Annotated in this window: 57 protein-coding genes and 2 rRNA genes (1 of these 59 cut by a window edge); 29 read left to right on the plus strand and 30 right to left on the minus strand. The window is 70.0% G+C overall.

Annotated elements, in window-relative coordinates; all coding sequences use genetic code 11:
• Together ACZ7OI_RS28155 and rrf are read left to right on the plus strand one after the other, a co-directional pair.
• A 23S ribosomal RNA gene (locus ACZ7OI_RS28155) occupies positions 1 to 95 on the plus strand; the annotation flags it as partial.
• Positions 96 to 184: 89 nt separating this feature from the next.
• Positions 185 to 301: ribosomal RNA gene (gene rrf / locus ACZ7OI_RS28160) — 5S ribosomal RNA — on the plus strand.
• 1,231 nt (positions 302 to 1,532) lie between these two features.
• Here rrf and ACZ7OI_RS28165 read toward each other — a convergent pair.
• The 4 genes from ACZ7OI_RS28165 to lipA form a co-directional block, all read right to left on the minus strand.
• Positions 1,533 to 2,732: a L,D-transpeptidase gene (locus ACZ7OI_RS28165; protein ID WP_470267171.1), complete on the minus strand. Its 1,200-nt coding sequence runs from the start codon at positions 2,730 to 2,732 to the stop codon at positions 1,533 to 1,535.
• Between the two features lie 135 nt (positions 2,733 to 2,867).
• A complete protein-coding gene (locus ACZ7OI_RS28170; protein ID WP_470267172.1) occupies positions 2,868 to 3,737 on the minus strand; it encodes a patatin-like phospholipase family protein in 870 nt (289 codons plus the stop codon).
• Positions 3,738 to 4,409: 672 nt separating this feature from the next.
• A complete protein-coding gene (locus ACZ7OI_RS28175) occupies positions 4,410 to 5,087 on the minus strand; it encodes a DedA family protein (protein ID WP_470267173.1) in 678 nt (225 codons plus the stop codon).
• A 103-nt stretch (positions 5,088 to 5,190) separates the two neighbouring features.
• On the minus strand, positions 5,191 to 6,192 hold the full coding sequence (gene lipA, locus ACZ7OI_RS28180) for a lipoyl synthase (RefSeq protein WP_470267174.1): 1,002 nt from the start codon (positions 6,190 to 6,192) through the stop codon (positions 5,191 to 5,193).
• A 128-nt stretch (positions 6,193 to 6,320) separates the two neighbouring features.
• On the opposite strand from lipA, the gene ACZ7OI_RS28185 reads away from it, so the two are divergent.
• Genes ACZ7OI_RS28185 through ACZ7OI_RS28200 form a run of 4 tightly spaced genes read left to right on the plus strand, consistent with a single transcriptional unit; the run spans position 6,321 to position 10,192 of the window.
• Positions 6,321 to 7,229: an ABC transporter ATP-binding protein gene (locus tag ACZ7OI_RS28185; RefSeq protein WP_470267175.1), complete on the plus strand. Its 909-nt coding sequence runs from the start codon at positions 6,321 to 6,323 to the stop codon at positions 7,227 to 7,229.
• A complete protein-coding gene (locus tag ACZ7OI_RS28190) occupies positions 7,226 to 7,999 on the plus strand; it encodes an ABC transporter permease (protein WP_470267176.1) in 774 nt (257 codons plus the stop codon). Before ACZ7OI_RS28185 ends, ACZ7OI_RS28190 begins: the two co-directional genes overlap by 4 nt.
• Positions 8,000 to 8,033: 34 nt before the next feature.
• Positions 8,034 to 8,729: a response regulator transcription factor gene (locus ACZ7OI_RS28195; RefSeq protein ID WP_470267622.1), complete on the plus strand. Its 696-nt coding sequence runs from the start codon at positions 8,034 to 8,036 to the stop codon at positions 8,727 to 8,729.
• Positions 8,730 to 8,746: 17 nt separating this feature from the next.
• A complete protein-coding gene (locus ACZ7OI_RS28200; RefSeq protein WP_470267177.1) occupies positions 8,747 to 10,192 on the plus strand; it encodes a sensor histidine kinase in 1,446 nt (481 codons plus the stop codon).
• Here the strand turns inward: ACZ7OI_RS28200 and ACZ7OI_RS28205 are convergent.
• A complete protein-coding gene (locus tag ACZ7OI_RS28205) occupies positions 10,173 to 11,117 on the minus strand; it encodes an oxidoreductase (RefSeq protein WP_470267178.1) in 945 nt (314 codons plus the stop codon). The genes ACZ7OI_RS28200 and ACZ7OI_RS28205 overlap by 20 nt on opposite strands.
• A gap of 19 nt (positions 11,118 to 11,136) precedes the next feature.
• Positions 11,137 to 11,658 carry a hypothetical protein gene (locus ACZ7OI_RS28210; protein WP_470267179.1) on the minus strand — a complete coding sequence of 174 codons (522 nt, stop codon included), beginning with the start codon at positions 11,656 to 11,658 and terminating at the stop codon, positions 11,137 to 11,139.
• Positions 11,659 to 11,790: 132 nt separating this feature from the next.
• Here ACZ7OI_RS28210 and ACZ7OI_RS28215 point away from each other — a divergent pair, with 132 nt between their 5' ends.
• Together ACZ7OI_RS28215 and ACZ7OI_RS28220 are read left to right on the plus strand one after the other, a co-directional pair.
• Complete coding sequence (locus ACZ7OI_RS28215; protein WP_354751052.1) at positions 11,791 to 12,411, plus strand: TetR/AcrR family transcriptional regulator; 621 nt, start codon at positions 11,791 to 11,793, stop codon at positions 12,409 to 12,411.
• A gap of 25 nt (positions 12,412 to 12,436) precedes the next feature.
• Positions 12,437 to 13,372: an LLM class F420-dependent oxidoreductase gene (locus ACZ7OI_RS28220; protein ID WP_470267180.1), complete on the plus strand. Its 936-nt coding sequence runs from the start codon at positions 12,437 to 12,439 to the stop codon at positions 13,370 to 13,372.
• Between the two features lie 48 nt (positions 13,373 to 13,420).
• Here ACZ7OI_RS28220 and lipB read toward each other — a convergent pair whose 3' ends face one another.
• The 7 genes from lipB to lpdA form a co-directional block, all read right to left on the minus strand.
• Positions 13,421 to 14,164 (minus strand): lipoyl(octanoyl) transferase LipB, encoded by a 744-nt coding sequence (lipB, locus tag ACZ7OI_RS28225; protein WP_470267181.1) that lies wholly within the window; start codon positions 14,162 to 14,164, stop codon positions 13,421 to 13,423.
• Entirely contained in the window at positions 14,161 to 14,790 is a 630-nt protein-coding gene (locus tag ACZ7OI_RS28230) for a phosphatase PAP2 family protein (protein WP_470267182.1), read from the minus strand. Before ACZ7OI_RS28230 ends, lipB begins: the two co-directional genes overlap by 4 nt.
• Positions 14,787 to 15,665, minus strand: coding sequence for a TIGR01777 family oxidoreductase (locus tag ACZ7OI_RS28235; protein WP_470267183.1), 879 nt, complete (start codon positions 15,663 to 15,665; stop codon positions 14,787 to 14,789). The genes ACZ7OI_RS28230 and ACZ7OI_RS28235 overlap by 4 nt, the downstream gene beginning before the upstream one ends.
• 15 nt (positions 15,666 to 15,680) lie before the next feature.
• Positions 15,681 to 16,166, minus strand: coding sequence for an ArsR/SmtB family transcription factor (locus tag ACZ7OI_RS28240; RefSeq protein ID WP_470267184.1), 486 nt, complete (start codon positions 16,164 to 16,166; stop codon positions 15,681 to 15,683).
• 5 nt (positions 16,167 to 16,171) lie between these two features.
• Positions 16,172 to 17,281, minus strand: coding sequence for a serine hydrolase (locus ACZ7OI_RS28245; protein ID WP_470267185.1), 1,110 nt, complete (start codon positions 17,279 to 17,281; stop codon positions 16,172 to 16,174).
• A 113-nt stretch (positions 17,282 to 17,394) separates the two neighbouring features.
• Complete coding sequence (gene sucB, locus ACZ7OI_RS28250) at positions 17,395 to 19,173, minus strand: 2-oxoglutarate dehydrogenase, E2 component, dihydrolipoamide succinyltransferase (RefSeq protein WP_470267186.1); 1,779 nt, start codon at positions 19,171 to 19,173, stop codon at positions 17,395 to 17,397.
• Between the two features lie 55 nt (positions 19,174 to 19,228).
• Positions 19,229 to 20,602, minus strand: a complete 1,374-nt coding sequence (gene lpdA, locus ACZ7OI_RS28255; protein WP_470267187.1) for a dihydrolipoyl dehydrogenase — start codon at positions 20,600 to 20,602, stop codon at positions 19,229 to 19,231.
• 193 nt (positions 20,603 to 20,795) lie between these two features.
• Here lpdA and ACZ7OI_RS28260 point away from each other — a divergent pair, with 193 nt between their 5' ends.
• Entirely contained in the window at positions 20,796 to 21,143 is a 348-nt protein-coding gene (locus ACZ7OI_RS28260) for an oxidoreductase (protein ID WP_470267188.1), read from the plus strand.
• 479 nt (positions 21,144 to 21,622) lie between these two features.
• On the opposite strand, the gene ACZ7OI_RS28265 is transcribed toward ACZ7OI_RS28260, so the two are convergent.
• Positions 21,623 to 22,606, minus strand: coding sequence for an SMI1/KNR4 family protein (locus tag ACZ7OI_RS28265; RefSeq protein WP_470267189.1), 984 nt, complete (start codon positions 22,604 to 22,606; stop codon positions 21,623 to 21,625).
• Positions 22,607 to 22,689: 83 nt separating this feature from the next.
• The gene (locus ACZ7OI_RS28270) at positions 22,690 to 24,192 is read right to left on the minus strand and encodes a leucyl aminopeptidase (RefSeq protein ID WP_470267190.1); all 1,503 of its coding nucleotides are present in this window, start codon (positions 24,190 to 24,192) and stop codon (positions 22,690 to 22,692) included.
• Between the two features lie 102 nt (positions 24,193 to 24,294).
• Here ACZ7OI_RS28270 and ACZ7OI_RS28275 point away from each other — a divergent pair, with 102 nt between their 5' ends.
• Positions 24,295 to 25,152, plus strand: coding sequence for a sulfatase (locus ACZ7OI_RS28275; RefSeq protein WP_470267191.1), 858 nt, complete (start codon positions 24,295 to 24,297; stop codon positions 25,150 to 25,152).
• Entirely contained in the window at positions 25,145 to 25,771 is a 627-nt protein-coding gene (locus ACZ7OI_RS28280) for a ribonuclease FAU-1 family protein (protein ID WP_470267192.1), read from the plus strand. The genes ACZ7OI_RS28275 and ACZ7OI_RS28280 overlap by 8 nt, the downstream gene beginning before the upstream one ends.
• Position 25,772: 1 nt before the next feature.
• On the opposite strand, the gene ACZ7OI_RS28285 is transcribed toward ACZ7OI_RS28280, so the two are convergent.
• Entirely contained in the window at positions 25,773 to 26,075 is a 303-nt protein-coding gene (locus ACZ7OI_RS28285; protein ID WP_470267193.1) for a hypothetical protein, read from the minus strand.
• Positions 26,076 to 26,171: 96 nt separating this feature from the next.
• Here ACZ7OI_RS28285 and ACZ7OI_RS28290 point away from each other — a divergent pair, with 96 nt between their 5' ends.
• Positions 26,172 to 27,275 carry a branched-chain amino acid aminotransferase gene (locus ACZ7OI_RS28290; protein WP_470236734.1) on the plus strand — a complete coding sequence of 368 codons (1,104 nt, stop codon included), beginning with the start codon at positions 26,172 to 26,174 and terminating at the stop codon, positions 27,273 to 27,275.
• A gap of 64 nt (positions 27,276 to 27,339) precedes the next feature.
• On the opposite strand, the gene cobT is transcribed toward ACZ7OI_RS28290, so the two are convergent.
• Entirely contained in the window at positions 27,340 to 28,410 is a 1,071-nt protein-coding gene (gene cobT, locus ACZ7OI_RS28295) for a nicotinate-nucleotide--dimethylbenzimidazole phosphoribosyltransferase (protein WP_470267194.1), read from the minus strand.
• Positions 28,411 to 28,489: 79 nt separating this feature from the next.
• Here cobT and ACZ7OI_RS28300 point away from each other — a divergent pair, with 79 nt between their 5' ends.
• Positions 28,490 to 29,182, plus strand: coding sequence for an IspD/TarI family cytidylyltransferase (locus tag ACZ7OI_RS28300; RefSeq protein WP_470267195.1), 693 nt, complete (start codon positions 28,490 to 28,492; stop codon positions 29,180 to 29,182).
• Here the strand turns inward: ACZ7OI_RS28300 and ACZ7OI_RS28305 are convergent, their stop codons facing one another.
• Positions 29,183 to 30,172, minus strand: coding sequence for an aldo/keto reductase family protein (locus ACZ7OI_RS28305; protein ID WP_470267196.1), 990 nt, complete (start codon positions 30,170 to 30,172; stop codon positions 29,183 to 29,185).
• Between the two features lie 54 nt (positions 30,173 to 30,226).
• Complete coding sequence (locus ACZ7OI_RS28310) at positions 30,227 to 30,886, minus strand: DUF3043 domain-containing protein (RefSeq protein ID WP_470267197.1); 660 nt, start codon at positions 30,884 to 30,886, stop codon at positions 30,227 to 30,229.
• A gap of 144 nt (positions 30,887 to 31,030) precedes the next feature.
• Between ACZ7OI_RS28310 and ACZ7OI_RS28315 the strand changes: the two genes are divergently transcribed.
• The gene (locus ACZ7OI_RS28315; RefSeq protein WP_037809530.1) at positions 31,031 to 31,408 is read left to right on the plus strand and encodes a HesB/IscA family protein; all 378 of its coding nucleotides are present in this window, start codon (positions 31,031 to 31,033) and stop codon (positions 31,406 to 31,408) included.
• 75 nt (positions 31,409 to 31,483) lie between these two features.
• Here ACZ7OI_RS28315 and ACZ7OI_RS28320 read toward each other — a convergent pair whose 3' ends face one another.
• Positions 31,484 to 31,669, minus strand: coding sequence for a hypothetical protein (locus tag ACZ7OI_RS28320; protein WP_470267198.1), 186 nt, complete (start codon positions 31,667 to 31,669; stop codon positions 31,484 to 31,486).
• 154 nt (positions 31,670 to 31,823) lie between these two features.
• On the opposite strand from ACZ7OI_RS28320, the gene ACZ7OI_RS28325 reads away from it, so the two are divergent.
• Positions 31,824 to 32,813: a carbohydrate kinase family protein gene (locus ACZ7OI_RS28325; protein WP_470267199.1), complete on the plus strand. Its 990-nt coding sequence runs from the start codon at positions 31,824 to 31,826 to the stop codon at positions 32,811 to 32,813.
• A 392-nt stretch (positions 32,814 to 33,205) separates the two neighbouring features.
• Here the strand turns inward: ACZ7OI_RS28325 and asnB are convergent, their stop codons facing one another.
• Positions 33,206 to 35,140: an asparagine synthase (glutamine-hydrolyzing) gene (asnB, locus tag ACZ7OI_RS28330; RefSeq protein ID WP_470267200.1), complete on the minus strand. Its 1,935-nt coding sequence runs from the start codon at positions 35,138 to 35,140 to the stop codon at positions 33,206 to 33,208.
• Positions 35,141 to 35,352: 212 nt separating this feature from the next.
• Between asnB and ctaC the strand changes: the two genes are divergently transcribed.
• Both ctaC and ACZ7OI_RS28340 read left to right on the plus strand, forming a co-directional pair.
• A complete protein-coding gene (gene ctaC, locus ACZ7OI_RS28335; protein ID WP_470267201.1) occupies positions 35,353 to 36,300 on the plus strand; it encodes an aa3-type cytochrome oxidase subunit II in 948 nt (315 codons plus the stop codon).
• Between the two features lie 32 nt (positions 36,301 to 36,332).
• Positions 36,333 to 36,755 carry a cytochrome c oxidase subunit 4 gene (locus ACZ7OI_RS28340; RefSeq protein ID WP_344268354.1) on the plus strand — a complete coding sequence of 141 codons (423 nt, stop codon included), beginning with the start codon at positions 36,333 to 36,335 and terminating at the stop codon, positions 36,753 to 36,755.
• A gap of 11 nt (positions 36,756 to 36,766) precedes the next feature.
• On the opposite strand, the gene ACZ7OI_RS28345 is transcribed toward ACZ7OI_RS28340, so the two are convergent.
• On the minus strand, positions 36,767 to 37,681 hold the full coding sequence (locus ACZ7OI_RS28345) for a DMT family transporter (RefSeq protein ID WP_470267202.1): 915 nt from the start codon (positions 37,679 to 37,681) through the stop codon (positions 36,767 to 36,769).
• Positions 37,682 to 37,763: 82 nt separating this feature from the next.
• Between ACZ7OI_RS28345 and ACZ7OI_RS28350 the strand changes: the two genes are divergently transcribed.
• Positions 37,764 to 38,729: a GlxA family transcriptional regulator gene (locus tag ACZ7OI_RS28350; protein ID WP_470267203.1), complete on the plus strand. Its 966-nt coding sequence runs from the start codon at positions 37,764 to 37,766 to the stop codon at positions 38,727 to 38,729.
• Positions 38,730 to 38,782: 53 nt separating this feature from the next.
• On the opposite strand, the gene trpD is transcribed toward ACZ7OI_RS28350, so the two are convergent.
• The 3 genes from trpD to ACZ7OI_RS28365 form a co-directional block, all read right to left on the minus strand.
• Positions 38,783 to 39,826 carry an anthranilate phosphoribosyltransferase gene (gene trpD, locus ACZ7OI_RS28355; protein ID WP_470267204.1) on the minus strand — a complete coding sequence of 348 codons (1,044 nt, stop codon included), beginning with the start codon at positions 39,824 to 39,826 and terminating at the stop codon, positions 38,783 to 38,785.
• A 5-nt stretch (positions 39,827 to 39,831) separates the two neighbouring features.
• A complete protein-coding gene (locus tag ACZ7OI_RS28360) occupies positions 39,832 to 40,245 on the minus strand; it encodes a hypothetical protein (RefSeq protein ID WP_116203867.1) in 414 nt (137 codons plus the stop codon).
• A gap of 61 nt (positions 40,246 to 40,306) precedes the next feature.
• Positions 40,307 to 40,732, minus strand: a complete 426-nt coding sequence (locus ACZ7OI_RS28365) for a ribonuclease E inhibitor RraB (protein ID WP_470267205.1) — start codon at positions 40,730 to 40,732, stop codon at positions 40,307 to 40,309.
• A 107-nt stretch (positions 40,733 to 40,839) separates the two neighbouring features.
• On the opposite strand from ACZ7OI_RS28365, the gene ctaE reads away from it, so the two are divergent.
• From ctaE to qcrB, 4 genes are read left to right on the plus strand one after another with little or no spacing between them, the layout of a single operon-like run.
• Positions 40,840 to 41,466 (plus strand): aa3-type cytochrome oxidase subunit III, encoded by a 627-nt coding sequence (gene ctaE, locus ACZ7OI_RS28370; RefSeq protein ID WP_344268338.1) that lies wholly within the window; start codon positions 40,840 to 40,842, stop codon positions 41,464 to 41,466.
• 55 nt (positions 41,467 to 41,521) lie between these two features.
• Positions 41,522 to 42,340 (plus strand): cytochrome bc1 complex diheme cytochrome c subunit, encoded by an 819-nt coding sequence (gene qcrC / locus ACZ7OI_RS28375; protein ID WP_037809539.1) that lies wholly within the window; start codon positions 41,522 to 41,524, stop codon positions 42,338 to 42,340.
• Positions 42,337 to 43,488, plus strand: a complete 1,152-nt coding sequence (qcrA, locus tag ACZ7OI_RS28380) for a cytochrome bc1 complex Rieske iron-sulfur subunit (protein WP_470267206.1) — start codon at positions 42,337 to 42,339, stop codon at positions 43,486 to 43,488. The genes qcrC and qcrA overlap by 4 nt, the downstream gene beginning before the upstream one ends.
• On the plus strand, positions 43,485 to 45,143 hold the full coding sequence (gene qcrB, locus ACZ7OI_RS28385) for a cytochrome bc1 complex cytochrome b subunit (protein WP_470267207.1): 1,659 nt from the start codon (positions 43,485 to 43,487) through the stop codon (positions 45,141 to 45,143). The genes qcrA and qcrB overlap by 4 nt, the downstream gene beginning before the upstream one ends.
• Positions 45,144 to 45,239: 96 nt before the next feature.
• Here qcrB and ACZ7OI_RS28390 read toward each other — a convergent pair whose 3' ends face one another.
• From ACZ7OI_RS28390 to ACZ7OI_RS28405, 4 genes are all read right to left on the minus strand, one after another.
• Entirely contained in the window at positions 45,240 to 45,692 is a 453-nt protein-coding gene (locus ACZ7OI_RS28390; protein ID WP_470267208.1) for a GNAT family N-acetyltransferase, read from the minus strand.
• 29 nt (positions 45,693 to 45,721) lie between these two features.
• Positions 45,722 to 46,174 (minus strand): GNAT family N-acetyltransferase, encoded by a 453-nt coding sequence (locus tag ACZ7OI_RS28395; protein WP_470267209.1) that lies wholly within the window; start codon positions 46,172 to 46,174, stop codon positions 45,722 to 45,724.
• A 41-nt stretch (positions 46,175 to 46,215) separates the two neighbouring features.
• Positions 46,216 to 46,500, minus strand: a complete 285-nt coding sequence (locus tag ACZ7OI_RS28400) for an Lrp/AsnC family transcriptional regulator (protein WP_009074830.1) — start codon at positions 46,498 to 46,500, stop codon at positions 46,216 to 46,218.
• 273 nt (positions 46,501 to 46,773) lie between these two features.
• Positions 46,774 to 48,492, minus strand: coding sequence for a DEDD exonuclease domain-containing protein (locus tag ACZ7OI_RS28405; protein ID WP_470267210.1), 1,719 nt, complete (start codon positions 48,490 to 48,492; stop codon positions 46,774 to 46,776).
• Between the two features lie 120 nt (positions 48,493 to 48,612).
• On the opposite strand from ACZ7OI_RS28405, the gene ACZ7OI_RS28410 reads away from it, so the two are divergent.
• The 6 genes from ACZ7OI_RS28410 (at position 48,613) to ACZ7OI_RS28435 (ending at position 54,479) form a co-directional block, all read left to right on the plus strand.
• Complete coding sequence (locus ACZ7OI_RS28410) at positions 48,613 to 50,010, plus strand: NYN domain-containing protein (protein ID WP_470267211.1); 1,398 nt, start codon at positions 48,613 to 48,615, stop codon at positions 50,008 to 50,010.
• Between the two features lie 231 nt (positions 50,011 to 50,241).
• Positions 50,242 to 50,367, plus strand: a complete 126-nt coding sequence (locus ACZ7OI_RS28415) for a hypothetical protein (protein ID WP_470267212.1) — start codon at positions 50,242 to 50,244, stop codon at positions 50,365 to 50,367.
• 248 nt (positions 50,368 to 50,615) lie between these two features.
• Positions 50,616 to 50,837, plus strand: a complete 222-nt coding sequence (locus ACZ7OI_RS28420) for a hypothetical protein (RefSeq protein ID WP_037358162.1) — start codon at positions 50,616 to 50,618, stop codon at positions 50,835 to 50,837.
• 428 nt (positions 50,838 to 51,265) lie between these two features.
• A complete protein-coding gene (locus ACZ7OI_RS28425) occupies positions 51,266 to 52,327 on the plus strand; it encodes a C40 family peptidase (protein ID WP_470267213.1) in 1,062 nt (353 codons plus the stop codon).
• Between the two features lie 150 nt (positions 52,328 to 52,477).
• Positions 52,478 to 53,128, plus strand: coding sequence for an alpha/beta hydrolase (locus ACZ7OI_RS28430; protein ID WP_470267214.1), 651 nt, complete (start codon positions 52,478 to 52,480; stop codon positions 53,126 to 53,128).
• Positions 53,129 to 53,321: 193 nt separating this feature from the next.
• Positions 53,322 to 54,479 (plus strand): glycosyltransferase family 4 protein, encoded by a 1,158-nt coding sequence (locus ACZ7OI_RS28435; RefSeq protein WP_470267215.1) that lies wholly within the window; start codon positions 53,322 to 53,324, stop codon positions 54,477 to 54,479.
• Positions 54,480 to 54,485: 6 nt separating this feature from the next.
• On the opposite strand, the gene ACZ7OI_RS28440 is transcribed toward ACZ7OI_RS28435, so the two are convergent.
• Positions 54,486 to 55,100, minus strand: a complete 615-nt coding sequence (locus ACZ7OI_RS28440) for a nucleoside/nucleotide kinase family protein (RefSeq protein ID WP_470267216.1) — start codon at positions 55,098 to 55,100, stop codon at positions 54,486 to 54,488.
• A 53-nt stretch (positions 55,101 to 55,153) separates the two neighbouring features.
• Here ACZ7OI_RS28440 and ACZ7OI_RS28445 point away from each other — a divergent pair, with 53 nt between their 5' ends.
• Positions 55,154 to 55,228 carry the 5' end (the start) of an SRPBCC domain-containing protein gene (locus ACZ7OI_RS28445; protein WP_470267217.1) on the plus strand. It continues 333 nt past the right edge of the window, so the window shows 75 of its 408 coding nt (coding positions 1-75); its start codon is at positions 55,154 to 55,156; its stop codon lies off the right edge, out of view.

Consider the following 55,228-nt stretch of genomic DNA (forward strand, 5'->3'; position numbering starts at 1 on the left):
GCCCCCAAGAGACGATTGGGTTGATAGGCCAGAAATGGAAGCACAGTAATGTGTTGTCGAGTTGACTGGTACTAATAGGCCGAGGACTTGCCCACGAAGATGTTACGCATCCACTCTACGGTTCTGAAACACCACACCAGCCCCACCATGAAGGTGGTGGGGGGTGTGTGTTGTTTCGGAGTGTTTCGGTGGTTTTAGCGTCAGGGAAACGCCCGGTCCCATTCCGAACCCGGAAGCTAAGCCTGACTGCGCCGATGGTACTGCAACCGAAGGGTTGTGGGAGAGTAGGACACCGCCGAACTTAACCAAACAGTCTGGGCCCCGGTCGAGAACCCTCGCGGTTCTCCCGGGGCCCAGACTCATTTCCGGACCAAAAATCGACAGGCCCGACCCCGATGGGGTCGGGCCTTCGTCATGTCCGAGCTATCTCTTAGGGCCTGCTCGAGCCTCACTCAGCTGACGGTGAGGCAATGCTGCCGGTTTGCTCCGCGTCGCCCGCGGGGCGATAGGGCCGGGTTTCCGTCCGGCGATGGAATCCTTGCCGCGACGGACGGCTCCGTGCCACGAAAAGGTGCGGAGGGAGAGGCTGAGCCAGCAGGACCAACCGCGGAGATCTCCCGTCCACCTGGCGCCGGCGGCTCCAGGTGGACGGATGGGCGTGATGCGAAGGGAATGCGGCGAGCTGCCGGAAACAGCCAGGCGAGATGCGAGAGAACTCAGCCAGCAGCGCTGGCGACAGGGCACAGCCTTTCGTGGCGGTCTTGGCCTCACCGCCCGATGCTCGGTTTTGCGCCCGGATCGCCAGGACCCGGGAAGCCGAAGGTCAGGCGGTTTGGCGGCAGGCACCGCGTTCGAGTCCTGAGGCAACCGCCCGGACCTGGTTGCGATCATCCTGATTGGCAGCAGGCCCTACCCCCGCCCGAAGCAGCCCGACCGGACCTGGTCCCGATCGTCCTGGTTCTGGGCTCGGCAGCAGGCCCGCCCCGCCCGGAACAACCCGACCGGACCTGGTTCGGGGCATGGCAGCGGACCCCGCGCCCGGCCCAAGGCAACCCGACCGGACCTGGTCGCGTCGATCCTGGTTCGGGGCATGGCAGCAGACTCTGCGCCCGGTCCAAGGCAACCCCGACCAGAGCTGGTCCCGCCCATCCTGGTTCGGGCATGGCAGCAGACCCCGCGCCCGACCCAAGGCAACCCGACCAGAAACTGGTCCCGCCCATCCTGGTTCGGGCATGGCAGCAGACCCCGCGCCCGACCCAAGGCAACCCGACCAGAAACTGGTCCCGCCCATCCTGATCCCGGGCTTGGCAGTAGGCCCCGCCCGGTCCGGAGACGACCAGCCGGAGCTGATCCCGTCGGTTCTGAGCTCGGCAGCGGGCCCCGCACCCGGTCCCGAGGCAGCCCGGCCGGACCTGGTCAGCGTCGATTCTGTTCCTGGGCAACGAAAAAGGTGCCGGAGCACGAAGCTCCGGCACCTTCTCTGTCGAACCGCTAAGTCGAACCGAACCCGGTCCCCGTCCTGGTCGCCGGCCTTACTGGGCCGAGCCCTTCTGCCAGTCGGTCCAGGACTTGGACCAGTCGCCGTACAGGTCCCACACCGGGAGCTGCGGGCCGCCCGAGTTGGTGACCTCCACGACGTCGCCGAGGCCGAAGTTGTTGAAGAACCACTCGGCGTTGGCGGCGTTCAGGTTGATGCAGCCGTGCGAGACGTTCGAGCTGCCCTGCTGCCCGACGCTGTTCGGGTTCTCGTGGACGAACTCGCCGTCGTTCGAAATGCGCTCGGAGAACTTCTCGTTCGAGCGGTACGCCTTCGGGTCCGGCGGGCACACGCCGTACGTGCAGGAGTCCATCGTGTAGTTCGCCTGCTTGTCCGAGACGACGTGCGGGCCGAGGTGCGTGGGCGTCGCGTCCTTGCCCATCGAGATCGGCATCGACTTCACCATCGAGCCGTTGTGGAAAATCTGCATCTGCTCGCTGTTGCCGTCGGCTTTGGCGATCCACGAATCGTGCACCTTGTACGTTTCGGTGCGATCGTCCGCTCCGTACACGCCATTTCCGAAATCGACGCCGTAAATCTTGGCGTTGACCGTGAGCGTGGTGCCCGGCTTCCAGTATTCCTTCGGCCGGTAGTGGACGTTCTTGTCGTCCATCCAATACCAGCTGCCTTCTTGCTTCGGCGACGACTCGACCGTGAGCGCCTTCTCCACGGCCGCCTTGTTCTTCACCGCGGTCCCGAAGCTGAACACGATCGGCTGCCCCACGCCGACGCCGGTGCTCTTCACCGCGCCCGGGGCCGGGATCAGGTTCGCGTTCGCCTGCTTCTTCGGCGACAGCGTGGTCACCTGGCCCTGCTGTTCGACGGATTTCCCGTCCGCGCCTTGGGCATGCGCCTTCACCTGGTAGGTGCCGCCGTAGCCGAGGACCTCGGTGGTCGTCCAGCTGAGTTTGTCCGACGCGAACTCGCCCGCGACGGGTTTGCCTTTGGAGCTCGTGACCGTGACGTCCGTGAGCTTCCCGTTCGCCGCCTTCACGACGATCGGCGTGCTCGGGCTGATGCCGGACGCGTTGGCCGGTTCGATCGACACCGAAGCCGGTGTCGCGGTCTGGCTCGACCCGCCCGGCGCACCGGGCGTGCCAGCGTCGCTGCCGCCGTCCCCGGAGGAACAAGCGGAAAGCAGCAAGGTTGCCGCGAGAATTCCGGCAACCGGAAAAAATGTCTTCTTCGGGAACATTATGTCTCTTTTGTGAGGGTCGCGGACCGGCAGGGTTCAACTGCAAAACTACGCGATCGGAAAGACGCCCTGGCCGGTGGATCGGTGCATTAGGGTGACACGGATCACTCTCGCGATTTCGCGCCGCCGAGCGGATCAGGGACGCAGCAATCCGGGGGCTCCGTACAAGCCCGGGCCGTCGACCGTGAGTTCCTTCAGATGGTCCCGGGCGGAGTGATACGCCTGCGACGCCAGATCGTCGGTGCGCGAGAAGTCCAGCGGGCTCACCTGAACCGGTGCCGGACCCGGCAGGTAGACGACCGGCACCTTCCTGGCGGCGGCCGGCGCTTCCAGCACGGCCTGATTGCGCATGCTGATCATCGCGGTGAACATCATGACCTCGGCGAACGTCCGCGGCGCGCCGGGCATTTTGCCGGGAAACGCGCAGTCGAGGACGACCAGCGACTTCGCGCCCATGCTCAGCGCCTGTCGCATCGGGACATTGGCGACCAGACCGCCGTCGTAGAGGAGACGGTCCTCGTACGGCACCGGCGGGTAGATGCCCGGGATCGCGCAGCTCGCCAGCAGCGGTGCCTGCAGCGGGCCCGAGGTGAGCAGAACCGGCTCGGCGGTGTCGACGTCGGTGGTGACGACGCCCAGCGGCAGCGCCATGTCCTCGAACCGGCTGCCGACGCCGAGGTGATCGTCGATGATTTTGGCGAGGCCGGTGTTGGGGAAGAGGTGGGTTTTGCTGTGCCGGAGTGTCCGGACCTGGCTGAGCACGCCGCCGGGGAAGGCTTCGGCTTTGGTCATGTGCGCCCAGATGCCGCGGAGCCGCCCGAGCCGGTCGTCGCCGGGCAGGGAGAGCACCGCGGCGTTCAGCGAGCCGACGGATGTGCCGACCGCCAGATCCGGCGTGATGCCTGCTTCGTCCAGGGCTTGCAGCATGCCCACTTGCAACGCGCCGAGGCTGCCGCCCCCGCCGAGAACGAACGCGACCGGCTTCGGGAGGTCTAGTGCCTGCATACGGTCGAATCTAATCAGCGGACGGGGACTCGGATGGGTGACTTCGGGCTGGGGGTGAGTGAGGTTCGCCGCTCGCCGTGGTGGCTGGACGGCGTGGCTGTGGTGGGTGGCTCGGGCGGGCGAGCTGGGCGGGGGATTCGAACGGCCTGGCTTGCCCAGGTCGAGGAGCGGGGAATGCGTGGGAGTCGAGGAGTGGGGAATGCGTGGGAATTGGCGGGTGCTGCGTGGGAATTGGCGGGTGCGTTGACCGGTCAGGCGGATGGGCGGGGTGCGGGCGCGGATGGGCAGGGCGGGGCCGGGATGGGTAGGGCGGGGCCGGATGCGGCAGTCCGGCCCGCCAGTTGGGGCGGCAGGGTGAGGTAGGTGGGGCGAGTTGAGGCCGGGATTGAAACGGCCTGGCTTGGCCCGCCCGAGGAGCGGGGATGTGCGTTGACCGGCCAAGCCGATGGGTCGGGCAGGGCGGATGCGGCAGCCCGGCTTGTGCGTCTAGCCGGGCAGGGCGGGGCCGGATGCGGCAGCCCGGCTTGTCCGTCTAGCCGGGCCGGGCAGGCAGATGCGTTGGCCACTCAGTCAGGGCCGAGGCGGGCAGCGGCGAACCGCGCCGCGAGCGTGAAGGCGACTCGGCTCGCCTGCGAGTCCGGCAGGGGAAGGCAGCTGATCGGACGCGGCGAATCAGTTACCGGTCCGAGCAGGCTCTTCCGGCTGTTCGTCCGGAGAACCAGCCGAAGCCGCGACACCCAATGCCTTGCGTTTCTTCAAGCGCAGCAAGAAGAACACCAGCACCCCGACCACCAGCGCGGCCACCACCAGGAATCCGGTATTCATCGCGCTCTCGACCTTCTTGGCCGCCTCGCCGAGTGCGGCTCCGAGGCTGATGTGCACCAGCGACCAGCAGAACGCGCCGGCGGCGGTCGCCGGGAGGAATTTGCGGAAGGGGAGGTTCGAGGCTCCCGCGGCGGCTGGCGTGAGGGTGCGCAGCACGGGCAGAAAACGCGCGAAGAAGACTGCCCACGCGCCTCTGCGTTCGAGGACTCCGGTGGCTCGGTCCCAGGCGTCGAGGCCGTACTTGCGGATGAGCTTCGTCTCCCGCAAGCGCGGTCCGAACTTCCGGCCGAGGACGTATCCGACCGAATCGCCCAGAGCCGCGCACACGGTGACTACCGCCCACAGGGTCAGGAAGCGGGGCACGGACGTCGCCGTGGTCGCCGCGATCAGCAGGCCTGATTCGCCGGGGGCGATGAAGCCCAGGCCGATCGTGCACTCGGCGAACACGAGCCCGCCGGCTGCCGCGACGAGGCCCGGTTGGGGGAGTGCTTGCAACCAGTCGAGGAGGTCCGTTACTAAAGCCACACCATCACTTTACTGATTCTTGGGAATTGAGTGCCACGTTCGGGTGATCCGGGGACGACGAAGGGCCCCGGTGCGTGACCGGGGCCCTTCGCGGGATGGCGTGTCAGCGGGACAGCAGGCTGCTGGCTTCCTGGGCCGCCGGGCCTTCGGCGGTCAGGTGGGCGAGGTTTTCCGGGAGGTCCTCGCCTCGGTGGGCCTTGGTCTGGGCGTAGAGCCGTCCGGCGCGGTAGGACGAGCGGACCAGCGGGCCGGCCATGACACCCGGGAAGCCGATCTCCTCGGCGGTTTTCGCGTGTTCCACGAACTCTTCCGGCTTGACCCAGCGGTCGACCGGGTGGTGCCGGGGGGAGGGGCGCAGGTACTGGGTGATCGTGATGATCTCGCACCCTGCGTCGAAGAGGTCCCGCAGGGCGACGCTGACCTCATCGGGGGTTTCGCCCATGCCGAGGATCAGGTTGGACTTCGTCACCAGCCCGGCCGCGCGGGCCTGGGTGATGACGTCCAGCGAGCGGGCGTAGCGGAAGCCGGGGCGGATGCGCTTGAAGATCCGCGGCACGGTCTCCACGTTGTGCGCCAGCACCTCGGGACGGGAACCGAACACTTCGGCCAACTGGTCGGGCTCGGCGTTGAAGTCCGGGATCAGCAGTTCGACGCCGGTGCCGGGGTTCAACGCGTGAATCTGGCGGACGGTCTCGGCGTACAGCCAGGCACCGCCATCAGCCAGGTCGTCGCGGGCGACGCCGGTGATCGTCGAGTACCGCAACCCCATGGCCTGCACCGATTCCGCGACCTTCCGCGGCTCGGTGCGATCCAACGCAGCAGGCTTGCCGGTGTCGATCTGGCAGAAATCGCACCGCCGGGTGCACTGGTCGCCGCCGATCAGGAAGGTGGCTTCGCGGTCTTCCCAGCATTCGTAGATGTTGGGACAGCCGGCTTCTTCGCAGACGGTGTGGAGGCCTTCGCGGCGCACCAGGCCTTTGAGTTCGGTGAATTCCGGACCCATCCGCACCCGGGTCTTGATCCACGACGGCTTCTTCTCGATCGGCGTCTCGCTGTTGCGCACCTCAAGCCGCAACAACTTCCGCCCCTCCGGTGCAGCACTCACGGGCTCCACCCTACGCCGAGGTTTTCCTGTGAACGGGGTCCCGATCAACCCCCGGGACGGCCGGAACGCACAGGGTTCTCCCAGAAGCTCTGCGGATTCCCCCGGACCGGCCCGGCACGCTCGCCGGCATGACAGCGATCGAAGTACGCGGGCTCACGAAACGGTACGGGCCCGACACGGTGGTGGACGACCTGTCCTTCACCGTCGAGCCCGGGCAGGTCACCGGGTTCCTCGGGCCGAACGGGGCGGGGAAGTCCACCACCCTCAAGATGATCACCGGCCTCGCCGCCCCGTCCCGCGGATCGGTGACCATCGGCGGTCGGCGCTACCGGGACCTGCCGGTTCCGCTCACCGAGGTCGGCGCGCTGCTCGACGCGGGAGCCGTGCACGGGGCCCGCAAGGCGCGCGACCACCTGCTCGCGCTCGCCGCGAGCAATCGGCTTCCCCGGCGCCGGGTCGACGAGGTGCTCGCCCGCACTGGTCTGGAGAGTGTGGCCGGACGGAGAGCGGGCGGGTTTTCGCTCGGGATGCGGCAGCGGCTCGGTCTCGCGGCCGCGCTGCTCGGCGATCCCCGGGTGCTGATTTTCGACGAACCGGTGAACGGCCTCGACCCCGAGGGCATCCGCTGGATCCGCACCTTCATGCGCTCGCTCGCCCGCGAAGGCCGCGCGGTGCTGGTGTCCAGCCATCTCATGAGCGAGATGGCGCAGACCGCCGATCGCCTGGTGGTCATCGGCCGGGGAAAGCTGCTCGCCGACACCGCGACCGACGAGCTGGCCGGGCAGGAGGGGACGGTGCTCGTCCGCACGTCCGATCCGGACGGCTTCGCCCGGCACCTGCTCGCCGCCGGGGCCACCGTGCGGGACGGCGCCGGGCGTGCGCTGATCGTGTCCGGCCTGACCAGCGACGAGGTCGGCAAGCTAGCCGCCTATCACGGGGTCGCGCTCAGTGAGCTGACGCCGCAACAGGTTTCGCTCGAGGACGCGTTCCTCGCGCTCACCGAGGACAGCATCGAGTACCAGGGGGCCGCCGCATGATGATCTCCGGAACCCTCCGGTCGGAGTGGATCAAGCTCCGCAGCCTGCGCTCCACCTGGTACACCGTGGGCGGCCTGTTCGTCGCCGGGATCGGCATCACCGCGCTGGCGACGGCTTCGGCGGGTGCCGACTACGCCAAGGCGACGGCCGCGGAACGCGCGGCCTGGGACCCGACCGGTCTCAGTCTTAAGTCCTTCATCGTCGCGCAGCTGATCATCGGGGTGCTGGGCGTTCTTGTCGTCACATCGGAGTACGCGACCGGCTTGATCCAGTCGTCGCTCACGGCGACGCCGCGGCGGTCGCGGCTGCTCGCGGCGAAGGTGGTGCTCGCCGCCGCGGTCGCCGTGGTGGCCGGGCAGGTGCTGATGTTCGCCGCTTTCCTGATCGGGCAAGGGTTTCTCGCCGGACAAGGGCTGCCGCACGCGAGCCTCGGCGATCCCGGTGTGTTCGGGGCCGTGGCGGGCGGCGGGTTGTACCTGGCCGCGATCGCGCTGCTCGCGGTCGGCCTCGGCACGCTCATCCGGGCGACCGCGGGCGCGCTGGCCGCGCTGGTCGGGATCGTGCTGCTGGTGCCTGCCGTCGCCGGGGTCTTCCCGGACTGGATGCAGTGGCTGTTCACGTTCTGGCCGTCCAGGGGCGCGGCGGCGATCTTCTCGGTCACGCCGGTTCCGGCGTATCCGGACCCGTGGCTCAACCTCGCCGGTCTGTACGCCGGGGTGGCTGTGGTGCTGGCAGCCGCTTTCGCCGCCTTTCGGCGGCGGGACGTGTGACCGCGGTCTCCGTACGCTGGCGTTCATGGCAGTGATGACGCCCGCGCGTCTGCTGGTGGTCGACGACGAGGCGACCGTGCGGGAGCTGCTGTCCGCGGCGCTGCGGTTCGCCGGGTTCGAGGTGAGTTCCGCGGCGACTGCGGGCGAAGCGGTCGCCGCGGCCGCTGAAGAACCGCCGGACCTGGTGGTTCTCGACGTGATGCTGCCGGACGCGGACGGGTTCGAGGTCGCCCGGCGCCTGCGCGAACGGCATCGGCCCGGCCGGAGCGGGCCGATGCCGGTGCTCTTCCTCACCGCCCGCGACCGGCAGGCGGACAAGGTCGCCGGCTTGTCGCTGGGCGCCGACGACTACGTGACCAAACCGTTCGACCTGGAAGAGCTGATCGCCCGCATCCGCGCGATCCTCAGGCGCACGCAGGGACACCAGGAGGTGGTGACGGTGGGCGAGCTGGTGCTCGACGCGGAAGGTCACCAGGTCACGCGGGCCGGGCAGCCGGTCCGCGTCTCCGCCACCGAGTTCAGGCTGTTGCGGTACCTGATGGAGAACGCCGGCCGCGTGGTGTCGAAGGCGCAGATCCTCGACCGGGTGTGGCAGTACGACTTCGGCGGCGACGCCAGCATCGTCGACACGTACATCTCTTATGTGCGGCGCAAGGTCGACACCGGCGAGCCCAAGCTGATCCACACCGTGCACGGTGTCGGTTACGTGATGCGGGAACCGCGACGGTGAGGCGTCTCCTGCGCCGGATGTCGTTGCGCACCCGGCTTCTGCTGATCACCGCGGGTCTGTTGCTGGCCGGGCTCACACTGATCAGCGCCGTCGTCTCGGACAGTCTGGAGCGCTACCAACTCGACCGGATCGACACCCAGCTGCGCGGTTTCACCGAGCTGGTCGCGCGCGTGCCGTCCGGCGGGCTGCCCGCCGGCGACCCCAGGACGAAGGCGCTCGATCCGGCGCTGGACCTCATCGGTGCCCCGTACGTGCTGTATCTGGACGCGAAGGGCGCGGTGACCGGAGGGATCCATTCGTCTCGGCTGGCAGCGGAAACCTTGCCCTCGCCCGAGGAACTGCGATCGATCCCGGTGCACGGCGCACCTGCCGAGCTGCGGTCCGCGAACGGTTCGGAGCGCTGGCGTGCGGTCGCGGCTCCGGCTCCGGGCGGCATCGTGATCGCGGCGGCTCCGCTCGCCGACGCGGACGCCCTGATCTCCCGGCTGCGGGTCAGCAGTGTGCTGACCGGCTCCGTGCTGCTCGTGCTTCTGACCGGTGCCGGCTGGTTCGCGCTTCGCGGCGGATTGCGTCCGTTGCGCCGGATCGAACACACCGCGGCGGCGATCGCAGGTGGCGACCTCAGCCGCCGGGTGCCCGAGATCGCCGCGCCAGCAACGGAAATCGGGCATCTGGCGGGATCGCTCAACACCATGCTCGGACAGCTGGAGCGCGCCTTCGCCGACCGGACCGCCTCCGAGGCGCGGATGCGGACCTTCGTCGCGGACGTCAGTCACGAACTGCGCACGCCGCTTTTCGGGATCAAGGGCACCGCCGAGCTGTACCGGATGGGCGCGCTTCCCGAACAGTCCGATGTGGACGAAGCCATGCACCGGATCGACCGGGAAGCGGTACGGCTCGCCGCCCTCACTGAGGACCTGCTTCTGCTCGCCCAGCTCGACGAAGCTCCGGAAGCGCAGCTCGACCGCGCGCCGATGGACCTGCGCACGCTCGCCGGCGACGCCCGGCACTCGTTGCGCGCGCTCGACCCGTCGCGGCCGATCGAGCTGACCGGCCCCGGCGGCAAGGGCGCGCCCGGCCCGGCTCCCGTGAACGGCGACGAGGCGCGGCTTCGGCAGGTCGTCACCAACCTCGTCGGCAACGCCGTCGCGCACACTCCGCCGGGCACCGCGGTCCGGGTCGGGGTCGGGACGGTGAACGGCCGGGCGGTGCTGGAGGTGGCCGACGAAGGCCCGGGAATGACTGCGGCGCAAGCGAAACGCGTATTCGACCGGTTTTACCGCGCGGACCGTTCGCGGGCCCGGACGTCGGCGGCCGGAGCGGACGCGGGTCTCGGGCTGGCGATCGCCCGGTCCCTGACGCGGGCGCACGACGGCGAGCTCGAGCTGGAGACCGCGGTGGGGGAAGGGGTGTGCTTCCGGCTCGCGTTGCCGCCGCTGGAGCTCAGCGCGGATCGGGCGTGACGCCGGTCAGCTCGGCGGTCAGCTCCCACAACGTGGTCCCGGCCTCCGGATTCCGTGCCGGGGCAAGGGTCCGTACCTTCGTCGGACGGCCGCGCGCGACGAAGACCGGTCCGATGTAGTCGCCGCCTTCGACGCCGGGGGCGGTCGCGGCGTACAGCTGCGGCAGCGCGCCCTGCTCGACGCGTTGGGCCAGCAGCATTCCGCCGAGCTTGCCGACTTCCCGAAGTGCCGTGCGTACCAAGGGATTCTGGTACGAGCTCGCCATGTTCGTGGTCAGGCCGGTCGCGCTGTAGCCGGGATGCGCCAGCACACTGAGCACAGTGGAATCCGTCGCGCGGAGGCGTCGGTCCAGTTCGATGCCGAAGGTTTGGTTCGACAGTTTCGCCTGGCCGTATGCAGCTGCCGCGCGGTACGGGCGGTGCTCGGCGTTCGGGTCGTCCAGGTGCAGGTGCGCGCCGAAAGCGGCGACGCTGGACAGCGTGACGACGCGACCGGCCGGTGCGCCGCGCAGGGCGGGCATCAACAGCCACGTCAGCGCGGCGTGTCCGAGGTGGTTCGTGCCGAACTGCAGCTCGAAACCGTCTGCGGTGCGGCCTTGTGCGGTGGCCATGACGCCGGCGTTGTTCATCAGCACGTCCAGCGCGTCGCCGGTGAGTTCACGCACCTTGGCGGCGGCTTCGCGGACGGACGCCAGGTCGGCGAGGTCCAACTGGACGAGTTCGGGTTCGGCTCCGGAAGCCGCGGCACGGACCCGGTCGAGCGCGGTTTCGCCGCGTTCCGGCGAGCGGCAGCCGAGCAGGACGCGAGCGCCGTGTGCGGCGAGGACTTCCGCCGAACGCAGGCCGAGGCCGGAATTCGCTCCGGTGATCAGGACGGTCCGGCCGCTCTGGTCGGGGATCCGGGCCTCGGTCCAGCGTTCGTTCATCGGGCCAGCTAACTACACGTCACGCACTCGGCGCGAGCAGGCGCATCAGATGCCCGACCGGGCCGCGCCTGCGGACCGGGCCGGCGTCGCCGGCGCGCAGCAGCGCGTCGAGCGTGCGCCCGACCTTGACGATCTCTTCGGCGGGTTCGCCCGGTTCGGCGAGACCGGCGGTGAGCGCCAGGGTGTGCAGTTCGATGCGGTGCAGCGGTTCCAGCGCGGGGCAGCGCTCCAAGGCGCCGTCCAGCACTGTGCGCAGGTCTTCGTGGTCGTGCTGCGCCTGCCGCCACGCGCGGGTGACGGCGTCGACCTGGTCGCCGGGCAGATCCGCCTCGTCGGGATCGGCGAACTCGGCGCGCAGGTAGCCGCTGAGCAGCTGCGTCCACTTGTACTGCAGTGCCAGCAACAGATTCTCTTCGGTGCCGAACTCATCGGCGGCACCAGGGATTTCGGCCAGCGACAGCGGCTCGCGCGGGGCGCGCCTCGCTTGGCGGACAGCGGCATCGAGGATCTCTCGCCGCCGGTAGAAGTCGGTCCAGCTCATGGTGTGGCTCCCCTTCCGTGACCCGGGTCATACTGCCGGTCTGCGGCATACTCCCGGTACGGACCTGACACGGCCAACATACCACGGGTATGGTCCGGCGGGCCCCGGCGTAAGGTTGTGAGCGTGCCGACAATGAGGTCCCGACGACTCGACTACTCCGAGTCGACCCGCTCCGCCCTGGTCGACAGCGCGGTCGAACTGTTCACCAAACGCGGATACGCGGGTACCTCGCTCGACGAGGTCGCCAAACGCGCACGAGTCACGAAAGGCGCGCTGTACCACCATTTCAGCGGGAAGCAGGCGCTCTTCGAGGCCGCGTTCGAACAGGTCGAAAGCCTGGTCTACGACCGGCTGCAGAAGATCATGACCGGCGACGGCGAGCCGTGGGAACGCGCGATGGGCGGGCTGCAGGCGTTCATCCGCAGCTGCCTCGACCCGTCGTACCAGCGGATCGCCATCCACGAGGGACCGGTCGTGATGGGCTGGGAGCGCTGGCGCGAGGCCGAGGAGCAGTCCAGCTTCGGGCTTGTGCGGTCCGGGCTGCAGTTGCTCGTCGACGCGGGCGAGGTGGAGCCAGTGCCGGTCGACCTCACCGCGCGGCTGCTGTTCGGCGCGCTGTCGAGCGCGGCCACCGAGATCGCCGGCGCGGCCGACCCGAAGAAGGTCGGGGCCGAGATCGAGGACGTCATCATGCGGATGCTGTTCCGGCTGCGCCGTCCGGCCGCCGACCAGGAGCGGCCCGCCGCGGGATGATCGCCGCGCCGTTAGGCTGGCGGACATGGACTTGAGGATCTTCACCGAACCCCAGCAGGGGGCGAGCTACGACGACCTGCTGCGGGTCGCGCGGACCACTGAGGCCGCGGGTTACGACGCGTTCTTCCGCAGCGACCACTACCTCAAGATGGGCGACGCGGACGGCCTTCCCGGACCGACCGACGCGTGGATCACCCTCGCCGGCCTCGCCCGCGAGACCGAGCGGCTCCGCCTCGGCACGCTCGTCACCGCGGCCACCTTCCGCCACCCCGGCCCGCTCGCGATCTCGGTCGCGCAGGTGGACCAGATGTCCGGCGGGCGCGTGGAATTCGGCTTCGGCGCCGGGTGGTACGACGACGAGCACACCGCCTACGGCCTCACCCTGCCGCCGCTCAAGGAGCGCTTCGACCGCTACGCCGAGCAGCTCGCGGTGATCACCGGCCTGTGGAAGACCCCGGCGGGGGAGAAGTTCTCCTACTCCGGCGACTACTACACGCTGGCCGACTCGCCCGCGCTGCCGAAGCCCGCGCAGTCGCCCGCGCCGCCGGTGATCATCGGCGGCGGCGGCAAGAAGCGCACGCCGGCGCTGGCCGCGCGGTACGCCGACGAGTTCAACCTGCCGTTCGTGGACGCCGAAACCGCGCTCGCGCAGTTCGAGCGCGTGGACGCGGCGGCGGAGGCGATCGGCCGCAGCCCCAAGGAGATCCTGCGTTCGGTCGCGCTCGTGCTGGCGGCGGGCCGGGACGAGGCCGAGGTCGCGCGCCGGGCGTCCGCGATCGGCCGGGAGACGGACGAGCTGCGGGCCAACGGGCTGGCCGGGACCGCGGCGGAGATCGTGGACCGGATCGGGCAGTGGCGGGAGAAGACCGGGATCACCCGGCTGTACCTGCAGGTGCTGGACCTCTCCGACCTCGACCACATCGAGTTCGTGGCCAGCGAGGTCGCGCCGCAGCTGGACTGACGCGAAAAGGGGCCTCCCGAGCGGGAGGCCCCTTTGTCGTCGGGACGGTCAGTTCTGCAGGGCGAAGGTGACGCCGGGGGCCTTCGGGGCCTCCGGACGCGGCAGCCAGCGGTCGTCGCTCACCGGCAGTTCGCCTTCGAGCGCGGCCAGCACCAGCTCCTTCGCCAGCGGCAGCACCTCGGCGACCGGGACGTCGCGCTGCAGTTCGTAGGACAGCGAAGTGACGCCCGCGTCGCGGATGCCGCACGGCACGATGTTGTCGAACGCGGCCAGGTCGGCGTTGCAGTTCAGCTCGAACCCGTGCATCGTCACGCCGCGCTGGACGCGGATGCCGATCGCGGCGATCTTGCGCTCGATGCCGCGTTCGTCGGCCGGGATCCACACGCCGCTGCGGCCCTCGACGCGGCCGGTGCGCACGCCGAACCGGTCGCACACCGCGATCAGGGCCTCTTCCAGCCGGCGCACGTAGTGCATGACGTCGATCGGGTCGGCGAGCTTGAGGATCGGGTAGCCGACCAGCTGGCCGGGGCCGTGCCAGGTGATCTTGCCGCCGCGGTCGACGTCGATCACCGGGGTGCCGTCGACGGGCCGGTCCTCGGGCTCGGTGCGCTTGCCCGCGGTGTAGACCGACGGGTGCTCCAGCAGCAGCATGGTGTCCGGCCCGGTCTCGTCCGCGCGGGCGGCGAGGATCTCCCGCTGCAGGTCCCAGGCCTCGGTGTAGTCGATCGTCCCGACCTCGCGCACGACCAGGGGTTCGGCGGCGATACGACAGCTTGCGCTCGAAGAACTCACCCGTCGAGGCTACGCCTTCCGCTCGCCGGAAAGGGGATCAGCCGGAGTGCGGTCGCTGACACCAAGCCCACGCCGAGCACCGCGAGCACGGCCCCGGCGGTGTCGGTCACCCAGTGCACGCCGAGCACGATCCGGCAGGCCGCGGCCAGCACGGTCGCCGCGGCGGAAATCCAGATTGCCCACCGGACGAACCGCGGCCGGAGCCAGGCGCAGAGCAGGACGACGACCAGGCCGGTCGTCGCGACGGAAACGACGTGGCCGCTGGGGTAGCTCAGATCCGGGTACACGCGCGGGCGCTGCCGCTGGAACACCGGCTTGAACGCCAGACTGGTCAGCCTGCAGAGCAGAAGCACCACGGCAAGCCGCACGCACAAAGACAACTGCGACCGGTCCCGCAGCACGATCGCCAGCAGCACCACGCCGAGCACGTACGGCAGAACCGGGCCGAGGAGGTTCGTCACCACGCCCGCGATCTGCCCGGCCGGGCGGGTGTCCTGTCCCCGCAAGGCCGTGGCGACCTCGAGATCGAGCTGCAGCGGCTGCCGGTCCACCAGGAACCCGAGCCAGAGGAATGCCGCGAACAGCACGACCCCGGTGACGATCCACCGGACGCGCGGCATCGTCACGTCGCCGCGGCGAGCGCGCTGTCGACGGTGCGGTGCCGGAATTCGTACCCGCTCGCCTCGAGTTTCCGCGGCACCGCGCGCTGCCCGTACAACGCCATCTCTTCGGCGGCCTGGCCGAGGGCGATCTTCATCGCGATTTCCGGCACCCACCACGGCGCGGGCCGGTGCACGGCGTGGCCGAGGGCGTGGGTGAACTCGGCGTTGGTCACCGGGATCGGGCCGGTGAGATTGACCGGACCGGACAGCGAGTCGTGCTCCAGGATGTGCACAAGGGCGCCGATTTCGTCCTCCAGCGCGATCCACGGCATGTACTGGCTGCCGTCGCCCAGCCGTCCGCCGAGCGCGAAGCGGAAGAGCGGACGCAGCACGTCGAGCAGACCGCCTTGCCGCGCCAGGACGAGACCGGTGCGGATCGAGACGACCCTCGCGTTCGCCGCCGCGGCGGTCGCGGCCTCCCACTCGGTGCACATCTCGGCGAGAAAACCGTTGCCGGCCTTGGTGTTCTCATCGACCACAGTGGACCCGGAGTTGCCGTAGTAGCCCACCGCGGAAGCGTTCACCAGTACGCCGATGCCGTGTTCGGCCACCGCTTCGGCGAGCACTTCGGTCGGCTCCACGCGGCTGTCGAGCAGCTGCTGCTTGCGCATTCCGCTCCAGCGCCCGGGCAACAGCGGCGCGCCGCACAGGTTCACCACCGCGTCGATGCCGTCGAACGCGCCGTCGTCGATCCGTCCCGACGGCGGGTCCCAGCCGCTCTCGTCGGCGGCTTGCGCGGTGCGCCGCACCAGCCGGCGCACTTCGTGCCCGGATTCGCGCAGCCGTCCGGTCAATGCGGTGCCGAGGAGACCGCCGGAGCCCGCGATGAGTACCCGCATGCCTCTGATCGTGTCCTATCGGCCGCGCTCGTGCACACCCGGGCGGAGCTGACCGGCGACGTCGGCCGCGGCGGTCAGCAGCACCAGCGCGGGAATCGCGGCGGTCGGCTTGAGCCGGTAGCTGCCGCGCCGGTCCTGCTCGACCAGTCCGGCCGCGGTGAGCGCCTTGAGGTGGTGGTAAAGCCGTCCCGGCGAGCTGAGTTCGGCGGCTTCCTGCAGCGCGGCACCGGTTTGCGCGCCGTCGCGGGCGAGCAGCCGGACGAGCGCGATCCGGTCGGTGTTCGCCAGCGCGGCGAGCACCTCGGCGCGCGGCCCGTCCGGCAGCGACAGGACCGCGGGCGTGGTGAGCCGGATTTCCCAGCGCAGCTCGGGATCGGTCAATTCGCCCTGATAGCCGACGATCCCGTGCGGGCCGTCATGGACGGGTTCGGCGGGCCGCCCCTCCAATGCGGCCATCCGGCGTTCGAGCGCCGCGACGCGCTCGGCGAGGTCTTCGGTCATGCGGGTCAGTGTCCCAGCGCGCGCTCCAAAGCTTGGAAGGTGGCGGGTCGGTACAGCGCGTCGATGCCTAGCTTGAGCAGCACCTCGTAGTTCGCGGAGTCCGCTTCAGTGGCGTTCTGCAGCAGAATCGTGCCGGTGCCCGGGCGACGGCCGGGCCACGTCACGTCGAAGCCGAAAGTGAGGATGGCCGGAAGGCTGCCCCCTTTGAACAGCAACGCATTCGAGCCTGGCGGCTTCCTTGACGCGAGCACCACGCCGAGGACTTGCTGTGCGAGAACGGCGGCGCGATCGCGGCTGGAGGCGATTTCGCGGTGCAACCCGAACAGCTGCGCGGCGCTGCCCCGGCCGGTGGCGTCCGCCCACGCGTAGGTCTGTTCCAGCGTCGGAGGATTCGTCGTGACCCTGGGGAGCACCCGGGCGCGGAACGAGGTGTCGCAGGCGAACCGGTTCGCGAGTGCGTCGCCCGCGGCACGGCGCACGACGACCGGGCTGCCGGGCGGAGGACAGTATTCGGGGAACAACAACAGCAGGACTTCTCCGCTGAACATCCGGACGTCCGGCATCGGCCAGCCGCCGCGAGCCCCCGCCGCCCGCAGCGCCCGGTCGCCGAGCCGGTGGCGCAGGTAGTCGGCCGCGGCGTTGTCGCTGACGAAGATCGTCATTTCCGCGATGTCGCACAGCGGCACGCGCTGATCCGGATTTTTCGCCATGCCGTATTCGTCGCACGGGATCCCGAGCTGCGTCAGCGCTTGCCAGTGCGCGCCCGAGCCGATCGGGCCGTCGCCGAGGTAGGGATGCCAGGCGTCCCAGTCGCCGACGCGCACCGGCTCGGCCGGATCCAGCCGTCCCTCGGCGACCGCGGTCGTGTAGGCGAGCAGGTGCACTGCCTTGATCGCGGACGCGAGCGGGCGCGGCCGGTCCGCGAGGTGGCTGAACCGGCGGCCGGTGCCGTCGGAGAAGACCGCCGACACGTCGTCGCGGTGTGCCGCGAGCCGGGCGAGCCAGCCTTCGGGAGTGGATTGGTCCGGGGGATCGGCCAGCGCGAGCGAGGGCACTGCGAACGTGGCGGCCCCCGCTGCTGCGACCGACGTGAGCAAGCTTCGTCGAGTGAGCATGCCGGTCAGCTTACTCCGGTATTCCGGAATTCCGGATAAGCCGAAAGCCGGAAAACGCGAAGGCCCCCGCACCCGAGCGGGTGCGGGGGCCTTCGGCCGAGAGAATTGCCGGATCAGAGACCCAGTTCGTCCTCGAAGTTGCCCTCTTCCAGACGCTGCTTGATCGTCGTCAGGAAGCGGCCGGCGTCCGCGCCGTCGACCAGGCGGTGGTCATACGTCAGCGGCAGGTACGCCATCGAACGGACCGCGATGGTGTCGTTGCCCTCGGCGTCGGCCACGACGACCGGGCGCTTCACCACGGCGCCGGTGCCGAGCATGCCGGACTGCGGCTGCACGATGATCGGCGTGTCGAACAGGGCCCCGTTGGAGCCGATGTTCGTGACGGTGAAGGTGCCGCCGATCAGCTCGTCCGGCTTGATCTTGTTGGCACGGGCCCGCGCCGCCAGGTCGGCGATGCGGTGCGCGAGACCGGCGAGGCTCAGCTCGCCCGCGTCGTGGATCACGACCGAGAGCAGGCCGCGCTCGGTGTCCACCGCGATGCCCAGGTGCACGGCGCCGTGGTAGGTGATCTCCTTCGTGTCCTCGTTGTAGGACGCGTTGACGTTCGGGTGCTGCTTGAGCGCCTCGACCGTCGCCTTGGCGAAGAACGGCAGGAACGTGAGGTTGACGCCCTCGCGCTCCTTGAACGCCGCCTTCGCGCGCTGGCGCAGCTTGGCGATCTTGGTGACGTCCACCTCGTGCACCTGCGTGAGCTGCGCGGAAACCTGCAGCGACTCGCGGGTCTTGGTGGCGGTGATCTGCCGGATCCGGCTCGCCTTCTGCACGGTGCCGCGCAGGGCGGCGACCTCCGGCGAGACCGCGGCGGCGCGCGGGGCGGACGGAGCGGCGGCGGCCGGAGCGGAAGCCGGGGCGGAAGCAGCCGGGGCCGGAGCCGCCTTCTGCTTGGCCTCGGCCGCGGCGAGCACGTCCTGCTTGCGGATGCGGCCGCCGACTCCGCTGCCGGTCAGCGACGCGAGGTCGATGCCGTGCTCGGAGGCGAGCTTGCGCACCAGCGGCGTGACGTACGGGCCGTCCGCGGAGCCGTTGTCCGCCGGGGCCTGCGCGGCCGGGGCGGGCTTGCTTTCCTGCGCCGGAGCCGGGGCGGCGGGCGCGGGGGCCGGAGCCGCCGGGGCCGGAGCGGGCTTGCTCTCCTGCACCGGGGCCGGAGCGGGCTCCGGAGCCGGGGCGGGCTTGCTTTCCTGGGCGGGCGCGGCGGCCGGGGCGGCGTTCGCGTCGCCGATGACCGCGAGCACCCCGCCGACCTCGACGGTCTCGTCCTCGCCCGCGCGGATCTCCAGCACGGTGCCGGCGACCGGCGACGGGACCTCGGTGTCGACCTTGTCGGTGGAGATCTCGAGCAGCGGCTCGTCGACCTCGACGGACTCGCCGACCTGCTTCAGCCAGCGGGTGACGGTGCCCTCGGTGACGCTCTCGCCCAGTTCGGGCAGCTTCACCTCGGTGCCCGAACCGCCCGCGGCCGGCGCGGTGTCCGGCTGCGACGGAGCGGACTCGGCCGGGGCGGACGCCGCGGCGGCGGCAGGGGCTTCCTGCTGCTGCGGGGCGGGCTCCGGCTCGGCCTGCCGGGCGGGCGCGGAGGACTCGGGCACGCCGCCGGTGCCGTCGTCGATCACCGCCAGCTCGCCGCCGACCTCGACGGTGTCGTCTTCCTTGGCGCTGATCTTCACGACCGTGCCTGCCACCGGCGACGGTACTTCGGTGTCGACCTTGTCGGTCGAGATCTCGAGCAACGGCTCGTCGACCTCGACCGTGTCGCCCTCCTGCTTCAACCACCGGGTGACGGTGCCCTCGGTGACGCTCTCGCCGAGCTCCGGCAGCGTGACGGAGTAGGCCATTGTTCGCTGGCTCCCTTGATCGCTAAGACGTGGTCTGGATTGTGCTGGTTGCGCGTCAGCTGTGCACGTGCAGCGGCTTGCCCGCGAGGGCGAGGAACGCTTCGCCGAGTGCCTCGGTCTGCGTGGGGTGCGCGTGGATCAGCGGGGCGACGTCCTCCGGGAACGCCTCCCAGCTGTAGATCAGCTGCGCTTCGCCGATCAGCTCGCCGACCCGGTCGCCGACCATGTGCACGCCGACGACGGGGCCGTCCGGCGCCTTCACCAGCTTCACGCCGCCGGAGGTCTTGAGGATCTGGCTCTTGCCGTTGCCGCCGAGGTCGTAGGTGAACGTGGTGACGTCCGAGCCGTACTTCTCCTTGGCCTGGGTCTCGGTGAGCCCGACCGACGCGACCTCGGGGTGCGAGTAGGTGACGCGCGGGATGCCGCGCTCGTCGATGACGCGCGGGTTCAGGCCGGCGATCTCCTCGGCCACGAAGATGCCCTGCTGGAAACCGCGGTGCGCGAGCTGAAGGCCCGGCACGATGTCGCCGACCGCGTAGACGTTCGGAAGGTTGGTGCGCAGCCGGTCGTCGGTGAGCACGAAGCCGCGGTCGATCTTGACGCCCGCTTCCTCGTAGCCGTGCCCGGCCGAGTTCGGGCCGCGGCCGACGGCGACCAGCAGCAGGTCGGCTTCCAGCGTCTCGCCGGACTCCAGCGACACGCTGACGCCGTTGTCGTCCTGCTTCGCGCCGGTGAACCGGACGCCGGTCTTGAAGCCGATCTTGCGGCGGCGGAACGCGCGCTCGAGCTGCTTGGAGGCGTACTCGTCCTCGTTCGGGACCAGCCGGGGGAGCGCCTCGACCACGGTGACGTCGACCCCGAAGGAGGCCCACACGCTGGCGAACTCCACGCCGATCACGCCGCCGCCGAGCACGACGACCTTCTTCGGCACGTAGTCCAGCGTCAGCGCCTGCTCACTCGCGATGATGCGGCCGCCGAGCTCGAGGCCGGGCAGGGTGCGCGAGTAGGAACCGGTGGCGAGGATGACGTTCTTGCCGGTGTACCGGGTGCCGTCGACCTCGACGGTCGTGCCGCCGACGAACCGGCCGGTGCCCTCGACGAGGTTCACCTTGTGCGCCTTGGCCAGGCCCTGGAGGCCCTTGTACAGCCGGGAGACGATGCCGTCCTTGTACTTGTTCACCCCCGCGATGTCGATGCCCTCGAACACGGCCTTGACGCCGAAGGTCTCGGCGTCGCGGGCCTCGTCGGCGACCTCGGCGGCGTGCAGCAGGGCCTTGGTCGGGATGCAGCCCCGGTGGAGGCAGGTCCCGCCCAGCTTGTCCTTCTCGATCAGCGTGACGGAAAGGCCCAGCTCGGCCGCGCGGAAGGCCGCGGCGTAGCCGCCCGATCCGCCTCCCAGGATCACGAGGTCGGCGGAGGTGTCGCTCACTTCAATAACTCCTCGGCAGCGATAGGGGTGAAGCTTCGGTCGCCGCGGCACCCGGTATAAACGCGCGCGCGACAACAGCCATCTTGTCACTACGCCGATCGGTGTTGCGACCTAGCCGGGCCAAGGCGGCGCTGCGACACCGGCCACACGCGCCACCGGGAATAATGGAGTCCGGACTCTCGCCGGAAGAAAGGTGGTCGAAGTGGGGATCTTCGACTCGTTGCGCCGCCGCGGCAGACGCGGCCCGGCCGCTGGAGCAGGCCGCTCCGGAGGCCAGGCTGATACCCGCTACCTGCAGGAATGGGCCGCCGCGCGACGCGGGGTGGAAGCCTTCGTCGAACCGAAAACCACGGTGACCGACACCACTGTGGTGCTCGTCGCGCACGACGGCGAATGGACCCGCCGCCGGATCGGCAGCTTCGACGCCGCGCAGCGGTTCGGGCACAAGAACACGATTCCGGTGTACGAGGTCGCGCGCGTCGGTTACCCGAAGCGCATGCGCGAATACACCGACCGGCAGAAGCGCCGCCCGGGCGGTTGAGTCGGGGGATCGCTTCCGGTAACCGGTGGGTTGTTGCTGGGGGTGCTTAGTCCGTTGGGGACGGCTCGTCGCCTGGCGGCGACATTGCGCGTGGGTGCGTTGCGTGGGGCACCCCGAAGCTTGATTGTGCTGACGGTTCGGGGGTGCTTGTCAAGGCGGGAAAGATGCCTTGACAAGCACCCCCGAACCGCAGGGAGGCTTCGTATCGGGGTGCGGGGGAGGGGCTGGGTGCCTCGACTGTTGGGGGCGCGGGTGCCGGTTTTAGGGCTGGGTGCCTCGACCGTTAGGTGCGCTGGTGCGGTTGGGTGGCTCGCTCGTTGGGTGCGGCGGGTGCGGTTGGGTGGGTGGTCTGTGGAGGGCTCCTTGAGGGAATCTGGTTCCGTGAGGGGCTCCTTGAGGGAATGCCGGTCTGTGAGGGGAACCCTGGGGGAATCAGCGTCTGTGAGGGTTCCCCTCACGGACTTCAGCTGGCAGCCGAATCAGGCACTCGCTTCCAGCAATCGGTGATGGTGTTCCAGCAACGCGCGGAACGAGTCGTGCGCGGTGCTGCCGTAGGCGAGGTCGACTTCGACTGTTCGCCAGCTGTCGCCGGTGTGGGTGAGCAGGACTGTCGCGGGGTCGGAGACGATCACGACGGTGCCGTCGGCGCGCAGTTCGCGGGCGGGCAGCAGGCGCGGGAACACCACGTCCGCGGGCAAGCCGTCCGTGATCGCCAGGAATTCGCGGTAGTCGTCGGGCAGGCGGAAGCCGAGGCGGTGTTCGGTCGCGGCCAGGTCGGCGGGCGACGCCGGAGCGGGGGCTCGCTGCCCGCGCAGCCGGAGGATCGCGGCGACTAGTTCCGGCAGGCTGCCCGGGCCGGTCGGATGGCGTTCGCGCAGTGCGGCGATCAGCGCGCCCGCGCATTGGTCCGGCCATTCCGCGCCGAGGCCGAGCGGGTCCGCGCCGGCGACCAGCCGGGCGGCGAGCGGGCGGGTGGCGGCGAGTGTCGCGACGTCCGGGTTCGGGTGGTTTTCCACGAGCGCGGCCCACGCGTCGAGGTCGGCGGCGGCCAGTGCGTCGCGCACCGGATCGGGGCGTTCCGGGGCGATCGCGGAGACGACGCCGGCGACCGGCGAACCGTCGAAGAGACCGTCCAAATCGGACGCTCGGCGGGCGAGAAGTGCTTGGTGGGCTTGCTCTTCCGTGTCCAGGTCGAGCGGGACTAGCGCGTCTGCCCATTGTGGACGGTCGCCGCGCGCCTCGAAGAGCATCGCCCAGGCGCGGGCGCGCACCGCGTCGTCGGCGAGCACGGACGTCGGGCGTCCGGTCACCGCGTGCCATTGCGTGACGAGGCGATCGGCGGCGTCGCCGGCGCCCGCGGTCGCGAGGAGGAGCGCCGCGTGGCCGATCCGGCGGTCAGCGGCGGCCTCGTCGGCGGTGAGCACGTCGCGGACGGCGGTTTCGAGGTAGTCGTCGCGCTGCATGGTCGCGAGCGTGCCACACGGGCGCGGACACGACGGAGGCCCCGCACCTGGCGCGGTGCGGGGCCTCCGTCGGGAAAACCGGGTCAGCCCTGGTCTGCGATGTCCGCCAGGACCGCGGCGATGGTGCGGACCGGGACGCCGGTGCCGCCCTTGCCGGTGTAGCCCCACGGGCCGCCGGAGTTGAAGGCCGGGCCGGCCACGTCGAGGTGCACCCACGGCAGGTCCGCGGGCACGAACTCGCGCAGGAAGACGCCCGCGACGAGCATGCCCGCCCAGCGCTGGCCGGTGACGTTCGCGATGTCCGCCAGGCGCGAGTCGAGGTCGCCGCGCAGTTCGTCGGGCAGCGGCATCGCCCAGCCGCCCTCGCCGGTGGCCTGCATGATGCCCGCGACGCGGTCGCGGAACTCGTCCGAGCCCATCACGCCGGAGATCCGGTTGCCCAGCGCGACCACCTGCGCGCCGGTCAGCGTGGCGGTCTCGATCAGGTAGTCCGGGTTCTCCTCGGCCGCGCGCACGATCGCGTCGGCCAGCACGAGCCGTCCTTCGGCGTCGGTGTTGAGCACCTCGACGGTCTTGCCGCCGTACATGGTCAGCACGTCGCCCGGGCGGTAGGAGGTGGCCGAGGGCAGGTTCTCCGCCAGCGGGATGTGCGCGGTGATCTCGAGCGGGTACTTCAGCTTCGCGGCCAGCACGACCGACGCGAGCACGGCCGCCGCGCCCGACATGTCGGACGTCATGTGGTCCATGTTGGCGGCGGGCTTGAGCGAGATGCCGCCCGAGTCGAAGGTGATGCCCTTGCCGACCAGCGCGACCTTCTTGCGCGCCTTCGCCGGCTTCCAGCTGACGCGCAGCAGGCGCGGCGGACGCGACGAACCGCCGCCGACGCCGAGGATGCCGCCGAAGCCCTTGCGCTTGAGGACCTTCTCGTCGAGCACCTCGAACTCGAGGCCGTTCGCCTCGGCGAGCTTCTTCGCGCGGTCGGCGAAGGACGCCGGGAAGAGGTCGTTCGGCGGGGTGTTGATCAGGTCGCGGGCGATGATCACCGACTCGGCGATGAATCCGGCCGCCTTCAGCGTGGCCTTGTGCTCGCGCGCGGTGCCCTCGGCCGGGCTGACCAGGTCGGCCTTCGCCAGCGGGGCGTCGCCCTTCTCCGAGCGGTACTCGGTGAAGACGTACGCGCCCAGCGCGATGCCCTCGGTGGCGGCGTGCAGGTCGACGGCCGACAGCGTGACGAACGCCCGCTCGGTGCCGCTCAGCGCGCGGGCCGCGGCGCCGGCCGCGCGGCGCACCTGCTCGGCGGTGATTTCCCCGTCCTTCGGCTTGCCGAGGCCGACGGCCAGCACGACGCCCGCGGGCAGCTTGCCCAGCGTCGGCAGCTTCACGATCTCCTCGGCCTTGCCGGACGCGCCGAGCGTGCCCAGCACCTCGGCGAGTTTGCCGTCGAACGCCGCGTCGGCGACCTCGGAGCCGGCGGCGAGCGTGAGGCCGTCCTCGCCCTGGAGGGTGCCGATCACGACGACGTCGGCGCGGGTCTTGCCCAATGCCGCACCCGTGTTCTCGGAGAGGGCAAGCTTCGGCACGGTCACTTCTGGCTCCTCGCGACGTCGCGGTGGTGCCGGGCGATCTGCCCGGTCGATCGTGAGCCATGCTAATGACAAAGCCATCCGGACGGGGGAAGGGGGATCGCGGTGCGGCTCGCGGGAGCACTCCTGGTGACGCTGGCGGCGGGTGCCGCCGGGGCCGGGTATTGGGTGCTCGCCGGGGTTTTGCTCGCCGCGCTGGCCGCGGTCGCCGCCTCGCGGCTGCCCGCGCTCGGCGACGATCCGGCCGCCCGGATCGTCGGCGGATTATCCCGGCTGGCACAGATCGTCGTGCTCGCGCAGGCCTTCGGCGCGTATGTGTTCCCGGTGCAGCCCGGGTATGCGGCCGCCGCGCTCGTGGTATTCGTCGCGGCGGCGGATTTCGCCGGGCTGCGGCTGCCGGATCTGCTGGTCAAGTGGGTTCTCGGCGTGCTGCTGGCCGCCGCGGCGGTGCTCGTGGCGATGTGTCTGGCCGTCGCTCCGGTGTCGCAAACGGGCGGAATCGGTACACCGCCAGTGGCTGGGACGGTCGTCGCGGCGTTGTTCCTGCTGCCGTTCCTGATTCCGGAACCAGGGGAGCGGAGCACCGGCCGCGCGCTCGTTCTGGGACTGGTCGCGGTAATCGTCACCGCGGTCACGCTCTTCCAGCTGGGTCCGATCCGGCTTGGATTGTCCGGGACGGCGATGCGGGACCTGCTGTCCGCCGCGGACGCGGGACAGCTCCAGCCGTTGCTCACGGTGATCGCAGTGCTGGCGACTCTCCCCGCTGCATTCACGACTTTCGTCGGGGCGCGACAGCGGTTTGCGCCGTCCGGCGGGGCTCCGGTCGCGGTGGGTGCGCTGCTGGCAGCGATCGCCGCCGCGTTCGTTCCGCTGCCGACGGTGCTGCTCGCGGCCGGGCTCGGCGCGGTCGCGGAAGTGCTGCTGCGGGTGCGGGTTCGTCGCTACCGTGGCGTCCATGACTGAGCACCGCTGGGCGCCGGGACAGACAGTCGTCGAACGTTTCGTTCGCCCGGACGGCAGCATCGGCCAGCATCACCCGCTGCGCGTGCTCTCCGACGACGGCGAGACTCTGCTCGGCTGGCTCCCGCTGGGCACGCCGATCGTCGGCAGCAGGCTCGCGGACGGTCGAAGCCTGCGCGAAGCACCGCTGGAACAACGGTTTCTCGAGCCGCGCGTGCGGGTGCCGGACATCTGGCACGGCACCTCGACGCTGCGGCTGATTCCCGACGGCGCCTGGTCGTCGGTGTGGTGGTTCTTCGAGGCGGACGGACGCTTCCGCGACTGGTACGTGAACCTCGAAATCCCGCGCGGGCGCACCGAAACCGGCCCGGACCGGATCGACGGCATCCTCGACCTGGTCGTGACGCCGGGCGCGGGCTGGAGGTGGAAGGACGAGGACGAAGCGGAGGCGGCCGTCGAGGCGGGCCGGCTGACCCCCGCCGAACTCGGCGAGCTGCGCGCGGAAGGCGAACGGATGGGCGCGCTGGCCGAGCGGGGCGCGTATCCGTTCGACGGCACGCACACCGATTTCCGCCCGGACCCGGACTGGCCGGCCCCCGCGCTGCCCGCCGGACTGTGCTGACCTACTGGGCCAGCAGGACCAGCGCGATGAACAGCACGATGTTGACGACGAGCAGGATCACCACCGATTTGGTCGGCAGGTTCCTGGCGATCACCTGGCCGTGCAGGTTTTTCCACCAGTAGATGCCGAATCCGGCGACGACCAGGCCGAGGAAGAAGCCGAACCCGCTGGAAAGCAGGCCCCAGCCGACCATCCCGAGCATTCCGGCCCCGAAGGTCAGCAGGGCCGCGGTGCCGAAGGTCTTGACGTCCGGCCCGGCGCCCGGCCCGGCTTGGCGTGCTGGTTGAGTGCTCACGCCGTCCATCGTAGTGGGGTGACGCTGCGAGCGCGGGGCAGTGCGGCGAGTAAAACCACAGGACTTCCGACTAACGTGCTTCCGACCAAGCGCTATCGTTTATGCATGACCACAGCGACGCAGTTCACCCACGTTCCGAACCCGAGCCCCGCGAGTCCTGAACGCGTCGCCGAGGTACTTGCCAAGCCGGGGTTCGGCACGCACTTCACCGACCACATGGTCACCGTGCGCTACAGCACCGAGAAGGGCTGGCACGACGCCAAGGTCGGGCCGTACGAACCGTTCACCCTCGACCCGGCCACGTCCGTGCTGCACTACGGGCAGGCCATCTTCGAGGGCCTCAAGGCCTACCGGCAGCCGGACGGCACGATCGCCGCGTTCCGGCCGGACGCCAACGCGCAGCGGTTCCGCGAGTCCGCCGAGCGGCTGGCGATGCCGCAGCTGCCGGTGGAGACCTTCGTCGACTCGCTGCGCGAGCTGATCGCCGTCGACGAGCGCTGGGTGCCGACCCGCGAAGGCGATTCCCTGTACCTGCGCCCGTTCATGATCTCCACCTCGGCGGGACTGGGCGTGAACAGCCCGGCCGACGAGTACGTCTTCGCGGTGATCGCCTCGCCCGCCGGCTCGTACTTCAGCGGCGGCGTGAAGCCGGTCAGCGTGTGGCTGTCCACTGAATACGTGCGCGCGGCCCCGGGCGGCACCGGCGCGGCGAAGTGCGCGGGCAACTACGCGGCGTCCTTCGTGGCGCAGGCGCAGGCCGTCGAGAAGGGCTGCGACCAGGTGGTGTGGCTCGACGCCGTCGAGCGCCGCTGGGTCGAGGAGATGGGCGGGATGAACCTGTTCTTCGTCTTCGGCTCGGGTGACGACGTCCGCGTGGTCACGCCGGAGCTGACCGGTTCGCTGCTGCCGGGCGTGACCCGGAAGTCGTTGCTGCAGCTGGCGAAGGACGCCGGGCACAAGGTCGAGGAGCGCCGGATCTCCACCGACGAATGGGAGAAGGCGGCCGCCTCGGGCGAGCTGACCGAGGTGTTCGCGTGCGGCACGGCGGCGGTCATCACGCCGGTCGGCCACGTGAAGCACGGCGGCGGCGAGTTCTCGATCTCCGGCGGACAGCCGGGCTCGGTCACCATGGCCCTGCGCGAGCAGCTCGTCGGCATCCAGGAAGGCACCCGCCCGGCCCCGTCCGGCTGGATGACCCCGCTCAACTGAAGCTAGCTGTCCGTGAAGGGCTCCTTGAAGGAATCAGATTCCCTCAAGGAGCCCTTCACGGCTTTCAGGACGAGAGCGGGCCGGAGACGCCGGATTGTTCGTGCGTGGTCATTTCCGCGAGCACGCGGCTGGCCATCATCAACAGCGGCAGCGCGGTGACCGCGCCGGTGCCTTCGCCGAGACGGACGTCGAGGTCGAGCAGCGCGCCGAGGTCCAGGTGCTCCAGTGCGAGCGCGTGCGCGGGTTCGCCCGTGAGCTGTCCGGACATCCACCAGCGGCGGGCGCCGGGAGCGAGTTCTTCGGCGACGAGCGCGGCGGAGCAGACCACCAGCCCGTCGAGCACCACCGGCGTGCGGCGAACTGCGGCCTGAGCGAGAAACCCCGCCATCGCGGCGATATCCGCGCCCGAGGACGTCCGCAGCAGCGCGAGCGGGTCCGCCAGCACCGCACGGGCCCGGCGCAGCGCGTCGCGGACCGCGGCGGCCTTGCGCATCCAGGTGTTGTCGTCGATGCCCGAACCCCGGCCGACCACGGCGACCGGCTCGCTGCCGGTCAGCGCCGCGACCAGCACCGACGCCGGGGTGCTGTTGCCGATCCCGAGGTCGCCCGCGATCAGCAGATCCGCGCCGCCGTCGACCTCCGCGTCGGCGATCTTCCGGCCGGCGTTGACTGCCGCGCGCACCTCGGCGTCGGTGAGCGCGTCCTCGACGTCGATCGAGCCGGAACCGCGGCGCACCTTGAACTCGCCGATCGACCGCATCGCGGATTCCTCGGTGTCCACGGCCATGTCGACCACGCGCACGCCCGCGCCCGCCGCCGCGGCGAGCACGTTGATCGCCGCGCCGCCGGTGAGCATGGTGCCGACGAGCTGCGACGTGACCTCCTGCGGATACGCCGAGACGCCCTTCTTCGCGATGCCGTGATCGCCGGCGAACACGACGACGCGCGGCCGGGTGAACGGCCGCGGCGGGGCCTGGCCCTGGCACGAGGAGATCCACACGCCCAGCTCTTCCAGCCTGCCGAGCGAACCCGCGGGTTTGACGAGCTTGTCGTGCAGCGCGATCGCGCCCGACCGGGCCTGGTCGCTCGGCGGTTCGATCTCGCCGAACTCGATGCCCGTTTCGCCGGTGTCCACAGCCAGGTTTCCTTTCGCCTCTGGGCGTCCCGGCGCCCAACCTACCGCCGCCGGGGCGGGGCCCTTAGGGTCGGTCGGCGTGCGGGAATCGACGGCGGCCGGGGTCGTGCTGGCCAGTGGTGCGGGGACCCGGGTCGGGGCCGCGCTGAACAAGGTCTACCTGCCGGTGGCGGGCAGGCGCGTGGTGGCGTGGTCGCTGGACGCATTCGCCGCGGCGGCCGGGATCGGCGTGCTGGTGCTGGTGATCCGGCCCGAGGACGCGCCGCTGGCCGAAGAGGTGCTGGCGGGGTTTTCGGTTCCGGTGGAGCTCGTGCCCGGCGGCCCGACACGGCAGGCCTCCGAGCTGAACGCGCTGCGCCATCTCTCGCCGCGGATCGCCGACGGGACAGTGGATTCCGTGCTGCTGCACGACGGGGCCCGTCCGCTGGTGACGCCGGAGCTGATTTCCGCGGTGCTGGAACGGACCCGGGAAGACGGGGGAGCGGTGCCGGGCCTGTCCGCGGACGACGTGGTCTCGATGGCCGGACCGGACACGGTGGCCGGGCCGCTGCCGGGCGCGATCCGGGTGCAGACCCCGCAGGGCTTCCGGGCGCAACCGCTGCTGGCGGCTTACGAACAGGCTGCCGCGGAAGGATTTCTCGGCACGGACACGGCTTCGTGCATGGAGCGGTTCTCCGCGCTGCCGGTGCGGTGGGTGCCCGGCAGCGCGGAGAACGTGAAGATCACCTATCCGCACGACCTCGCGGTGGCGGAGCGGTTCCTGCTGCGGTGATCAGGGAGCGACGGTGAGCGCCGGGTCGCTGATCACGACGTCGCCGAGCGCCTCGTCGATCGCGGTCAGCAGCTCCGGCTCCAGCTTGACGCCTGCCGCCTTGACGTTGTCGTAGACCTGCTCCGGCCGCGAGGCCCCGATGATCGCCGACGCGACGTTCGGGTTCTGCAGCACCCACGCGACGGCCAGCTGCGCCATCGACAGCCCGGCGTCGGCGGCCAGCGGCTCCAGCTTCGCGACCGCGGTGAGGGTCTTCTCGTCGAGGAAGCGCTTCACCATGTTCGCGCCGCCGTTCTCGTCGGTCGCGCGCGAACCGGCGGGCAGCGGCTGGCCGACCTTGTACTTGCCGGTCAGGACGCCCTGCGCCACCGGCGACCAGACGATCTGGCTCAGGCCCTCCCGCTCGGAAGCGGGCACGACCTGCGACTCGATGACCCGCCACAGCATCGAGTACTGCGGCTGGTTCGACACGAACGGGATCTTCAGCTCACGGGCGAGCGCCGCGCCGCGCGAGATCTGCTCGGCGTTCCACTCCGAGACGCCGATGTAGAGCGCCTTGCCCTGGCGGACCAGGTCGGCGAACGCCTGCATCGTCTCTTCCAGCGGCACCGTGCGGTCGAAGCGGTGCGCCTGGTAGAGGTCGACGTAGTCGGTGCCGAGCCGCTTGAGCGACGCGTTGGCCGACTCGACGATGTGCTTGCGCGAGAGGCCCTTGTCGTTCGGGCCCTTCGGACCGGTCGGCCAGAAGACCTTGGTGAAGATCTCCAGGCTCTCCCGGCGCTGGCCCTTGAGGCCGCGCCCGAGCACCGACTCCGCGGCCGTGTTGGCGTAGACGTCAGCCGTGTCGAAGGTCGTGATGCCGGCGTCGAGCGCCGCCTTGATGCAGGCCTGCGCCTGGTCCTCCTCGACCTGGGACCCGTGGGTCAGCCAGTTGCCGTAGGAGATCTCACTGATGTTGAGGCCGCTGCGGCCGAGACGTCGAAACTCCATGCCGACAGCGTAAACGTTTCGTTCGCGAGGCTAACGACCTGTGTGCCGCACGGCTCAGTTCGGGATCGGGTCCCCGGCCTTGAGCCGCGGCTTCGGGACGCGCAGCTTGCGGATCTGGCTCGCCCGGACGAACGCGTACCAGCCGACGCCGCGGGTGGCCGTCGACGGCTCCTTCGGGAAGCGCTCGCGGACCAGCTTGGAGATCTTCCGGCCGTTCACGAATCCCTCGATGGCCATGACCAGCAGCATCGCCATGCAGACCAGGGTGATGTACTGCTGCACCGCCGGCGCGGGCACCAGCAGCGCGAGGAACACCAGGATCGCCAGCGGCATGAACAGGCCGAGGATGTTGCGCCGGGAGTCGACCAGGTCGCGCACGTACGCCTTGACCGGGCCCTTGTCGCGCGGCGGCAGGTACTTGTCGTCGCCCGACATCATCCGCTCGCGGCGCAGGCGGGCGGCCTCCTTGCGGTCTTCCTTGCTGACCGGGTTGGCCTTGCGCAGTTCCTTGTTGCGCTTCATCGCTTCGCGCATCGAGGTGGGCGGGGCCGCGACCGGCCCGCGCTTGCGTCCCTCGGCCTCGCGCCGCTTCGGCGTGGCCTTGCCCTTTCCCGGCGTGTACGACTTGCTCGTGACCGGGGAATCGACAGCGGCGGCCTCGGCCGCGGAGTCGTCGGCGGCGGGGTCAGTGGTGCTTCGGCGCAGGAACCTCACCTCACCAGGGTATTGCAGGCGTCACGGCTTTGTTCACCAGGTCGTTCCATATGCGACGATGGAGGGGAACAGATCGGGCGAGTCCCGTGTTGTACGTATGACACGAGATGTACCCGCAGCGAGTTCGACCAAAGAGGGAGTGCCATGACGACCGCTGAGCAGACCGGTGCGGCTGCGGCCGAGACCGCCGAGGAGACCCACGGCGTGACGTTGACCGACGCCGCGGCCGCCAAGGCGAAGGCGCTGCTCGAACAGGAGGGCCGCGACGACATGCACCTGCGCATCGCCGTGCAGCCCGGCGGCTGTGCTGGCCTGCGCTACCAGCTGTTCTTCGACGAGCGCACGCTCGACGGCGACCTGTTCCGCGACTTCGACGGCCTCCAGGTCGCCGTGGACCGGATGAGCGCACCGTACGTGTCCGAGGCCGTGATCGACTTCGTCGACACCATCGAGAAGCAGGGCTTCACGATCGACAACCCGAACGCCACGGGTTCCTGCGCCTGCGGCGACAGCTTCCACTGAGCCCAGAGCAGACAACGGGCCCCGACGCATCCGCGCGGGGCCCGTTGTTCGTTTTCGGCTGAGGCGAATCGCGGCTCAGACGTAAGCGTCGAGGTCGGCGACCTGCGCGTGGCAGGCGTCGTCGACCGTCCACGGCCGCGCGGCCCTCGGACGGGGCAGTCGTGCCTCGTCGGCTGCTCGCTCGGGCTGCAGCGTGGACGGGAGATGGGCGCAGTCGGCGATCAGGTCGCCGATGGTTTCCGGTTCGGTCGCGAGGTTCACGAACGTCACGCTATTCAGCTCGAGTTGACCAGGAAACGAGTACCGGCCGGTAGTGTCGGAACGTGGCGCGGAAACTACCCGGAAGGGTCATGACCAGCGGGTAACTTGCGTCAGGGCGCGACAAGACAGCTCATCCACCTCGTGAGGAGAACCGGTGGCAGACAAGCCCAGGATCGCTGTGTCGGGCAGCATCGCGACGGACCATCTGATGCACTTCCCGGGGAGGTTCGCCGAGCAGCTCGTCGCCGAGCAGCTGCACCGGGTGTCGTTGAGCTTCCTCGCCGACGACCTCGTCGTGCGCCGCGGCGGCATCGGCGCGAACATCGCGTTCGGCCTCGGCGTGCTCGGCGTGGAGCCGGTGCTCGTCGGAGCTGTGGGCCAGGACTGGGCGGACTACCAGTCGTGGCTGCAGCGGCACGGCGTGGACACCGCCGGCGTGCTGGTGTCCGAGGTCGCGCACACCGCGCGGTTCGTGTGCACCACCGACGAGGACATGTGCCAGATCGCGACGTTCTACGCGGGCGCGATGGCGGAGTCCCGGAATATCGAGATGGGGCCGATTTCGGATCGGGTCGGCGGGCTGGGGCTGGTGTTGATCAGCCCGGACGATCCTGAGGGCATGGTTCGGCATGCGCAGGAGTGCCGTCAGCGGGGGTACACGTTCGCGGTTGATCCCTCGCAGCAGCTGGCTCGGATGGACGGGGCTCAGGTGCGGGCGTTTGTGGAGGGGGCGAAGTATCTGTTCAGCAACGACTACGAGTGGGAGTTGTTGCTGCAGAAGACTGGCTGGACCGAGGCTGATGTGCTGGAGCGGGTCGGGCTGAGGATTACCACGCTGGGGGAGAAGGGCGTGGAGATCGTCGGGCGGGACGGGACCGCGCTGCAGATCGGGGCGGTGCCGGAGCGGGGGAAGGCTGATCCGACTGGGGTCGGGGACGGGTTCCGGGCTGGGTTCCTTGCTGCGATCGACGGCGGGTTGAGTTTGGAGCGGGCGGCGCAGTTGGGGTGTTTGATCGCTGTGTTGGTTTTGGAGACTGTGGGGACGCAGGAGTGGACTCTTGAGCGGGGCGAGGCGCTGACGCGGTTGAGCGAGGCGTTCGGGCCGGAGTCGGCTGAGGAGATCGCGGCGGTTTTGCCTGCTTGAGGGGGCGGCTCGTCGGCGGCTCGTCGGCGGCTCGTCGCCTGGCGGCGACATTGCGCCTCGTTTAGTGGGGGGCACCCCGAAGCTCATTGTGATGACGGACGGCGGGTGCTTGTCAAGGCGGGAAAGATGCCTTGACAAGCACCCGCCGTCCGCATTTTTGGCTTCGTATCGGGGTGCGGGGGTGGTGTGGGTGCGCTGGTGGGTTGGGTGCGCGGGCTGCGGTTGGGCAGGTGGGGCGCGGGGCTTGGGTGCGTGGTGAGTTGTGTGCGCGGGCTGCGGTTGGGTGGTGGGTGCGCGCAGCTCGGGTGCGGTGGGGTTCGCGGGTGCGGGTTTAGGGCTGTGAGGGGAACCCTGGGGGAATCTGATTCCCTTTGGGTTCCCCTCAGTCCTTTTCAGAGCTTGACGGGGTAGACCGGTTCCGGGATTTCCGGCTTGATGCGGTGTTCCACGAAGATGCCGTGCCACAGCATGAACACCAGCAGGGCCCACAGTTGGCGGCTGCGGTCCAGCTGGCCTTCCTTGTGCTCGTCCAGCAGGCGCAGTACGGCGTTCTTGTCCAGCAACTCGTCGGTCTTCGAGTCGTTGATGATGCCGCGGGCCCAGTCGTACATCTCGTTGCGCAGCCACAGGCGGATGGGGACCGGGAAGCCCAGCTTCTTCCGGTTCAGCACGTGGCCGGGGATGATTTTCGCCAGGGCCTGGCGCAGCGCGTACTTCGTGGTGCCGTGCGCGAGTTTCTGGTCCAGCGGGATCGAGGCGGCGACCTTGAACACCTCGGCGTCCAGGAACGGCACCCGCAGTTCCAGCGAGTTCGCCATGGTGACCTTGTCCGCCTTGACCAGGATGTCGCCGCGCAGCCAGGTGTAGAGGTCCACGTGCTGCATCCGGGCCACCGGGTCCCAGCCGCGGGACACGTCGTACCAGGGGGCGGTGACGTCCTTGAAGCCGACGCCTTCCTCGTACGTCCGCAGCACGGCGCGCAGTTGCTCGTCGCGGAAGTTGCGGGCGTTGCCGTAGTAGCGGTCTTCCAGCGGAAGCGCGCCGCGGCGCAGCAGGTCCTTGCCTCGGGTGCCTTCCGGGATCTTCGTGGACACCTTGCCCAGCAGCTTGCGTACGCCGCCGGGGATTTTTTCGAACGGGGCAAGCGAAATCGGCTCGCCGTAGATCGTGTAGCCGCCGAACAGTTCGTCCGCGCCTTCGCCGGACAGCACGGCCTTCACGTGCTTGCGCGCTTCGCGGGCGATGAACCACAGCGGGACCAGCGCCGGGTCGGCGACCGGGTCGTCCAGGTACCAGACGATGAGCGGCAGCGCTTCCATCATCTCGTCCGCCGACACCGTGCGGACCACGTGCTTCACGCCGATCGCGGCGGCGGATTCCGCGGCTACGTCGACCTCGGAGTAGCCCTCGCGCTCGAATCCGGTGGTGAACGCGATGAGGTTCGGGTTGTGCTCCTTCGCGAGCGTCGCGGTCGCGGTGGAGTCGATGCCGCCGGAGAGGAACGCGCCGACCGTGACGTCCGGGTCGGAGATCATGTGCTTGCCGACCGAGTCGCGCATCACATCGGCGATGCGCTCGTACAGCGCGTCGGCCTCGGCCTGGCCGTTCACCGGCTTCGCGGCGAACTTCGGGTGGAAGTAGCGGGTGAACTCGGTCTTCCCGCCGGGCGAGAGCCGGAACGAGGTGCCGGACTCGACGCGGCGGATCGCGGTGTGCAGCGACTCCGGCTCCGGCACGTACTGCAGGACCAGGTAGTGCTGCAGGGCCGTGCGGTCCAGCTCCTGCGCGACGCCGAGCGTGTCCGACAGCTCCAGCAGGCTCTTCTTCTCGCTGGAGAACGCGGTGCCCTTCGGGCCGGCGCTGTAGTAGAGCGGTTTGATGCCGAACGGGTCGCGCGCGCCGAAAACCACCTTTTCGGCCGAATCCCAGATCAGGAACGCGAACATGCCGCGCAGCTTTTCGACCGCTTTGTCCCCGAGATAGTGATAGGCCGCGACGATCGCCTCGCCGTCGCCTTCAGTGGCGAATTTCGCACCGAATTTTTCGGCGAGCTCGTCGCGCAGCTCGCGGTAGTTGTAGATCTCGCCGTTGAAGTTCAGCGTGTACCGGCCCGGAGCCTCCGGCGGACCCCACACCAGCGGCTGGTGCGCGTGGTCGACGTCGATGAAGGCGAGCCGGTTGAAGCCGTACACGACCTCGGCGTCGGCCCAGGTGTCCTGCTCGTCGGGGCCGCGGTGGCGCTGGCAGCGCATCGCCGCGCCGACGCTCTCACGGGCGTTCGAGGCGTCGTTTTCGGTCGCGCAGATCAGTCCAAGCAGGCCGCACACGTGTACTCACACACCTCAGGGTCGGGCCGGTCCGGGGAAGGGCCCAGTATGCCGGGGCGGGGCGACTCGCCCGGAAAGCGGGTGACGCGTGGCGCAACTGGTCACCCCTTGGTCAGCGGGAGCGGCCAACTCGGCTAGGCTCCGCCTGTCACGAAGATCGGTCGAAGAAGGCCCGGTGTGAGAGGGCCTGTTGGGTGAAAGGGCAGGGCGCAGTGGGAAAACCAGAGCGCACCCCGGTGGGTAAGCGGGTCGGGCGTGTCGCCGCGCTGGCCGTGCTGGTGGCGCTGACCGCGACGGGCTGCTCGGGAGACGAGATCCTCCGCTTCGGCTGGCCGAAGGGCGTCACGCCGCAGGCCGACCAGATGCGCACCCTCTGGACGTGGACGGTCGTCGCCGCGCTCGTCGTCGGCGCGATCGTGTGGGCCCTGATCTTCTGGACCGCGATCTTCCACCGCAAGAAGAAGGGCGCGGCCGCCGAAGGCCCCGAGGACCTCCCGCGGCAGTTCCAGTACAACATCCCGCTGGAGATCTTCACGGTCGTCCTCCCGACGATCATGGTCTGCGTGCTGTTCTTCTTCACCGCGACGACCGAGAGCAAGGTCCTCGACAAGAAGCCGAACCCGGACGTCGTCGTCGACGTGATCGCCTTCCAGTGGAACTGGGAGTTCAAGTACGAGGGCGACGCCGCCAAGCGCGCCGACGGCACCCAGGTGAGCACCGTCGGCTCCTCCGGCGAGATCCCGCTGCTCGTGCTGCCGACCAATAAGACGATCGAGTACCGGCTCCGCTCGACGGACGTCATCCACTCGTTCTGGGTCCCGGAGTTCAACTTCAAGCGCGACGTGATGCCGGACCCGGAGAAGAACAACCAGGACAGCTCGTTCCAGAACTCGATCGACCGCGAGGGCTCGTTCGTCGGCCGCTGCGCCGAGCTGTGCGGGACGTACCATTCGGTGATGAACTTCGAGGTGCGGGCCTTGTCTCCGGACAAGTACGACCAGTACCTCAAGCTGCGCACCGAAACGAACCCGAAGACCGGCAAGCCGAACACCGCGTCCGAGGCGCTGGCTTCGATGAACTGCGGCGAGCTGTGCAGCCCGTACGCGGTGACCACGAAGCCGTTCAACACCGACCGCACCGCGCGCACCGCGTCCAACTGACGGCGAACCAGAAGGAGCAGGGGACCAATCCCATGAAGGTCGAAGCCCGGATTTTCTACATGGTGGCGGGGTTTGCCGTCCTCATGACCGCCGTCTACTGGGTCATGACCGCGCTCTTCACCACCGACCAGAAGGCTGAGCCGGTCGGCATCGTCGCGCTGTTCCTGACCGGCGGCCTGGCGTTCCTCGCCGGCAGCTACATGCAGTTCGTGTCCCGCCGGATCGAGGAGCGTCCGGAGGACCGCGAGGACGCCGAGATCAGCGACGGCGCGGGCGAGCTGGGCTTCTTCAGCCCGGGCAGCTACTGGCCGGTCGCGCTCGCCGCGTCGGCCGGGCTGGCCGGCCTCGCCCTCGCGTTCTTCCACATCTGGCTGCTCGTGATGGCGCTCGTGGCCCTGCTCATCGCCGTGGGCGGGCTGGTGTTCGAGTACCACACCGGTCCCGAGCACGACTGAGCCTTTCCGCTTCACCGAGACGCCCGGCTGGGAATTCCCGGCTGGGCGTTTCGCGTTTCCACGGCCTTCTTGGTGCGCTGCGGAGCCAGCGCGGCGGCGAGCACCGCCAGCATGCCCAGGCCCTCCGGCCAGGTGAGCCGGTGGCCGAACGCCAGCATGTCCACCACGACCGCGACCACCGGGTACAGGTAGGACAGCAGCGCCACCGTCGTGGTCGGCAGCTTGCCGATGCTGGCGTACATCAGCACGTACATCACCGCCGTGTGCACTGTGCCCAGGAGCAGGAGCCACAGCAGCCCCGGAGCCGAACCCGGCAGCGGCGTGAACATCAGCGCGGGAGCGAGCACGATCGCGCCGACCGTCAGCTGCACCGCGGCGAGCAGATGCGGCCGGATGTGCTTGAGCTGCTTCGCGATGAACGACGCACCGGCGTAGAGCAAGGCCGCGCCGAGCGCGAGCGCGATCCCCGCGAGCCGCACTGGTTGTCCGTCATCGCCTTGTGCGGAAAGGGAAATCACCACGACTCCGGCGAACGCCACACCCGCTCGCATGAGGTGCGAACGGCCGACTTTCTCGCCGAGGAACATCGCCGCCATTCCGACCAGGATCAGCGGTTGCGTGTGGTACACGACGGTGCTGACGCCGATGGACGACAGCGAGTAGGACGCGAACAGCAGCACCCAGTTGCCGACCAGCAGCAGTCCGCCGGCGACGGCGAGCAGCAGGTCGCGGCGGGTCGGCCGCCAGTCGCGGAACCAGCCGCGGGCAAGGGACCACACGACCAGCAGGACGCCGCCGACGAGGCAGCGCGCGAACGCGACAGCCGGGGCGGCCGCGCCGCTTTCGAGCACGACCGCGCCGATTGTTCCGGACAACGCCATCGCGGCGGACCACTGCAGGACCGGGCGGGATTCGGGGTTCTTCATGCGTCCCAGATTCGCCTTCGCGGCGACGCTCAACCAGTGTCAGAGATGACAATGACCGCAAAACTTGTGACATCCTGGCCGTATGGACGTAGAACGGGTCGCCGTGCTGCTCGCGGACCGGGTTTCGCCGTTCGAACTGGGGGTCGCGTGCGAGGTGTTCGGCACCGACCGCAGCGCGGACGGCATGCCCGGCTGGGACTTCGGCGTGTGCTCGCCGAAGGGGGCGGAAGTGGCCAGCTGGTCCGGATTCGGCCTCTCCGGGCTGCGTGATCTCGACTTCGCGGCGTCCGCGGATTTGGTGATTGTGCCCACCCAGGCACCGCGGACCGCGCCGCCGCCGGAGCCGCTCCTGGACGCTTTGCGCGCCGCTCGGGACCGCGGTGCGTGGGTGGCCGGGTTCTGCGCCGGAGTGTTTTCCCTTGGCTACGCGGGCCTTTTGGACGGACGCCGCTGCACGGTGCACTGGATCTACGAGCCGGAGTTCCGTCGCCTGTTTCCCGCCGCGGAAGTAGATCCGCAAGCCCTCTACGCGGACGACGACGGCGTGTTCACCAGCGCCGGGACGGTTGCCGCAGTGGATCTGTGCCTGCATCTGGTGCGGCGGTTGCGCGGTGTCGCGGCGGCGACGGCGTTGGCCCGGCGGATGGTGGCCGCGCCGCATCGCGCCGGTGGGCAGGCGCAGTTCGTGCAGGCTCCGGTGCCCGCGACGGCCGCACCGGACGACGCGGTGGTCGCCGAAGCGCTCGAATGGGTGGAACGGCGGTTGGATCAGCCGTTCACGGTCGCGGAGTTGGCTCGCCGCAGCGGATTGGGGGAGCGGACGTTCCTGCGCCGGTTTTCCGCGGCCACCGGGACGACGCCGCACCGCTGGCTGACCGAACGCCGCCTCGACCGGGCGCAGGCACTGCTGGAGGAAGGGAGATTGTCGGTGGAGGACATCGCTTCGGCTTGCGGGTACGCGTCGGCGGCGGCGTTGCGGCACCAGTTCTCACGGCTGCGCTCGACTACGCCCAGCGCTTACCGGACCGCCTTCCGCAGAAGTCCGTAAGGGGAACCCCGACGGAATCAGGGTCCCCCTCACGGACGTCGGATGCGCCGAGATCAGCGGCCGGTCGAGGAGAACGTGATCCAGCGATCCAGCAGAGTCGCTGCCGCACCGCTGTCGATGGCCTGGCGTGCTCGGTCGAGCCCGGCGGCCAGATCGTCCTCGAGCGAATCAGAGAAGCCCGCGAAGGCGGCCAGCGCGGCAGCGGCGTTCAGCACCACCGCGTCGCGCACCGGACCGGTCTTGCCGCTGACCAGTTCCCGGACGACCTCAGCGTTCGCTGCCGCGTCGCCGCCGCGCAGGTCTTCGGCCGTGGCGCGCGGGATGTCGAGCGACTGCGGGTCGAAGGTGCGTTCGGTCACCGTGCCGCCGGAGACCACCAGGACCGACGTCGTCGTCGTGGTGGTGATCTCGTCCAGCCCGTCGTCGCCGCGGGCCACCAGCACCGACATCCCGCGCTCGGCGAAGATTTCCGCCAGGGCACGGGTTTTGTCCGCGTAGGCGCAGCCGATCAGCGCGCTTTGCGGCTGCGCCGGGTTGGTCAGCGGGCCCAGCAGGTTGAACGTGGTCGGCACGCCCAGTTCTCGCCGCGGCGGGCCGGTGTGCCGGAACGCCGGGTGGAACGCCGGCGCGAAGCAGAACCCGATGCCGATCTCCTCGAGCGAGGAGAGCACCGCCTCGGGCGGCAGGTCGATCTTCACGCCGAGGGTTTCCAGCACGTCGGCCGCGCCGGACTTCGACGACGCGCTCCGGTTGCCGTGCTTGGCCACCGGCGCGCCCGCCGCCGCCGTGACGATCGTCGCCATCGTGGAGATGTTCACCGAGTTCGACCGGTCGCCGCCGGTGCCGACGATGTCCACCGCGGGACGGCTCAGCGTGATCCGCCGGGCGTGCGCCAGCATCGCGTCGGCCATGCCGGAGATCTCCGCGGGCGTTTCGCCCTTGGCGCGCAGCGCGACCGCGAAGCCGCCGATCTGCGCCTGCCCGGCACTGCCGGACATGATCTGGTCCATCGCCCACGCCGTGTCCTCCGCGGACAGGTCCTCGCCCGCGATGAGCCGGGTGAGCAGCGCGGGCCAGGTGTGCGGGGTGGCGCCCACCGGGCTCAGCCGCCGTTGACGGCGGGGACCCGCCCGGCGCGCAGCACGCCGGCGACGGTCTCCGCCGCGGTCAGCGGATCGAGCGGATGCACCAGCACGGCGTCGGCGAGCGCCCAGGTGGCGAGCCATCGGTCGTCGCGGCGGCGGACGGCCACCACGATCGGCGGGCAGTCGTCGATCTCGTGCTTGAGCTGGCGGGTCAGGCCGATGCCGCCGGTCGGCTGGGCCTCGCCGTCGAGGATCGCGAGGTCGACCGAGCCCGCGTCCATTTCGGCGAGCACGTCGGCGATGCCGGACGCCTCGACCCACTCGACGCGGCCGAGGTCGGCCGCCGGGCGCCTGCCGACGGCGTTCATGATCGCCTCGCGGACCTCGGCCTTGTGGCTGAACACCAGGATCCGCTGGGACTGCTCGCTCATTGAGCACGCCTCCGTCTCGTCACGGGTGGAACAGCCGCGATCGTATCCGCCGAGACGCATCTCACGCGGACGCGGTAGGCGAGTCACCCGGTTGCCGCGCCTCCCAGCCCGGCGCGTCGCCGCCGAGCCGCTGCGCCAGCCCGGCCATCCGGGACCGTTCCTGCGCGCAGTGCAGGGCGTCGAGCACCTGCACCCGCCGCGCGTGCGCCAGCACCCGGTCGCCGTCGCGGCTCTGCTCGCGCAGGTCGTAGCCGTCCTGGGCGAGAATCGCCGCCGCCTCGGCGATCCGGTCCTCCGGAAGGACCAGGTGATGCACGAGCACCGCGGGCGCTTCGCTTGCCCAGCCGGGTGAATCGGCGAGCACCGCGGAGTCCGCGACGGCCGGATCGAACGCCGAAACGACGACCCGCAAACCCGGCGCGTCCGGGTCGAGAACCGCGTTTTCCGGCTTTCTCACCAGGTCACGGAGCTTCTCCAGCCAACTCACGAGTAGCTCCTTCCGGTGCTGGTCCGCCTCTCGCGCGCGGGTGTGACGCGAAGCTCCCACGACCCGCCGCAGACCCGGCGGGCGGGGTGCGGTCGCGAGAGGACATAATGCGATCCGTGACAACGGCAGCTCCCACCATCAGCCAGCGGGTCCACTCGCTGAACCGGCCGAACATGGTCAGTGTCGGCACCGTCGTGTGGCTGTCCAGCGAACTGATGTTCTTCGCCGGACTGTTCGCCATGTTCTTCACCGTCAAGGCGCAGAACCCGGCCGGGGCGTCCTGGCCGCCGCCGTTGCACGGCGAGGAGTTCCACCTCAACGTCGCGTACGCGATCCCGTTCACGGTGATCCTCGTGCTGTCGTCGCTGACCTGCCAGTTCGGCGTGTTCGCCGCGGAGCGGGGCGACGTCTACGGGCTGCGGCGCTGGTACATCGTGACGCTGATCATGGGCGCGATCTTCGTGGCCGGGCAGGCGAACGAGTACCACAACCTCGTCGAGGAGGGGCTGACGATCCCGTCCGGCCCGTTCGGAACGGTGTTCTACCTCGCGACCGGTTTCCACGGCCTGCACGTGATCGGCGGGCTCATCGCCTTCGTGTTCCTGCTGATCCGCACGAAGCTCAGCAAGTTCACTCCGGCGCAGGCCACCTCGGCGATCGTCGTGTCGTACTACTGGCACTTCGTCGACATCGTGTGGGTCGGCCTCTTCGCGGTGATCTACATCCTTCCCTGATCTCCGCACCGCCCACCACAAAACGGCCTGAACTGACAGCAAGGGTTGCCGCAAGATGACCACCAGCACCAAATCCTCGGAGCGCCGGTTCCGCGCGCGCTCGAAGATGCGCAGGCGCCTCGCGGGCGTGCTCGCACTCGGCGTCGCCCTGGTGGGGGCCGGCGCCCTGTACGCCGTCTTCGCCCCGGAACCGCAGACCGCGCAGGCGCAGGGCGACCCGGCGCTGCTGCGCCAGGGCGAGCAGGTCTACAACAACACCTGCATCGAATGCCACGGCGCGAACCTCGAGGGCGTCAAGGACCGCGGTCCGAGCCTCATCGGCATCGGCGACGCGGCCGTCTACTTCCAGACTTCCTCCGGCCGGATGCCCGCGGCGCGCCAGGAGGCGCAGATCGCCCGCAAGCCGCCGAAGCTGACCCCGAGCGAGATCGACGCGGTCGGCGCCTACGTGCAGGCGCACGGCGGCGGCGCGCAGCGTCCGGAGGAGCGCGGCGAGGCGCTGCGCGGCAACGACCCGGCGCGCGGCGGCGAGCTGTTCCGGCTCAACTGCGCCTCGTGCCACAACTTCACCGGCCGCGGGGGCGCGCTGTCGGCGGGCAAGTACGCGCCGCCGCTCGACCCGGCCACCGAGGAGCAGATCTACGACGCGATGCTCACCGGGCCGCAGAACATGCCGAAGTTCTCCGACCGCCAGCTCAGCGCGGAAGAGAAGAAGGACATCATCGCCTACGTCAAGTCGGTGTCCGACGGCAACAACGACCCGGGCGGCAACGGTCTCGGCGGGGTCGGCCCCGCCTCCGAAGGCGTCATCGCCTTCGTCGTCGGAATCGCCGCGCTCGTCGGCATTACGCTGTGGATTGGATCGAAGGCATGAGTGCCGAAGGGCCCAAGCCGCCCTCGGAGGCGGAGCTGGCTGAGATGGACCGCGACGAGCTGCTGAAGCTCGGCGGTCAGCTGGACGGCGTCGAAATCGTCGAGTACCCGGAGCCCTGGCCGGTCGAGGGAACCCGCGCGGAGCGGCGCGCGCAGCGCCTCGTCGCGTTCTGGTTCGCCCTGTCCGCGCTCGCCGGGCTGGCGTTCGTGGTCGTGATGGCCTGGCCGAAGTGGTGGGAGTACAAGGACCCGAGCGACCCGAGCGGCCACGCGACCTACAGCCTCTACACCCCGGCGCTGGGCGTCACGCTCGGCCTCGCGGTGCTGGCGCTCGGCATCGGCGTGATCCTCTACACCAAGAAGTTCGTCCCGCACGAGGTCTCGGTGCAGCAGCGCAGCGACGGCCCGTCCGCGGAGGTCGACCGGGCCACCATCCTGGCCCACCTCGCCGACGCCGGGACCCGCAACGGCATCGCCCGCCGGTCGCTGATCAAGCGCACCGCCGGCGCGGGCGCGGGCGCGCTCGGCCTCGCGGTGGCGGCCCTTCCGATCGCGTCCTTCATCAAGGACCCGTGGAAGGACACCGAGAACAAGGACGGCCTCTGGCACACCGGCTGGCTGCCGAACTTCAAGGGCGAGAAGGTCTACCTGCGCCGCAACACGGGCAACCTCGAGGCGGACGTCAAGGAAGGCGTCGCGCTGGTCAAGGCCGAGGACCTCGACGCGGGCGCGATGGAGACCGTCTTCCCGTACCGCGAATCGGAGAAGGGCGACGAGAAGGCCCTGGCCGCGGCGCTGATGCGGGTCGACAACCCGGTCATGCTCATCCGCCTGCGCCCGACCGACGCCGCGCGCGTGGTCAAGCGCAAGGGCCAGGAGGACTACAACTTCGGCGACTACTACGCGTACACGAAGATCTGCAGCCACGTCGGCTGCCCGACCTCCCTGTACGAGCAGCGCACGAACCGCATCCTCTGCCCGTGCCACCAGTCGCAGTTCGACGCCCTGCACTACGCGAAGCCGATCTTCGGCCCGGCGACCCGTCCGCTGGCCCAGCTTCCGATCACGGTTGACGAAGAGGGATACTTGATCGCGAAGGGCGACTTCAACGAGGCCATCGGACCGGCCTTCTGGGAGCGTAAGTCATGAGTTCACTCACCACGCCGACCAAGGGCACGAGCGCACTCCAGAAGCACCTGGGCGAGGCCGCGGACAACGCGGACCAGCGGTACAAGCTGGCCAAGGGCCTGCGGCACCAGATGAACAAGGTGTTCCCGACCCACTGGTCCTTCCTGTTGGGCGAGATCGCCCTGTACAGCTTCATCGTCATCCTGCTGTCCGGGGTGTACCTGACGCTGTTCTTCGACCCCTCCATGCAGGAGGTCACGTACCACGGCAGCTTCACGAACATGCAGGGCATGCAAATGTCCCAGGCGTTCCGCACCACGCTGGACCTCTCGTTCGACGTGCGCGGCGGCCTGTTCGTGCGGCAGCTGCACCACTGGGCGGCGCTGATCTTCGTCGCGTCGATGATGGTGCACATGCTCCGGATCTTCTTCACCGGCGCGTTCCGCAAGCCCCGCGAAGCGAACTGGGTCATCGGCGGCCTGCTGCTGATCCTGGGCATGTTCGAGGGCTTCTTCGGCTACTCGCTCCCGGACGACCTGCTGTCCGGCACCGGTATCCGCGCGACCCTGTCCGGCATCGTGCTGTCGGTGCCGGTGATCGGCACCTGGATCCACTGGGCGCTGTTCGGCGGGGAGTTCCCCGGCGACCAGATCATCCCGCGGCTCTACACGCTGCACATCCTGCTGATCCCGGGCATCATGCTGGCGCTGATCGGCGCGCACCTCGCGCTGGTCTGGTACCAGAAGCACACCCAGTTCCCGGGCGTGCGGCGCAAGGAGACGAACGTCGTCGGCGTGCGGATCATGCCGTACTTCGCCCTCAAGGGCGGCGCGTTCTTCACGCTGGTCGTGGGTGTGCTGGCGCTGATGTCCGGCCTGTTCCAGATCAACCCGGTGTGGAACTTCGGGCCGTACAACCCGTCGATGGTGTCCGCGGGGTCCCAACCGGACTTCTACATGGCCTGGGCGGACGGCATTCTCCGGATCTGGCCGGCCTGGGAGCTTTACCTGGGCAATTACACGGTCCCGGCGGTGTTCTTCGCCGGCGGGCTCGGGATGCCGATCCTGTTCGCGCTGCTGCTCGGGTATCCGTTCCTGGAACGCAAGCTGTCGAAGGACACCGCGCACCACAACCTGCTCCAGCGCCCGCGCGACGCACCGGTCCGCACCTCGCTGGGCATGATGGCGCTCGGGTTCTTCGCGATGCTCGAGCTGTCCGGCTTCAACGACGTCATCGCCGACCAGTTCGACATCTCGCTGAACGCGACGACGTGGGCCGGGCGCATCGGCGTGCTGATCGTGCCGCCGCTGGCGTACTTCTTCACCTACCGGATCTGCCTCGGCCTGCAGCGGTCCGACCGTGAGGTGCTGGAGCACGGCGTGGAGACCGGCATCATCAAGCGGCTGCCGCACGGCGAGTTCATCGAGATCCACCAGCCGCTGGCCGGCACGGACAGCCACGGCCACGCCGTCCCGCTCGAGTACCAGGGCGCGGCGGTGCCGAAGAAGATGAACAAGCTCGGCACCGCGGGCCACGCCGTCCCGGGTTCGATCTGGACGCCGGACCCGGCGGAGGAGACGAAGGCGCTCGACCGCGCTCGGGGCAACGGCCACGGGAACGGCAAGGCGCAGGCCGAAGGGTCCGAGGAGTCGACCGAGGTCGGTTCCGGGCACTGAGTCCGCTAGCTCGGAAGGCCCCTTCCTCACAGCGAGGAAGGGGCCTTCTGCTGTGCTGGGGCGTTGTGGGCGCTGGGGGTGCTGGGGTGCTGCGGGTCAGAGCCGGATGCGGGCGACTATTTCGTCGTCGTCGATTTCGCCGGTCGGCCGGAAGCCCAGCAGCCGGTAGAAGGGGCCGGGGCTGTGCTTGCCCGGCACCCACATGACCGTGACCGATTCGGCGTCGCGGCGGCGCGCTTCGGCCAGCACCGCTTCGACGGCGAACCGGCCGTAGCCCTTTTTCTGGTGTTTGGCGGCGATGTTCAGCCGCCAGAGGTAGCTGCGGTAGTAGTGGATCGGATTTTCCGGGTCGAAGGCCGCCATCACGAAGCCGACGGGCTTCTTTCCGGCGTAGATCAGCCTCGGCCAGGCGATGTCGGGCTGGACGTAGGCCTCGGCGAGCGAGCGGGCGACGGAGGTTACGTAATCCCGCTGGCGCTTCGCCACTTTGAGGTCGCAGGCATCGTCCACGTTGTCGACCGTGAGTTCGACCAGACGCGGGGTCGTCATGGGAACTAAGGTAGCGCGGCCCGCTGGCTTCAGAGCCGGATGCGGGCGACGACCTCGCCCTCGTGGATCTGGCCGGTGGGCTCGAAACCCAGCCGCAGATAGAACGGCTCCGGGCTGTGCTCGCCCGGCACCCAGAGCACCGTCGCCGATTCGGCTCCGCGGCGGCGAGCTTCGGCCAGGACCGCTTCGACGGCGAACTGGCCGTAGCCCTTCTTTTGGTGCTGGGCGGCGATGTTCAGCCGCCAGATGCCGCAGCGGAAGTAGTCGATCGGACAGTGCGGATCGAAGGCGGCCATGACGAAGCCGACGAGGTCGTCTCCGGCGTAGACCAGCCTCGGCCAGGCAACGTCCGGCTGGGTGTAGGCCTCCGCCAGCGAACGGGCGACCGGGGCCACGTACTGCTCCTGGTGGGGCGCCACCGACAGAGCGCAGGCCGCGCCCACGTTGTCGCTGGTGACCTCGGCCAACCGCGGTGTCGTCACGCCCCGGACGTTAGCCCGGGGGTACGACAATTCCCGGCGGGTCAGGCGCCTTCGACGCCGATCTCGAACGCGGAGTCGGTGTCGGCGCGCGAGTAGGACCGGAACGCGATGTGGGTGACGGTGTCGAGCACGCCGCGGACCTTGCCGATGCGGCCGGGGATCAGGTCGGCGAGGTCCTCGTGGGCCTGCACGCGCACGGTGGCGATGAGGTCGACGTCCCCGGCGCACGAGTAGACCTCGGACACCTGGTCGAGGTCCGCGATCGCCTGCGCGGCCTGCGGGATCTCCTCGGCCTCTACGTTGATCAGCACGATCGCCGTGATCACAGCGTTCCTCCCACTTGCTCGCGGTAATTCCTCGAGCGCGATCGTAGCCGGGAACGAGCCCGCGCACGCCGCAGCGGGGCGGTCAGCCTGCGAGGTGGTCGGGGGAACGGGCGCTTGCGAGTCAGGCTTGCCAGTTGGCGACGGCGGCTGGTTCGGTCCCAGCAGGGGTGCCTTTCTCACCTGGGCTCTGTACCGGGACCCCCCGAGGGGCACGGTTTCTGCTGCGGCGACGAGGAATTCGACCCACCGGGTCGCGCGCCGCAGCGAGGCGTCTCAGCCCGCGACGTGTTCGAGGGACCGGGCGTCGGCGACGCGGGCGAGCCAGGCTTGCCAGCCCGCGACGGCGGCTGGTTCGGCCCACGGTCGCGTGGTGCGGACGAGCCGGGTTCCGGGCCGGGCGAGCCAGCGCAGCAGGATTCCGACCTCTTCTCCGGGCGCGCCGCGCAACGGCCCGTCGCCGGGAAGCACGGTTTCCCCTGCGGCGACCAGGGATTCGACCACCGGCATCGGCGGGACGCCACGGCGCGCGACCCCGGCGGAGGCGAGCCTGCCGTAGCGGATGACGGACAGCTCCCAGCCGCCGTTGCCGTCCGGCGCGGCGGCGATGAGTTCCGCGACCGACGCGAGCGCGGCCTGCCGGTGCGCGCGGCCGACGGCGCGGACCAGCCCGGCCAGTTCGTCGCGGTGCCGGGCGGCCTGTTCGTAGTGCCTTCGCTCCGCCATCTCCTCCAGCCTCGCCGCGGCCAGATGCAGCGGACGGCCGTCGTGACCGGCGATGAGTCCGCGGGCGGCTTCGACTGCGGGGGAGTAGTCGGCGACCGTCTGCCTTCCCGCGCACGGCGCTCCGCAACGGCCGAGCTCCGCCAGAACACACGGCGTGCCGGACGCGGAGGTGGCCGAGATGCGCTGCGTGCAGGTGCGCAGGCCGGAGGCGTCGGCGAGGGTTTCGGCCGCGGTGCGCGCGTCGGCCTGGCTGCGGAAAGGCCCGAGCGTGCCCGCGCGCGGCAGGCGCACCACGGAAAGCCGCGGAAAAGCCTCGTCGGTGAGACTGATCCACCAGCCGTGGTGCGGGTTTTTCGAGCGCCGGTTGTACGCCGGCCGGTGCGCGGCGATCAACCGCAGTTCGCGGATCTCGGCTTCGAGGGAATGCGCGCACTCGATGGCGTCCACCCGCTCCGCCAGCGCGACCATTTCCCGGATCCGGCCCCGGCTCTCGGAACCGGTGAAATAAGTCCGCACGCGCCGTCTCAGGTCGCGCGCGGTGCCGACGTACAGCACTTCGTCGCGCGGTCCTTTGAAGAGGTACACGCCGGGCCGCGACGGGAGGTCGGCGGCGAGGTTTCGCTTGCGCCGCTGGGCAGGCGTGACGTCTGGGAGGTAGTCGATCAGCTCCTCGACAGTGTGGACGCCGACGTTGCCGACGCGCTCCAGCAGCGCGTGCAGGACGTCGGTGGTGGCGCGGGCGTCGTCGAGCGCACGGTGCGTCGGCCGGGTGCGCGCGCCGAGAAGCATCGACAGCGACGACAACCGGTAGCTGCGTGCTTCTTCGCGCGGGATGACGCGGCGCGCGAGCTTCACTGTGCAGACGACGGTGGGGCGCGGCCAGACGTAGCCGTGCCCGTCGCAGGCCGCCTTCATGAAGCTGGTGTCGAAGCCGGAGTTGTGCGCGACCAGCACCGCGCCCGCGATGAATTCCAGGAACGCGGGCAGCACGCGTTCGATCCGCGGCGCGTCGTAGACCATCGCCTGCGTGATCCCGGTCAGCTCGACGATCTGCGGCGGGATCGGCGTGCCCGGGTTGACCAGCGTCGCGAACTCGCCCAGCACCTGTCCGGCGCGGACCTTGACCGCGCCGATCTCGGTGATCCCGTCCGGGCCGGGCTTGGTGCCGGTGGTTTCGAGGTCGAACACGACGAACGTGGTGTCCCGCAGCGGGGTGCCGAGCTCGTCGAACGCCAGCTGAACCTGGTCCGGCCTCGGTCGGGTCTCCATGATCGCGCACAGTAGGGCCGACCACCGACAATCTTCGCGCGCGCCGCCCGTGGCCCGATGGTGACCAGCGGAACGGGCCGGTGCGGCGCGGGATCCGGCGGCGGGGCCTACCCTGGACCAATGCACCCCCAGCCCGTCGAACCGGAGGAAGCCGCGGAGGCCGTCGGCCCCTCGGCGGTTCCGGCGCGGGCGGGGGAGGACGCCGAGGCCCCGGAAGCGGGGACGTGTCCGGAACCGTCGTCGTGGACGAGCCTGCCGGAGGCGGTGCGCGAGCGCATCGCCGAACTGGCCGCGGCCGCGGTGGCGAAACTGCCGGTCGCGGACGTGCCGAGGCAGCTGCGGCCGGTCGCGAAGTTCGCCCCGGCCAAGCGCGCCAAGCTCGGCGGCACCGCGCTGCTGACCGCGTTGGGGGATTCCGCGCAGTTCCGTACGGCGGTCTTGGAGTGGCTGCGCGAGCACCGGACCGACGCGCTGGACCCGAACGTTTCGGACTCCGTCGCGGCCGCTGCCGCCGCGGTGCTGCTCGGTGAATCCGGTGCGGCCGGACGCGTGCGGCTGGTCGCGAAGAACGCCGAGGAAACGGCGTTGCGCGCTGAGCGGGACGCGGCGCTGGCGCGGAATCAACGTCTGGAAGTCGAAATCGCCGAGCTGCGGGCCGAGCTGGAAGAGGCGCGCGGAGCGGTCGAGAGCGCGCGCGGCGAACGCGAGGCCGAGGTCGAGAAGCTGCTGCGCCGGCTGCGTGAGCAGGGCGTGCTGCTGCGGCAGGCCAAGGACGCTGCCGAGGCGGCGCGAACCGAACTGGCCGACGGGGGCGCGACGCGGGAACGCGAGATCGAGACGCTGAACGTGCAGCTCGACCGGGAACGCCGCCGGGTCGCTTCCGAACGCGCCCGTGCCGAACGGGCGGTCGCGGACGCCGAGATGGCCCGGCAATCGGCGCGCGAAGCCCGGGAGGCCGACGAAGTCCGGCTGGCGTTGCTGGTGGACACGATCGACGGCGCCGTGCACGGCTTGCGTCGCGAACTCGCTTTGGGCGACCGCGGCGCGCGCCCCGCGGACATGGTGAGCGGCGCACGGTCCGGGCTCGGCCCTGGCGGGCGGATCCAGGACGTCACGGCACTCGACCGGCATCTGGCGCTGCCGAACGTCCATCTCATCGTGGACGGCTACAACGTCACCAAAACGGGTTATCCGGAGCTGGCGCTGGCCGATCAGCGAGACCGGCTGGTGCATCAGCTCTCGGCGCTGGCGGCGCGCACCTCGGCGGAGGTCACGGTGGTGTTCGACGGGGCCGGCGTGCTGTCAGTGCCCGCCGCGGTGCCGCGCGGGGTGCGAGTGCTGTTCTCCGAGCGTGGCGTGCTCGCCGACGACGTGATCCGGTCACTGGTCGCGGCCGAGCCGAAGGGCCGTCCGATGGTCGTCGCGACGTCCGACCGGGCGGTCGCGGATTCGGTCCGCGCGGCCGGTGCGCACCCCGCTCCGTCGGCGGTGCTCGTCAGCCGATTGGGTCGAGTCTGAGCCTGCCCGACGTCCGGGCCCCGGAAATTGTCGGTGGTGCTTCCTACCGTTTGTTCCCGAGGCGATTCCCGGAACCGGTCCGGGGCCTCGCGAGGTGCGGAGGCACGGCGATGGGCGAGAACGAGCAGGAGCGGTTCGGGGCCGGTTCCGGCATGCGTGCGGGGGACTCGGCCGGGGGCAGCGGGGAAGTTCGCTTTGCGGCGGGTCCGGGGGATCTGGTCGGTGGTGCCGATGGCGGTGCCGCTGAGCGGTCTTGGCCGTCGGATCATCCGGTCGGTGGTGCCGATGGCGGCGTGGGTGTGCGGTCTCGGCCGCCGGACCGGGGCGGTCACCCAGGCGGGGTGGGTTCGGTGGTGAGTCTTGCCACTGGGGTGAATCCGGCCACGGCGCAGGCGCGAGACCGGGATCTGGAGGCGCGCCGGGAAAACGGCGTTTCGGCTGATTCCGCCGGGAGCGCGGAGGCCGCGGATTCGTCAAGCGAAGGCGAACGTGCGGAAGCTGCCAGTCGGCGGCCCTCATCGCGGCGGCACCCGGGCGCGTCGCGAAGCGCGAAGCGGGCGAAACCCAGTACCTCCCACCAGGAAGAGCGGCGGCCGGCCGGTGCGGTGGACGTCGCGGTCGAGGACATCGACACGTTCGTCGTCGATTGCGACCGGTGTGCGGTGCGCGGGGCGGCGTGTGCCGATTGCGTGGTCAGCGTGCTGCTCGGGCCGCCGGTCGGCCTCGTCTGGGACGCGGACGAACGGCGAGCTGTCGACGCGCTCGCCGAGGCGGGGATGGTGCCGCGGCTGCGCCTGGTTCCGGAGACCGACAGTAGGTCGGCGTGACACCAGTGGGTGACACTGGCTCGCCGAGCGGTCGCCTGGGTGCGGTAAACGGTAAGTAACGGAGAGGGCCGTTTGCGCAGCCGTAGAGTGTGGCCTAAGTCACATTGAGCTGCCGTGCTGGTCCGATGGTGTTTCAGCGGACTACGGAGAGTTTTTACGGGGGGCCCGGTGGACGCGCCGACGGTCTTTTCGTAACCTGGCCGAGATCTCGCGCCAGGCAGTCGTCAGACGACGGCGACGCGGGATCGCCGCCGGTTCGGCTTTGTCGGGGAGTCAGGACCGGAACCAACCACCGTGCGCGGAAAAGCTGTTGTGGATCACGACGGCCGGAACGCGGACGGACAGCGTGCGCGAAGAGGGCCCCCGACCTCTTCCGCGCCGGGGTTCCGGCCACGGCGGCCCGACGAGCAAAGGAGACCCGCGCGGCCGTGCAGTCGCATCCAGTCAAGCGCGTGGTGTCAGGCGCCCTCGCGGCCGCCTCGGTGATCGCAATCGTCACCGCGGCGCAGCCAGCGGGCACCGCAGCCGCTTCCCCCCTCCCCGTCCTCCAGGCCCCGCCGGACTCCGGTTCGGACGCTCTCGCCAAGTACCGCGACCTCGCGGCGCAGGCGGAGAAGGCGAACGAGGACCTCCTCAAAGCAAAAGACGACCTGTCCGCGCGGCAGGGCGACCTCGACAAGGCCAACGGAGACGTGGGCAACGCCCACAACCTCGCCGCGCAGGCCGCCGAGAACGAGAAGAAGTACAAGGTCGACGTCGACAAGTTCGCGAACGCGTCGTTCCTGTCCGGCGTGCAGATGAACAAGCTGTCCGCGCTGCTGGCGGGCACGTCGACGCAGGAGTTCCTCGACCGTTCGGCGGCGCTGGACCAGATCGCGTCGCAGAAGGCCACTGCGCTCGAGAAGCTCCAGGGCGCGGTCGACCAGGCCAAGGCCGCCGAGAAGCTGGCAGCCGACGCCGCGCAGCGGGCCACCGCGGCGCGCGACGCGGCCGCGAAGCTGACCGAAGACATCACGGCCAAGAAGAAGACGCTCGACGACCAGGTCGCCGAGCTGAAGAAGACCACGGCGGGGCTGAGCGCTGCGGACCGGAACGCGCAGAAGGACACCGGCGGCGACATCTCGGTGGACCTCGCGAACGCCGGCCCGGCCGCGGCGGCCGCCGTTCAGGCCGCGCTGAGCCAACGGGGCAAGCCCTACGAGTGGGGTGCCACCGGGCCGGGTTCGTACGACTGCTCTGGCCTCATGCTGTGGGCCTACAAGCAGGCGGGCGTCTCGCTGCCGCGTTCGAGCCAGGCGCAGAGCCAGACCGGCACGCCGGTGCCGCGCAGCCAGCTGCAGCCCGGCGACCTGGTGTTCTACTACTCGCCGGTTTCGCACGTGGGCATGTACATCGGCAACGGGATGATGGTGCACGCGCCGACCACCGGCGACGTCGTCAAGATCTCGCCGCTGCAGAGCCAGTACGTGGGCGCGCGCCGGGTCGCCTGACCGGACGTTCTCGCCTCACCGGGGCGGTACCGCACGACGCGGTGCCGCCCCGGTGTCGTTCGCGGGTCGCGGCCGACCATGACCCGGCAACGAGGAAATCCGCTAGCTTCAGACCTGGCCGACGGCACTGCTGACCCGGAGGAGCCGACGATGGCGCTCGCGGGCGAGCTGGTGACCGAGACTTTCGAATACGACGGCGGTCGCCAAGTCACGGTCTATGTCCCGGCGGATCGGCCTGAGGCGATCGTGTTCGCCGGTGACGGCGAGCTGGTCACACAGTGGGGCAGTGACCTCGAGGCCGTGGACGTGCCGTCCACGATGATCGTCGGCGTCCATCGCGCGGCTGAGGAAACCCTGCGGCTGCACGAATACTCACCGGGCTTCGACCCGCAGCGATTCTCGGCGCACGAGAGGTTTTTCTGCGAGGACGTCGACCGCTGGGCGCGATGGCGATTCGGAGTGGGGCTACCCGCCGAGCGAACCGCGGTGTGCGGTGTCTCGGCCGGTGGAGAGCTGGCGCTGGCTATGGGACTCCGGCATCCGGACGTCTACGGCGCGGTTCTGTGCGCCTCGCCCGGAGGGGGTTATCGACCGCCTGCCGACCTGCCGGGTTCGCTTCCGCGCGCGTACCTCGTTGCCGGGACGCAAGAACCGTTCTTCCTTCAGAACGCCACCCGGTGGGCGGACGCGATGCGCGACGCCGGGGCGGACGTCGTCTTGAACGAGAGGTCCGGATCGCATGGCGGCGCGTTTTGGCGCGAAGAGTTCCCGCTGATGGTGGCGTGGGCGTTCGGTCAATGAAGAAGTCGGGGTGCCGCCCGCGTAGTAGCTTGTCGTCGCGATGACCGAGCATCCGACCAGCAGGCCGCCTCGCACGCATTACGTGGTCGGTCACCGCATTCCCCGCCGGTGTCGCAGGTCGGCAAGCGCACGGCAAGACGTTCTCGCTTCACCGGGCCGCTCCCGCGAAACCGCCCGTCGGTAGCCTGCGGGGGTGCTGAGGACCCTGCTCGTGACGAACGACTTCCCGCCGCGCCCCGGGGGCATCCAGAACTACCTCAATTCGCTGGCCACCCGGCTGCCCGCGGACGACCTCGTCGTTTACGCACCCTCCTGGGAACGCAGCAGCGGTTCGCACGTCGAGTTCGACGCGGCCGCGCCGTTCGAAGTCGTGCGGCATCCGACGTCGCTGATGCTGCCCACCCCCGACGTCCTGCGCCGCGCGAAGCAGATCATGCGCGCTCGCGACTGCGAAGCCGTCTGGTTCGGCGCGGCCGCCCCGCTCGCGCTGCTGGGCCACCCGCTGCGGCGGGCCGGCGCGCGCCGGATCGTCGCGTCCACGCACGGGCACGAGGTCGGCTGGTCGATGCTTCCGGGCTCGCGGCAGGCGTTGCGGCGCATCGGCGAAACCGTCGACGTGGTCACCTACGTCAGCAAGTACACGCGCAATCGGTTCGCTGCGGCGTTCGGTCGGCACGCTGGGCTGGAAATGTTGCCGAGCGGCGTCGACACCACCGTTTTCGCGCCTGATCCGACCGGCCGGGAGGAAATCCGCGCCCGGCACGGTCTCGGCGACCGGCCTACCATCGTGTGCGTTTCGCGGATGGTTCCGCGCAAGGGCCAGGACATGCTGATCGCCGTGCTGCCCTCGATCCGCCAGCGAGTGCCCGACGCGGCGTTGCTGCTCGTCGGCGGCGGGCCCTACCGCAAGCACCTCACCCAGTTCGCCGCGGCGCTCGGAGTGGCCGACGACGTCGTCTTCACCGGCTCGGTGCCCTGGGAGGAACTGCCCGCGCACTACAACGCGGGCGACGTCTTCGCGATGCCTGCCCGCACCCGCGGCAAGGGGCTCGATGTGGAGGGTCTCGGCATCGTCTACCTGGAGGCGTCCGCGACCGGGCTGCCGGTGGTCGCCGGCACGTCCGGCGGGGCGCCGGAGGCGGTGCTGGACGAGGTGACCGGCCACGTGGTCGACGGCCGAGACCCGGGACAGCTCGCGGAGACTCTGGCGGCGCTGCTGTCCGACCCCGTCCGGGCCCGCAGGATGGGCGAGGCGGGCCGTTCGTGGGTCGCTGAGAACTGGCGCTGGGACACGATGGCGAAGCGCCTCTCGACGCTCCTGGACGGCGATCCGGTGGCGGCGGTGCGCTGACCCGGATCAGGGTTCGTAGATCGCTGGGTGGCGCGGGTCGTCCACGCGGACTACGACGTCCGCGAGCGCGCTCGGGTCTACTTCGTTCTCGTAGCGTTCGTAGGCCGGAAGCGCCCATTCGTCGGTTACGCGACGGCGGAGCGCACCCGGCGAAAGCCACAAATGCACCACGAAATCGAACGCCAATCCCGCGCCGAGCAAGAATTCGCCGTCGACCACGACGACGCCGCGGTCCGGGACCGGGACGCGCGGCAGCCTGGTCGCGCGGTCGCGTTCGGCGTCCCACAGCGCGGGCAGCACTTCGCCGCTGCCGTCGTCGGCGAGCGGGTCCAGGACTTCCCGGCGCAGACCGCCCAAATCCAGCCAATCGGTATACCGCGCGTCCGGATTTTGTTTCCCGTGCTCGAAACGGAGTGACGCTGGTCGCAAAAATCCGGCGGCGGGGACGTGCAGCGCGGCTCGGCCGAGCAGCTTCAACGGGCCGGTCAACGCCTCGGCGAGCGGGCCCGTTCCGGCCGCTCCGTCGATCGCGACCGCGATTCGTCGGCGGTGGGTAAGCGCGTCGACGCGCTCGGTCAGCTCGGCGGCGAGGGCGTCGGGGGAGATGGGGCGGTAGCGCACGATCGCATGATCCCGCACCGGTTTCCGTCGGTCCCCGATGCCATGATGGCGGCATGGCCAACGAGGAGGGCAAGAACCGGCGGAGTGGTTGGGAGACAGCCGTTTCCCGCACGATGCCGTACCCGGGC

The sequence above is a fragment of the Amycolatopsis sp. NPDC114503 genome (genome assembly GCF_055633655.1).

Bases quoted from the DNA above. Each gene is read 5' to 3' on its own strand.
- ACZ7OI_RS28165 (WP_470267171.1), bottom strand. From the start codon at position 2,732: ATGTTCCCGAAGAAGACATTTTTTCCGGTTGCCGGAATTCTCGCGGCA.
- ACZ7OI_RS28170 (WP_470267172.1), bottom strand. From the start codon at position 3,737: ATGCAGGCACTAGACCTCCCGAAGCCGGTCGCGTTCGTTCTCGGCGGG.
- ACZ7OI_RS28185 (WP_470267175.1), top strand. From the start codon at position 6,321: ATGACAGCGATCGAAGTACGCGGGCTCACGAAACGGTACGGGCCCGAC.
- ACZ7OI_RS28190 (WP_470267176.1), top strand. From the start codon at position 7,226: ATGATGATCTCCGGAACCCTCCGGTCGGAGTGGATCAAGCTCCGCAGC.
- ACZ7OI_RS28195 (WP_470267622.1), top strand. From the start codon at position 8,034: ATGACGCCCGCGCGTCTGCTGGTGGTCGACGACGAGGCGACCGTGCGG.
- ACZ7OI_RS28200 (WP_470267177.1), top strand. From the start codon at position 8,747: ATGTCGTTGCGCACCCGGCTTCTGCTGATCACCGCGGGTCTGTTGCTG.
- ACZ7OI_RS28205 (WP_470267178.1), bottom strand. From the start codon at position 11,117: ATGAACGAACGCTGGACCGAGGCCCGGATCCCCGACCAGAGCGGCCGG.
- ACZ7OI_RS28210 (WP_470267179.1), bottom strand. From the start codon at position 11,658: ATGAGCTGGACCGACTTCTACCGGCGGCGAGAGATCCTCGATGCCGCT.
- ACZ7OI_RS28215 (WP_354751052.1), top strand. From the start codon at position 11,791: ATGAGGTCCCGACGACTCGACTACTCCGAGTCGACCCGCTCCGCCCTG.
- ACZ7OI_RS28220 (WP_470267180.1), top strand. From the start codon at position 12,437: ATGGACTTGAGGATCTTCACCGAACCCCAGCAGGGGGCGAGCTACGAC.
- ACZ7OI_RS28235 (WP_470267183.1), bottom strand. From the start codon at position 15,665: ATGCGGGTACTCATCGCGGGCTCCGGCGGTCTCCTCGGCACCGCATTG.
- ACZ7OI_RS28240 (WP_470267184.1), bottom strand. From the start codon at position 16,166: ATGACCGAAGACCTCGCCGAGCGCGTCGCGGCGCTCGAACGCCGGATG.
- ACZ7OI_RS28245 (WP_470267185.1), bottom strand. From the start codon at position 17,281: ATGCTCACTCGACGAAGCTTGCTCACGTCGGTCGCAGCAGCGGGGGCC.
- sucB (WP_470267186.1), bottom strand. From the start codon at position 19,173: ATGGCCTACTCCGTCACGCTGCCGGAGCTCGGCGAGAGCGTCACCGAG.
- ACZ7OI_RS28265 (WP_470267189.1), bottom strand. From the start codon at position 22,606: ATGCAGCGCGACGACTACCTCGAAACCGCCGTCCGCGACGTGCTCACC.
- ACZ7OI_RS28280 (WP_470267192.1), top strand. From the start codon at position 25,145: ATGACTGAGCACCGCTGGGCGCCGGGACAGACAGTCGTCGAACGTTTC.
- ACZ7OI_RS28285 (WP_470267193.1), bottom strand. From the start codon at position 26,075: ATGGACGGCGTGAGCACTCAACCAGCACGCCAAGCCGGGCCGGGCGCC.
- ACZ7OI_RS28290 (WP_470236734.1), top strand. From the start codon at position 26,172: ATGACCACAGCGACGCAGTTCACCCACGTTCCGAACCCGAGCCCCGCG.
- ACZ7OI_RS28305 (WP_470267196.1), bottom strand. From the start codon at position 30,172: ATGGAGTTTCGACGTCTCGGCCGCAGCGGCCTCAACATCAGTGAGATC.
- ACZ7OI_RS28315 (WP_037809530.1), top strand. From the start codon at position 31,031: ATGACGACCGCTGAGCAGACCGGTGCGGCTGCGGCCGAGACCGCCGAG.
- ACZ7OI_RS28340 (WP_344268354.1), top strand. From the start codon at position 36,333: ATGAAGGTCGAAGCCCGGATTTTCTACATGGTGGCGGGGTTTGCCGTC.
- ACZ7OI_RS28345 (WP_470267202.1), bottom strand. From the start codon at position 37,681: ATGAAGAACCCCGAATCCCGCCCGGTCCTGCAGTGGTCCGCCGCGATG.
- ACZ7OI_RS28350 (WP_470267203.1), top strand. From the start codon at position 37,764: ATGGACGTAGAACGGGTCGCCGTGCTGCTCGCGGACCGGGTTTCGCCG.
- ACZ7OI_RS28360 (WP_116203867.1), bottom strand. From the start codon at position 40,245: ATGAGCGAGCAGTCCCAGCGGATCCTGGTGTTCAGCCACAAGGCCGAG.
- ctaE (WP_344268338.1), top strand. From the start codon at position 40,840: ATGCGATCCGTGACAACGGCAGCTCCCACCATCAGCCAGCGGGTCCAC.
- qcrC (WP_037809539.1), top strand. From the start codon at position 41,522: ATGACCACCAGCACCAAATCCTCGGAGCGCCGGTTCCGCGCGCGCTCG.
- qcrA (WP_470267206.1), top strand. From the start codon at position 42,337: ATGAGTGCCGAAGGGCCCAAGCCGCCCTCGGAGGCGGAGCTGGCTGAG.
- qcrB (WP_470267207.1), top strand. From the start codon at position 43,485: ATGAGTTCACTCACCACGCCGACCAAGGGCACGAGCGCACTCCAGAAG.
- ACZ7OI_RS28390 (WP_470267208.1), bottom strand. From the start codon at position 45,692: ATGACGACCCCGCGTCTGGTCGAACTCACGGTCGACAACGTGGACGAT.
- ACZ7OI_RS28405 (WP_470267210.1), bottom strand. From the start codon at position 48,492: ATGGAGACCCGACCGAGGCCGGACCAGGTTCAGCTGGCGTTCGACGAG.
- ACZ7OI_RS28410 (WP_470267211.1), top strand. From the start codon at position 48,613: ATGCACCCCCAGCCCGTCGAACCGGAGGAAGCCGCGGAGGCCGTCGGC.
- ACZ7OI_RS28415 (WP_470267212.1), top strand. From the start codon at position 50,242: ATGGCGGTGCCGCTGAGCGGTCTTGGCCGTCGGATCATCCGGTCGGTG.
- ACZ7OI_RS28430 (WP_470267214.1), top strand. From the start codon at position 52,478: ATGGCGCTCGCGGGCGAGCTGGTGACCGAGACTTTCGAATACGACGGC.